Below are 56,708 nucleotides of genomic sequence, written 5' to 3'. Positions count from 1 at the left end.
GCCACGAACCTGAGGCGGCGGATGGACTGGCCAGCCTGGTGATCGCCAGCGTGGAAGGCGCCGTGGCGATGTGCCGCGCACTGCGGGACATCTCCCCGTTCGACCAGGTCGCAGCGCAGTTGCTGAAGGCCGTAGCGCGGCCCTGATCCGGCCGTATCCGGTAGATCCACGCCACGCATGGATGGGGTCTGGAGGCTGCCGGTTGAACGATGTTGCACGCTCTCTGGACGTGCCGCCCCATCACGCTAGAATCCGCCCATCACCACCTACGCGTGCCCGGCAAGGACGTCCGCATGCAGCATCTGGTTCCCGAGGTCCATGGCCGCGATGCCTCCCGCCTACTGGCGGCGACATGAGGCACTCGCGCGGCTTTCCCGCCAGTGCATTGACGTTGCCGAAGCATCATGGCGGCGAGGTCATGCGTGCGGCTGGCCACGTACGCAGGTGGCCATGATCGTCGCGTTGACCGGCGCCTGCGCTGCCCAATGGCGGTAATGCTGACCTGGTGGTACTGCAGTTCCGGGCGATTTCCCCTGTACTTCACTTTTCCAGGATCTTCATGCGACAGCGCACTGCACGGAAACGCGTCCTGGCCACAACGGTCGTTCTATCGATGGTTGCAGTCGCAGCGCTGATGGCCAGCGTGCGCCCGCAGTGGCGGCAGGATGTCGGCCCGCCGCCGATCAACCTGGGAACTGCACAGATGCAGGCCGAAGTGATGGCAGAGCTCATCGACCTGCGACCGACACCACCAGGACATCCGCCCGTACCACCGACTCCAATCAAGGCAGTCTCCTCCCCGATGCTGACCGGTAATAGTGGGCTCGCGACCGCGGCGGTGCCGCTGGAAGACGTCGAGCCAGCACACTTCGAGCCGCGCGGCTGGGAGCCCGACATGCCATTTGCCGTGATGGAATGGACTGCGCCTACCTGCGGTGAAGGAGATCCTGCTTCGGTCTGCCAGGTTCGTCACAGCGTCGTCGAGTGGCGCGATGAAGACAGTGCGGCGTCCTTTCAACTGCAGCAGCAGTTGGAGTCGATGCTGCAGGTTGTGAACCGCCGGGCTGTACGGGTACCCGACCTCGCGTTTGAGCTTGCACACGTGCGGGCGCAGCGGATGACGTGGGACGAGCTTCAGCAACGGCGGGCGCGCGGTATCGAGGGATGCACGGGTGGCCCGGGCAATCCCGATCTGGGCGTTGTCTATCTGCAGCGTCCTGTGTTCAGCCTGAACGGGAACTGGGCAATGGCATCGGTCGCCTCGGATCTGTGCAATGGAGGAATGTCGATGCGCCTGATCTATCTTCTGCACCGCAGGAATGGCGGATGGGAGCGCATTCGAGTGGAGCCTGTCCGCCCTATGGGCTTTGGACACGGCCTGTGGCCTGCGTTGGCGGAGTCGTGATGACAGATACCTCGTTCAAGCCAGACCGTGACTGCCAACAACGGATCGCCTGGCGACGCATTGCATCGTTGGCGGCGGCCCTTTCGGCTTTGGCTCTCATGGCCGGGATATGCAGCCTGCGCCCGAGGTGGCAGCAGGCGATCGGTCCGCCACCGGTCAACCTGGGAACGGCGCAGATGCAGGCGGAGGCGATGGCGCCGGTGATCCGGCAGAGCCCCCCATTCCACTCCCCCCCGCCAGTGCCCGCGGCCGCATTGGCCGGTGCGCAGCGGATGGACGGCGCGGGGCTTCGTGCGCGGCGGAGCAGGGGTGCGGGGCAACGGTGCATGGGCAGACTCGGACGTACGACCTCGTCGCCTATCTGACCCGGCCCGTTTTCAGCGCCGATGGGCAATGGGCTATGATCGCGGTCGCCTGGGATACGTGTTTCGATTATTTCGTCTACCGGGAGCTTGTCTTACTGCATCGCGAACAAGGACGCTGGATGGCCGACCCGCCGGAACGGGGTCTGGGCGGCGTATGGGACGGCCGCATGCTGCGGCCCTGGACGTACAACCACTGACGAGGAAGAGCGCATGGATGTCGCTGCACGCAGGAACAGGACGTTGTTTCGTTGGATCATGGTGACGCTGCTGGCGGTACTGATGCCGTTTGCAGCAGTGGCGCAGCCCGCAGCCGGACAGGCCGATACCGCCGAAGCCGCCACCGCTGCGGAGGAGGCGCAATGCCGCGCCTGCAGCTATGAGCGTATCGGGCACAAGGTCGATATCGGTCTGGTTGCGCTGGTGTCGCTGCTGGTGGTGGGCCTGCTGCTCGCGGCGTCGCGGGAATGGGGCACCACGTCGCAGCGCTGGACCTGCCGCACGCTGTCCCTGCTGCTGGTGGGTGTCGGTGCGGCGTTGCTGTGGTGGGCTGGCAGTGTCGTCTACCTGGGCTACAACCCGTGGCAGGAAATGGCCGCCCCCGTCGATGGCTCGCTCACCTCGACACTGCTCACTACCTCGCCGAAGTGGCTGGCGGCGCTGGTGTTGATGGGTTTCGCGCCCTCCATCTGGAAGCGTAGCGAACGTCTGCCGGCCTGGCGTATCGGCTGACCCTGGAACGACGGCGCCGGCTCACATCCGGCGCCGCCTGCGGTAATCAGTCAAAGCGCCAGCGCACGCCTGCATAGACGCCACGGCCTTCGCCCGGCGTCGAGCGCGCGACATCCTTGCCGGCATCGTCGTAGCCCGGCGTGACCGTGGCGGCGTAGCGGCGGTTGCCGATGTTGCGCATCTCCGCCCAGGCCTGCCAGCGGCCACCGGGTGCGTCGTAGCCGATGCGGCTGCCGAAGATCACATGGCTGTCGGCCCAGTAGCTGTTGGCGTAGTCCACTGCGATACGCGAGGCGTATTCGGTATTGAGCGCAGCGTACAGGCCGGAGGCGTGATCGAAGCGCAGCTCGGCCTGATAGCTGTGGCGCGGCAGGCCGGGCAGGCGGTTGCTGCCGAAGCGCGCGTCGTGGCGGTAACGGAAATCGCTGAAGGTGTACGCCTGGCGCAACGACAGGCGCCCCGGCGTGGCCTGCCACAGCGTGCTGTCCAGTCCCGCTTCGATGCCGCGGTGCACGGTGGGGCTGGCGTTGTTCTCGGCGATGAACAGGTTCGGCACCGGTTGCAGTTCGACGCTCAGCAGTTCGTGGTTGACGTGCGCGTAGTAGCCGGTCAGTTCCCAGCGACCCAGCACCGCGTCACCGCGCGCGCCCAGTTCCAGTGTGGTGGCGGTCTGGTTCTGCATCGGCACCGGCGCGCGCTGGCGTCCAGTGGACGGGCCATTGCCCGGCCCGAAGTACTGGTTGGAACCCCAGATCATCGACCACGGATGCGGTGCTTCCACCGAGCGGCTCAGGTTGCCGAACCACTGCGTCTGCGCACTGTGCTGCCAGGTGAAGCCCAGGCGCGGCGCGTAATCCCAGTCGTGGTCACGCAGGCGGCCACCGCTGCTTGGCCAGGTCACCTGTACGTCGCGGCGGGTGTTGATCAGTGCCAACCCGGTCTGCATGCGCAGTCGGTCATTGAAGGTGAGGGTGTTGCTGACGTGCAGCGTGCTGTCGGTGCCGTGGTGGCGGAAGTCACGCGTGCGCGTACCGGCGGCATAGCCGTTGCTGGCAAAGCGCAGCGACTCATGCACATCGGCGTCCAGATCGTGGGTGACGCGGAGGCCGACCGTGGTCTCGCTGTCCAGCCCGAACAGGTGGTGACGGTGGTGATAGTCCAGCGTGGCGTTGAGGTTGGCGTAGTCCAGCTGCTGGCGGTACAGGCTTTCGTTCAAGTCCATCGGGTACGTGTGATAGACCAGCCCGGCCTGCAGCGACGAATCCTCGTCAATCTGCAGCGTGGTGACGTTGCCCAGCCAGGTGCTGCCGGGTTGCGGGCGGCGCGCATCGATGGCCAGGTTGGCTGGATTGGCCGCATGCGGATCGTTGCGGATCTGGTCGCGGGTCAGGCGCCCGGGCGTTTCGTGGTTGGTTTCGCGATAGCGCACGAAGAAGCGCGTCTGCAGGTCGGGCGTGATCTGCCAGCCGATGTTGGCCATCGCGCCCTTGCCGTCGCCGCGCGCATGGCGCTGGTAGCCGTCGAATTCGGTATCGGTGTAGGCCAGGAAATAATCGACATCGCCATCGACGCCGCCCCAGCTCATACCGCGCTTCTGGTAGCCGCGGCTGCCGGCTTCGTAATGCACTTGTATGCCCGCCGAATCACGGCCGCTGCGGCTGACGTAGTCGATGGCGCCGCCAAGTGCCAGCGCGCCACGTTCGAAGCCGTTGGCGCCGCGCAGGACTTCCACGCGCGACAGCCACAACGGTTCCAGCAGTTCATAGGGCGTGCCACCGGGACCGGTCAGTGGCAGCCCGTCGATCGAAACTGCAATACCAGACGCATGCGCACCCGGGCCGCGGTTGATGCCCGAACCGCGGATCGACACCTTGGTGCCCTCGTTGCCCGGCGACTGCGCGCTGATGCCCGGCTGCAAGGCCAGCACATCGGCGCTGCTGGACAGGCGGCTGTCGGCCTTGGCGACGTCGATGACGTTGCTGGCACCGGGAACGCGCTTCAGCGCCTCGCGCGCCTGGGCACTGGCATCGGCGGCAGCGGTGACCCGTACGGCATCAAGGGTGGTGGCCTGCGGTGCGGCGACGGCGGTGGAAGCCAGGCTGAAGGAAACAGCCAGGAACAGCAGGGACGGGGTAGGGCGGTGAGACAGGAGCGACATGTGGAATGCTGTAAACCACGGAAGTGGCGCGCAAGTTAACAGCTCATGCGCCCCACGTCACCCACCGGCAGCGTATGGCCACCTGTGGTGGCCCTGTAGAGCCGAGCCCATGCTCGGCTATCGCGCGCAGCGCGGGTTCTCTGCGATCGCCACGAAGAGCAGCCGAGCATGGGCTCGGCTCTACAGCAGGGTTTACGGCGAAGGCTTCGCCAGCGCCTTGGCCTTCGCGTACAGCGCTTTGGCAATCTCTGCATCGCCCAGCGCGGCATGGCACTCGGCCAGGCTGTCCCAGACGTTGGCCGATTGCGGATACAGCTCGGTGTTGAGCGTGAACACCTTCAATGCCCTGCGTGCACCCAGGCTCTCGCGGATGGCATAGCCATCGGCATTGATCGCACGCTCCAGTTCATCGGTCGCAATGCCGCTGCTGTCACGCAACCACGTGCGCAGGGCCGGTGCAGCGCCTGCATCATCATCCAGCGCATAGGCAATCAAGCGTTCGGACAACACCGCATGCGGAAACTCCTCCGATGCGGCCACCGCCATCGTGCTTTCCACCAACGTGCTCGACCACACATTGCGCGCACTGCCGCTGGTCAGATACACGAACACCCAGTAGCCGCTGGCCAGCGTGCCCTTGTAGGCCAGCCGCGCACGCACGCGGGTACCGCCATCATGGCCGACCTGGGTGTAGCCGTCGCTGCGCGTGGTGTCCCAGCCGGTGGAGAAGAAATTTCTGCCGCCGCCGCTCAGCGTCTGTGGCTGCCAGAGCTTTTCCAGCGTGGCTGTACGCAGCAGCTTGCCGGTCGCCAGTGCCTGCAGGAAGCGGTTCATGTCGCCCACGGTGGTCTGCAGGTCGGCATGGCCCCAACCGTATCTCGGCCACGGGTCTTCATTGGCGGGCTGCAGTTGGCCGTCCTTGCCGATGTAAGGAACTGCCGCACGCTGCGTCGGCACGCTGGCCACGCCCCAGGAGGTGCTGGTCATCTTCAGCGGCTGCAGGATGCGTTCGCGCGCGATGGCCGGGTAGGGCTTGCGATAGTGCGCTTCCAGCAGAGCCGTCAGCACCAGGTAGTTGGCCTGGGTGTACTGCACGCGGTTGCCGGTGGCGAACCGCATCGGCGCGGCCGCGGCGACCTTCAGCGCTGCCGCAAGATCCGGCGCGACGCCACTGTAGCCCTTGCTGATCCAACGGTTGTCGACCCGGTCGTAGTACTCGCCGATGCCCGAACTGTGGTTGAGGAAGTCGCGCACCGGGATCGTCCGCCAGGCGGCCGGCAGGTCCGGTACATAACGGCTGGCCGGTGCATCCAGATCCACCTTGCCTTGATCCACCAACTGCATCACCAGCGTGCTGGTCAGCAGCTTGGCCATCGACTGCGCAGTGAAAATGGAATCGACGGTGGCCGGCGCGTGGGTGGCTGGGTCACGCTCGCCGCTGGCGCCCTGGTACAGCACTTGTCGGTTGTGCCCGACCAGCACCGCTTGCCCGGCAATGCCGTAGCGCTCGCGGTTGGCCTGCAGTTGGGTGTCGAGCTGTGGAGAGAGGTTATCGGGAGCACTGCGCGCCGAAACGGGCTGGGTGGCCATCAGGAAGCAGTAAAGTGCAACGGCAAGAGCGCGATGCATCGCAGTGATCGGTCAGCGGTGATGGCGCATATTGGCATGTAGAGCCGAGCCCATGCTCGGCTGACTTCCGGTCAGGCGTCGTGACCCTGGAAGCAGTGAGCCGAGCATGGCTCGGCTCTACAGGTGCCTTACGGTAGTGCCGGCCGTTGGCCGGCACTCCTGGATCAGCCGAGAATCCCCGGCAGATCCAGCCCCTTTTCCTTCGCGCATTCAATGGCGATCTCATAGCCCGCATCGGCATGGCGCATCACGCCGGTGGCCGGGTCGTTCCACAGCACGCGCGCAATCCGCTTCGCCGCTGCTTCAGTGCCGTCGCAGACGATCACCATGCCGGCGTGCTGCGAGAAGCCCATGCCGACGCCGCCACCGTGGTGCAATGAGACCCAGGTCGCGCCGCTGGCGGTGTTGAGCAGGGCGTTCAGCAACGGCCAGTCGGAGACTGCATCGGAGCCGTCGGCCATCGCTTCAGTCTCGCGGTTCGGCGAGGCCACACTGCCGCTGTCCAGGTGATCACGGCCGATCACCACCGGCGCCTTCAGTTCACCGTTGGCGACCATCTCGTTGAACGCCAGGCCCAGACGATCGCGGTCGCCCAGACCCACCCAGCAGATGCGCGCGGGCAGGCCCTGGAACTTGATCTTCTCGGCGGCCATGTCCAGCCAGCGATGCAGGTGCGGGTTGTCCGGAATCAGCTCCTTCACCTTGGCATCGGTCTTGGCGATGTCTTCCGGGTCGCCACTCAGCGCCGCCCAGCGGAACGGGCCGATGCCACGGCAGAACAGCGGGCGGATGTAGGCCGGCACGAAACCGGGGAAGTCGAAGGCATTGGCCACGCCTTCTTCCAGCGCCATCTGCCGCAGGTTGTTGCCGTAATCCACGGTCGGCACGCCCAGCGCGTGGAAGCCGAGCATGGCGCGGATGTGGTTGGCCATCGAGGCACGCGCGGCCTTTTCCACGTCCTTCGGTGCGGAAACGCGCTTCTCGTCCCACTGCTCGACCGTCCAGCCCTGCGGCAGGTAGCCGTTCACCGGATCGTGCGCCGAGGTCTGGTCGGTCAGCAGGTCCGGCTTGATGCCGCGTTCCAGCAGCTCGGCCAGCACGTCAGCCACGTTGCCCAGCAGGCCCACCGACTTCGGGGTGCCGGACTTGCACGACTCGTCGATCAGGCGCAGCGCTTCATCCAGGTTGTCAGTCCAGGTGTCCAGGTAGCCGGTGCGCAGGCGCATGTCGATGCTGCTCTTGCGGCACTCGACGGCCAGGCAGGAAGCGCCGGCCATCACCGCGGCCAGCGGCTGTGCGCCGCCCATGCCACCGAGGCCACCGGTGAACAGCCACTTGCCGGTCAGGTCGCCACCGAAATGCTGGCGCCCCATCTCCACGAAGGTCTCGTAGGTGCCCTGCACGATGCCCTGCGCGCCGATGTAGATCCAGCTGCCGGCGGTCATCTGGCCGTACATGGCCAGGCCCTTCTTGTCCAGCTCGTTGAAGTGGCCCCAGTTGGCCCAGCGCGGTACCAGGTTGGAATTGGCGATCAGCACGCGCGGTGCATCGGCATGGGTGCGAAACACGCCCACCGGCTTGCCCGACTGCACCAGCAGGGTCTGGTCGTCGTCCAGGCGCTTGAGCGTTTCGACGATCGCATCGAAGCTCTCCCAGTCACGCGCGGCGCGGCCGATGCCGCCGTACACCACCAGTTCCTGCGGCCGCTCGGCCACATCCGGGTGCAGGTTGTTCATCAGCATGCGCAGCGGCGCTTCGGTCAGCCAGCTCTTGGCGTTCAGCGTGGTGCCGGTCGGCGCGGCGATGGTGCGGGACGGGTCGTTGCGGGTCATGCGGCGCTCCGGTTCGTAGCGAATTCAAGGCAGGCATTGAGCACCTGCGCCAGGGTGTGGCGCAGCGGTGCGGCGTGGTCGGGGTCGAGCGGGGTGGGCCAGCTGTGCTCGTCCACTTGGTCGGGCAGTGGCTCGTGCATGTAGCCGCGGCAGGCCAGCTCCATCTGCAGGCTGTGCACACCACCGGCGACGTTGCTGTAGTGGCGGGTGATCCAGCCACCCTTGAAGCGGCCGTTGCGCACGTGGCTCATGCCACTGATTTTCAGCAGGTTTTCCACCACGTCGCTCAGGGCGTTGTCGCAGGACGTGTCCGGTGCGCCGGACGGACCAGCAGTGCCCAGGTTGAACTGCGGCAGCTCGCCGTCGAACAGGTGCGGGATATGCGAGCGGATCGAGTGCGCGTCGTACACCACCACGGTGCCGTGGCGTGCACGCAGACGGGTGATCTGCGCGGCAAGCGCATCGTGGTAGGGCAGGAAATACGTGTCGCGGCGGCGGGCGATCTCGGCGTCATCCGGTTCGCGCCCGGCGTGGTACAGCGGCTGGTTGTCGAAGGTGGTCAGCGGGCACAGGCCGGTGGTGTTCTGGCCCGGATACAGCGAGACCCCGCTGGGGTCACGGTTGAGGTCGATCACCGAACGCGAGATCGCCGAACGCACCGTGGTCGCGCCCATGCCGCGCACGAAGTCGTACAGCTCGTGCACCCACCAGTCGGCGTCGCGGCGCGCCAGCCACGGCGAGTGGTAGTCGCCGATCAGGTCGTGCGGCAGCTCGCTGCCGGTATGCGGGAAGCTGACGATCAACGGGGCATCGCCTTCGTGCACCGTCAGCCATTCGGGATGGGTCTTCATGCCTGTGGTTCCACAGTCGGCAACAGATCGGCAAGGCCCTGCGCCAGCGCACCGCTGCGCACCAGGTTCGTGGCGGTCACCATGTCCGGGTGGAAGTAGCGGTCCTCTTCCAGCGTCGGTACCTGTGCACGCAGGGTGGCACGCACGTTCTCCAGCGCGGCGCTGGAGCGCAGCGGGGCGTGGAAGTCGCAACCCTGCGCGGCGGCCAGCAGCTCGATGCCGATCACATTGGCGGCGTTCTCGGCCATCTGCATCAGGCGGCGTGCGCCGTGCGCGGCCATCGACACGTGGTCTTCCTGGTTGGCCGAGGTTGGGATCGAATCGACGCTGGCCGGGTAGGCGCGCTGCTTGTTTTCCGAAACCAGCGCCGCAGCGGTCACCTGCGGAATCATGAAGCCGGAATTCAGGCCCGGGCGCGGGGTCAGGAACGCCGGCAGGCCGGACAGCGCCGGGTCCACCAGCATCGCCAGGCGGCGCTCGCTGATCGAGCCGATCTCGCACACCGCCATCGCCAGCATGTCGGCGGCGAAGGCTACCGGCTCGGCGTGGAAGTTGCCGCCGGACAGCGCTTCGCCGGTATCGGTGAACACCAGCGGATTGTCGGACACGCCGTTGGCTTCGATTTCCAGCGTGGTCGCGGCCTGGCGCAGGATATCCAGCGCCGCGCCCATCACCTGCGGCTGGCAGCGCAGGCAGTACGGGTCCTGCACGCGCACGTCGTTGTCGCGGTGCGATTCGCGGATGCCTGAGCCCTGCATCAGCGTGCGGAGCGTGGCGGCGGTGGCGATCTGCCCGCGCTGGCCACGGATGGCATGGATGCGTGGATCGAACGGCGTGTCCGAACCCTTGGCCGCTTCCACCGACAACGCGCCGGTGACCAGTGCCGCCTGGAACACGGTTTCGATGTCGAACAGGCCGGCCAGCGCATAGGCGGTGGAGAACTGGGTGCCGTTGAGCAGCGCCAGGCCTTCCTTCGCGCCCAGTTCGATCGGCTGCAGCCCGGCACGCGCCAGTGCGTCGGTTGCGGGCAGGCGTTCGTCACCAATGCAGGCTTCGCCCACGCCCAGCATCACGCTGGCCAGGTGCGAAAGCGGTGCCAGATCGCCGGAAGCACCCACCGAGCCCTGCGCCGGCACCACCGGCAGCACGCCCTTGACCAGCATCGCTTCCAGCAGCAGCAGCGTTTCCTCGCGGATGCCCGACGCACCCTGCGCCAGGCTGACCAGCTTCAGTGCCATCATCAGCCGCACCACACTGGCCGGCATCGGCTCGCCCACGCCGGCGGCGTGCGAGAGCACGATATTGCGCTGCAGGGTGGCCAGGTCCTCGCGCTCGATGCGCACGCTGGCCAGCTTGCCGAAGCCGGTGTTGATGCCATACACCGGCGCGCCCTTGGCGACGATGGCGGCCACCGCCGCAGCGCTGGCGCGCACCACCGGCAGCGCGGCCGGGTCCAGCGCAAGCGGCACGCCGCGATAGACCTGCCGCCACTGGGCGAGAGTGACATGGCCGGGGCGAAGAACCAGGGTGTTGCTCATGTGTTGCTCCAGGAGGCAGGCAGGTCGGGCTGCCCGCGCACCACGCGCGCGTGCAGCGGGTTGAATCCCATGCGATAGACCAGATCGGCGGGGGCGTCGATGTCCCAGATCGCCAGGTCGCAGTCCATGCCGACGGCGAGGCGGCCGATGCGCTCGCCATGGCCCAGCGCGCGCGCCGCTTCACGGGTGAAGCCGGCGATGCACTCGTCCACGGTCAGGCGGAACAGGGTGGCGCCCATGTTCATCGCCAGCAGCGGGCTGGTCAGCGGCGAAGTGCCCGGGTTGCTGTCGGTAGCCAGTGCCAGCGGCACCCCGGCCGCGCGCAATGCGGCCACCGGCGGCAGGGTGGTATCGCGGGTGAAATAGAAGGCGCCCGGCAGCAGCACGGCGACGGTGCCGGCAGCGGCCATCGCGGCAATGCCGGCGTCGTCCAGATGTTCGATATGGTCGGCCGACAGCGCGCCGAAACCGGCGGCCAGTTCGGCGCCGTGCTGGTTGCTCAGCTGCTCGGCATGGATCTTCACCGCCAGCCCGTGCGCACGCGCCGCTTCGAAGACCTGCCGTGCCTGCGCGGGCGAAAAGGCGATGTTCTCGCAGAACACGTCCACCGCTTCGGCCAGGCCTTCGGCAGCGATGGCCGGAATCATCACGCTGCACACCTCGTCGGTGTACTCCTGTGCCTCGCGGCCCGGCGGGATTGCGTGCGCGCCGAGAAAGGTGGTCACCACGTTGACCCGGCATTCCTGGCCCAGTGCACGTGCGACCTGCAGCTGCTTGCGCTCGTCGTCCAGGGTCAGGCCGTAGCCGGACTTGATTTCGATCGTGGTCACGCCTTCGGCGCGCATCGCCAGCAGGCGTGGCCGGCTCTCGCTGGCCAGCTGCCCGGACGTGGCAGCGCGGGTGGCGCGCACGGTGGAGACGATGCCGCCGCCGGCACGGGCGATGTCGGCATAGCTGACGCCCTGCAGGCGTTGCTCGAATTCGTTGGCGCGGTTACCGGCGTACACCAGGTGGGTGTGGCAGTCGATCAGGCCCGGCGACATCCAGCGGCCTTCGCCGTCGATGCGGGTGGTTGGCTGCAGATGGGCATCGCTGCCGGCGGCCCCGACGTGGACGATGCGGCCGTCGGCGCAGGCCAGTACGCCGTCGCGGATGACACCCAACCCCTCGCCATCAAGGGTGATCAGGTGGACGTTGGACCAGAGGGTATCGACGTGCATGGCATCCACAACGCGGCTGTGCTTATATGTCTATACAATATAGGCGTCCATTTCGGGTTGTCCAGCCATGTCCGATTCGCGTTCCCAGCTCAGTTTCCATGCCACCCACGCCTTGCTGGCCCAGGGCTGGGCCAGCGATGTTCGGCTGCAGGTCCAGGACGGCCGCATCACAGCGATCAGCATGGGGCAGGGCGCGCAGGACGGTGACACCCGCGTCGGCATCCTGGTGCCGGGCCTGCCCAACCTGCACAGCCACGCGTTCCAGCGCGGCATGGCCGGCCTGACCGAGATCGGCGGTGGCGACGGTGACAGCTTCTGGAGCTGGCGCGAACTGATGTACCGCTTCCTGGCCCATCTACGCCCGGACGCGGTGCAGGCCATCGCCGCCCAGGCCTACATGGAAATGCTGGAAAGCGGCTTCACCCGCGTCGGCGAGTTCCACTACCTGCACCACGATGCCGACGGCCGCGCCTATGCCAATCGCGCCGAGATGAGCGCACGGATTGCCGCCGCCGCCGACCAGGCCGGTATCGGCCTGACCCTGCTGCCGGTGTTCTATGCGCACGCTGATTTTGGTGGCGCACCGCCGAATCCGGCGCAGCGGCGCCTGATCCACGATGTGGAGGGCTTCGCCCAGCTGCTGGACGCGGCGAAGCCGTCGTTGGCCGTGTTGCCCGACGCGGTACTCGGCATTGCCCCGCACAGCCTGCGCGCGGTCACCGGCGCAGAACTGAGCGCGCTGCTGCCGCTGACCGACGGCCCGGTGCATATCCATATCGCCGAGCAGGTGCGCGAGGTGGAGGCCTGCCTGGCGTGGAGTGGCCAGCGCCCGGTGCAGTGGCTGTACGACCACGCGCCGGTGGATGACCGCTGGTGCCTGGTGCATGCCACCCACATCACTGACGACGAACGTGCGGCCATCGTGGCCAGCCGCGCCGTGGCCGGCCTGTGCCCGATCACCGAAGCCAATCTGGGTGACGGCCTGTTCCCGATGCAGGCCTTCGCGCGCGAGGGCGGGCGCTTCGGCGTCGGTTCCGATTCCAACGTGTTGATCGATGCCGCCGAAGAACTGCGCCTGCTCGAATACGGCCAGCGGCTGACCGTGCGCGGGCGCAACGTGCTGGCCCCGGATGCCACCCGTAGTACCGGTCGTTTCCTGTTTGAAGGCGCACTGCACGGAGGTGCGCAGGCCCTGGGCGTAGCCGCTGGCCTGCAGGTCGGTGCCAGTGCCGACCTGGTCGAGCTGGACGCCACGCATCCGGCGCTGCAGGCGCGACAGGATGACGCATGGCTTGACAGCTGGGTGTTCGCCGCACGTAATGGCGCGCTGCGATCGGTCTGGCGCCATGGCCGCCAGTGCGTGGCCGACGGCCGCCACCTGCAGCGCGAGGCGATCACCACCGCCTTCGCCACCGCCCTGAAGGGCGTGCTGGGCTGATCGCCTCCCGCCACAGAGACCCCATTACGTGAAGGCCAGCAAGTCCGCCACGCTCAACCAGCGTATCCGCAGCGACCTGGAAAGCCGCATCCTCAGCGGAGAATGGGCGCCGGGCTTTCGTATTCCGTACGAGCACGAGCTGATGGAACAGTACGGCTGCTCGCGGATGACGGTGAACAAGGTGCTGACCGCACTGGCCGAGAGCGGCATGATCGAGCGCCGCCGCCGCGCGGGTTCGTTCGTGGCGCGGCAGCCGCCACACCTGGAGCAGGTGGCGCTGGAAATTCCGGACATTGCGATGGAAGTCGGCTCGCGCGGCCATCAGTACGGCTACCGCCTGCTGCAGCGCGAGCTGCGTCTGGCTGAAGTGGGCAATGCCGGCGAGGTGGAGCTGGCCGGCGAGCAGGAGCTGCTGGCGATGCGCTGCCTGCACCTGGCCGATGGCCGCCCGCTGGCACTGGAGCATCGTCTGATCAGCCCCGTCGGCGTGCCCGAGGTGCTGGACATTGATTTCAGCACCACCGCGCCGGGCAGCTGGCTGCTGCAGAACGTGTCGTGGACCCGCGCCCAGCACCGCATCAGCGCCTGGGGCGCAGACACCGCCTCGGCCAAGCTGCTGGAGGTGAAGCCGGGCACCGCCTGCCTGGTGATCGAGCGCCTGACCTGGCGCGGTGAACAGCCGATCACCCGCGTGCGGCAGGTGTTCCTGGGGGACGCCTGGGACCTGGTGGCGCGCTTTGCGCCGGGCGCGCGATAGGGATTCCATCCACGCATGGCGTGGATCAACCACGGGGTTCGCGCATCGGGATTCAGTAGATCCACGTCGTGCGCGGATGCTGCCCCGATCAGTATGTGGCGCACTGCCGCCAGCGCACCGGCTCGTTCACGCCGGGGCGGGCATTGAGCTGGATGCGCACGTTGCGCAGGGACGGGTAGCGCAGTACTTCCTCGCAGACCTGGGGCCACACCGCTTCCAGTTCGCCGGTGCGATTGATCGCCAGGGTCTGGCGGGTCAGCCAGACACCACTGGCAATGCCGGGTTTGCCAGCCAGCGCGCGGGCCAGGTCCGACTGGAAGCGCTCCAGCGTGGTTGCATCCGGATCGGGGTTGTTGCGCGCGTCGGTCGCTGGGGCGACGGCAGCCACGGGTGCAGGGACGGCCGGGAGCACTGCCGCGACGTGAGCGGGTTTGGCCGCGGGCGCGGGCGAAGGCGTCGCCATCTCCGGTGCTGCGGCAACGGGCGCGGCATCTTCCACATGCAGGCCCTGCAGGCCGAGGCCCACCAGCAGGCCCAGCGTCACTGAGCCCAGGGCGGCGATGGCGATGCGGCGCTGCGCCTCGTGCCGGGCGCTGCTGCGCACGCGGGCCTCGATATCGCCCGGCAGATAGGGCTGCAGCAGCGGCCACAGACGCGGTCCATCGAGAACTTCAACCGCCTGCTTCTCGGCAGCGCTGAGGCCGTCACGCTCCATCCGGCCTTCGGTCAGCAGCACGCCGCCCTTGGCGCCGGCCAGACGCGCCGCGGCCCCCAGCTCGTTCACTGCCGCAGTGCCGATGCGATAGGCCAGGCCGTGCTTGCACGACACCAGCCACTGGTTGGGGCCATCGCTGAGCAGGAAGTCGCTGCTCGGTTCGCGTGACTCTTCGGACGGGTCGTTCAGTTCACGCAGGCCGCGCTGTTCGCGCAGCATGCGTTTGATCAGCACGGAGAACTCGCGCCAGTGCATGCCGGCCAGTGCCTGCAGGCCCAGTTGCATCTCCTTCTGTCGCCGCTTGATCCACCAGAGATAGACAACGGCCAGGGAACAGGTAAGCAGGGCCGACAGCAGGGCCAGGATCCAGGGGAGCATGCAGGAGGTGCGCGGAAGGGGCGAATGCGGAAGACGACAGTGTAAAGGCCGCACTGTCCCGCTGGGTCAGGGCGTTCCTGACAGGAAGCGTGATGGAACGCCCAGATCGGCATACCGCGGGCACGAAAAACCCGCCAATCCTGAAGCCGTGAGGGGAGGGAACAAACGGCAGCCGAAGCGATTGGCGGGTTGCTCGCGATTCTCAATCAAAATTTATTGCATTGCAACAATCTGCGTTCAGGGCACGCTGCCGGGCGACTGATGGCTGCCCGGCGCGGGGGCATCGGTGCCCGAGGCGGCACGGTTTTCCAGCTTGGCCAGACGGGCATGCAGCGCATCGATGCGGGCTTCCAGCGCGGTCACTTCATCGGCAGTGGGCACGTGCAGGCGCTTGAGCACGCCCTGCACCTGGTCATCGAAGGCTTTTTCGACCTTGTTCCAGGTACCGGAGGCCTTTTCGCGGGCCTCATCCAGCGAGGTTTCCACGTTGTCGCGCCACCCCGGGCCCTGTTCGCTGTTGCGTTCACGGCGGCGGGCCTCCCAGGCTTCGCCTTCTTTCACCAGGCCATCAAAGAATCGGCTGCCTTCGGCCTGGGCCCGGCCCAAGGCCCCCAGGCCGGCCAGCCAGACCTGCTGGGCCGAGTCACTGAGCTTGCGCGAGAAGCGCTCGGCCTGGTCACCGAACGAGGCGTCGTCGTTGCGGCGGTCATCGTTTTCGTACTGGTTCATCGCACTTCCCGTGGGAGTTGGGTCCGGCCCGAGAGTAGCGCGCGTTGGCGTTGCACGGCCGTGACGGCCGCCGCCGGGGTTCAGCCCAGCTTTTCCTTCAGCACGCGCTGGATCTCGCCTTCGACCATGCCTTTCATCGCCGACAGCAGGAAGCCCAGCTTGGCGGTCACGCGCACGGCGCCTGGCTGCAGTTCGATCGCGCCATCCACGCCGCTGCCGGAGAAGTTCAGTACGTCGGCGGTCCAGGACGACTTCAGGCCGAAGCGCTCGGACAGCTTGGCGGCAACCTGTTCGATCGCGGCGCGTGCCTGTGCGTCGGGCAGGGCGTGGGCGTGGCGGACATCGATGGTGGACATGCGGGCTCCTGGCGCAGGGCGGGGATGATCTATGAGGGCGAGCATTGTGCGCATCGAGGGCCGTCGCGCCAAGCACTCATCGCAGGTTCTTCTTCGTTGGCGGCCAACCTGCTAGGCTGCGCCGCGTGCAGAACCTGCTTGTTCACTTCAGTCAACAACAACAGCCCGACCAGCCGCTGCGGCCCGGGGTGCAACGCATCGTGCGCCAGGCCAACGGCAGTGTGCGGCTCGGCGACGCAGGCCACGGCGCCCTGCTGCTGGCGCAGTTCTGCATGGACGATCGCGGTCTGTGGCTGCAGGTCGGCAACGGTATCCGTGGCATCCACGTGAATGGTCGCCCGGTGCGCCGCATGGCCCTGCTGCGTGCGGGCGATGCGGTGTATGTGGACGGCGTGGAAATGGTCCTGCAGGGTGAGGTGGAAAGCCTGCTGCAGGCGCCCGCACCGAAGAACGACGACGGCAACGATGAGCAGCAGCGTCTGCTGCGTGGTGTCGGCGGCCTGCATCATGGCCGCAGTTTCACCCTGTCGCGCGCCCGCTTGGTCGGTCGCGGCAATGAGGCCGACATCGCCATTGACGATCCGGCCTTCGCCGAACAGCACGCCCGCGTGGAAGTGCACGGTGATCGTGTGCTGCTGCGCGACCTCGGCAGTGCCGACGGCACCCGGGTCAACGGCGTGGCCGTGCGCCACTGCTGGCTGCAGGCCGGCGACCAGGTGGTGTTCGATGGCCAGCACCGGTTTGTGCTGGAAGTGCCGCACGACCCGCGCCGGCGGCCGCTGCCGGCCGAGGATGAGTCCAGCCAGGACGCGGAACAGGCGCCGGCGCTGCCGGTGACACCGCGCAGGGTCCGGCGCTGGCCGTGGCTGCTGGTCAGTGCGCTGCTGCTGGCCGCGCTGCTCAGTCTGCTGCTCTGGTTCGGCGCGCGCTGACCCCGCATCCGCCGGGTCCACTCTGGTGGGTGCCGACCTTGGTCGGCACGCTCCTCCGCTTGGCATGACGCCTGACGGCGACCAAGGTCGGCGGCTACCAGTGCGATGCTGCGGGCCAATGGATTCCAATGAAACCAAATTTCCCTTGCGCCACAAGGCCGCAAGGCTGGTGCACTGCGGCATACTAGGGCTCTTGCCCCACAGGTGTGACATGACGCGCGCGTTCAACTTCAGTGCCGGCCCTGCAACCTTGCCGGAATCGGTCCTGCGCCAGGCGCAGGCGGAAATGCTGGACTGGCACGGTTCCGGTGCCTCCATTGTGGAAATGAGCCATCGCGGCGCGGAATTCATGTCTGTGGCTGCCGAGGCGGAAGCCGATCTGCGGCGCCTGCTCGACATCCCCGACGACTATGCGGTGCTGTTCCTGTCCGGTGGTGCGACCACCCAGCAGGCGTTGATCCCGCTCAACTTCGCTGCCCCCGGCCAACGTGCCGACTACGTGGTCAGTGGCCACTGGGGCAAGACCGCGGTCAAGCAGGCCGGGGTCTACGTGGACGTCAACATCGCCGCCAGCAGCGAGGCCGATGGCTACCGCACGCTGCCGCCGCGCTTGGACTGGCAGCTTTCGGCCGATGCGGCTTACGTGCACATCACCGCCAACGAGACCATCCACGGCGTCGAGTTCCGTGATGTGCCCGACACCGGCAACGTCCCGCTGATTGCCGATTTCAGCTCGTCCATCGCCAGCGAGCCGCTGGACGTGCGCCGCTACGGCGTGATCTATGCCGGCGCGCAGAAGAACCTCGGCCCGGTCGGCATCGCGGTGATGATCATCCGCCGCGACCTGCTCGAGCGCAGTGCCCAGCCGCGCGCGGACATCTTCGATTACCGCTCGCACGTCGCCCGCGATTCAATGCTCAACACCCCGCCGACCTGGAACTGGTACCTGGCCGGCCTGGTGTTCAAGTGGATGCTGGCCGAAGGCGGCGTGACCGAGTTCGCCAAGCGCAACGCCGCCAAGGCCGCACTGGTGTACGGCGCCATCGACGGCTCCGGCGGCTTCTACCGCAATGAGGTCGCACATGCGGCCCGTTCGCGGATGAACATCCCGTTCTTCCTGCCCGATGCCGAACTTGACGCGCGCTTCGTTGCCGAAGCCAAGGCCGCAGGCCTGCTCGCGCTGAAGGGCCACAAGGTGGTCGGGGGCATCCGGGCCTCGCTGTACAACGCCATGCCGCTGGCCGGGGCCGAGGCGCTGGTCGCCTTCATGGCCGATTTCCAGCAGCGTCACGGTTGAGCAATGAACGGCGCGCACCGTCGGGTGCGTGCCCCGCAACAGGGAATTCCGATGGCAAGCAGCAAATCCAGCAAGAAGGCGCCGAAGAAGGCCGAACCGGCCAGGGACAGCGCGCCCACCAAGGCGAAGGGCAAGGCCAAGGCCGCGTCGAACCCGGCGCCCACCCTGGCGCCGCTGGCGCTGGCCGATGTGCGCTCGAAGATCGACCAGATCGACCGTGACATCCAGAACCTGATCGCCGAGCGCGCGCGTTTCGCACACCAGGTCGGCAAGGCCAAGGGCAAGCTGGCCGCTGCTGTCGACTACTACCGCCCCGAGCGCGAAGCACAGGTGCTGCGCATGGTGGTCGATCGCAATGAGGGCCCGCTCAGCGACGAGCTGCTGGTGCACGTCTACCGCGAGATCATGTCGGCCTGCCTGGCCCAGCAGGAGCCGCTGAAGATCGGTTACCTCGGCCCGGAAGGCACCTTCAGCCAGCAGGCCGTGCTCAAGCACTTCGGCCGCTCGGCACTGGGCCTGCCGATGGCCAGCATCGAGGAAGTGTTCCAGGAAGTGGAAGCGGGCAATGCCGATTTCGGCGTGGTGCCGGTGGAGAATTCCGGGCAGGGGACCATCCAGATCACCCTGGACATGTTCCTGACCTCCAACCTGAAGATCTGCGGTGAAGTGGAACTGCGCGTGCAGCAATACCTGATGTCGCGCAGCGGCCGCATCGAGGATATCGAGCGCATCTATGCGCACCCGCAGTCGTTCATGCAGACCTCGGCATGGCTGCGTGCCAACCTGCCGAAGGCCGAGAAGATTCCGGTGTCGAGCAACGCCGAAGGCGCGCGCCGTGCCCGCAATGCCGACGACGCGGCGGCCATCGGTGGCGAGAGCGCCGGCCATGTGTACGGCCTGAAGAAGGTCGTTACCAAGCCGATCCAGAATGATGCCGACAACACCACCCGTTTCCTGGTGGTGGGCCGCAACATCTTCCCGACCTCGGGCCATGACCGCACCTCGGTGCTGGTGTTCATCCATGACAAGCCCGGTGCGCTGTTCGACGTGCTCAGCCCGTTCGCCCGCCACGGCATCAGCATGAACCGCATCGAGTCGCGCCCGTCGCACCACGGCAAGTGGGAATACGGCTTCTTCATCGACCTGGCTGGCCACATCGACGACGCGCCGATGCAGGCTGCCCTGGCCGAACTGGAAGCGCACTCTGCGCAGATCAAGGTGCTCGGCTCCTACCCGGTGGCCGTGCCCTGACTGCTGCTTCGGCGGCAACAGCCGCCGCTCCCTGATGCATCGCCGGCGTTGCCGGTGTTTACGGAATGATCGAACGATGAGCAACGCGCAACACTGGATTGCCCGCAAGGGCCAGCCGCTGCAGGGCAGCCTGACCATTCCCGGCGACAAGTCGGTCTCGCACCGCTCGGTGATGTTCGCCGCGCTGGCCGATGGCACCTCGCATATCGAAGGCTTCCTGGAAGGCGAAGACACCCGCGCCACCGCGCGCATCTTCAGCCAGCTCGGCGTCCGCATCGAAACGCCCAGCCCGTCGCAGCGCATCGTGCATGGCGTCGGCATCGACGGCCTGCGGGCACCCAGCGCACCGCTGGATTGCGGCAACGCCGGTACCGGCATGCGCCTGCTCGCCGGCCTGCTTGCAGGCCAGGCATTCGACTGCACGCTGATCGGCGACGAGTCGTTGTCGGGCCGCCCGATGCGCCGCGTCACCGGCCCGCTGGCGCAGATGGGGGCGAAGATCGACACCCAGGACGACGGCACGCCGCCGCTGCACGTGCATGGCGGCCAGTCGCTGCACGGCATCGATTTCGCCTCGCCGGTGGCCAGCGCACAGATCAAGTCCGCAGTGCTGCTGGCGGGCCTGTACGCACAGGGCGAAACCAGCGTGCTGGAACCGCACCCGACCCGCGACTACACCGAGCGCATGTTGTCTGCGTTCGGCGTGGACATCGAATTCTCGCCGGGCAAGGCCCGCCTGCGTGGCGGCCAGCGCCTGCGCGCCACGGATATCGTGGTGCCGGCCGACTTCTCGTCTGCCGCGTTCTATCTGGTGGCGGCCAGCATCATTCCCGGTTCCGAGCTGCGCCTGAAGCAGGTCGGCCTGAACCCGCGCCGCACTGGCCTGCTGCACGCGCTGCGCCTGATGGGCGCGGACATCACCGAGGAGAACCCGGCCGAGCAGGGCGGTGAGCCGGTGGCGGATCTGGTGGTGCGCTACGCCCCTCTGAAGGGCGTGCGCATTCCGGAAGCCCTGGTGCCGGACATGATCGATGAGTTCCCGGCGCTGTTCGTGGCCGCCGCCGCCGCAGAAGGCCAGACCGTGGTCAGCGGCGCCGCCGAACTGCGGGTGAAGGAATCCGACCGCCTTGCTGCGATGGCCACCGGCCTGCGCGCGCTGGGCATGCAGGTGGATGAAACTGAAGACGGCGCCACCCTGCACGGCGGCGTGCGCCTGGGCAGCGGCACCATCGAAAGCCACGGTGACCACCGCATCGCAATGGCGTTCGCCATCGCCGGCCAGATCAGTGACGGCGAAGTGCGCATCAACGATATCGCCAACGTCGCCACATCGTTCCCGGACTTCGACGGCCTGGCGCGTAGCGCCGGGTTCAACCTGACCTGACCGGCACCGCAACCGCCGGGCCACGCCCGGCGGATCGCATTGCACGGCAGGTGCCAACCCTGGTTGGCGCGCTTTTCCGCATAAAAGGACGGAGGCCGAAGCCTCCGTCTAAACATCACGAACCCCTCGTCCGCGATCAACGCTGCTCGGTACGGAAATCCACCGGGACCCGCACCACGCTGGCGACGGCACGGCCCTCGTGCATCGCCGGCTGGAACTTCCAGTTCTGCACGGTGTTCAGCACCGCGCGATCCAGATCACGACTGCGCTCGCCGCTGCGCGAAACGATCGCAGCATTGGCGACATTGCCCTGGGTATCTACATTCAGGCTGGCGATCACGCTGCCCTGCACGCCACTCCGCAGGGCGGCGGCGGGATAGGTGGGCATGCGATTGCTGGCCAGCGGGCGGGCCTCGCGATTGCGCACAACCGGTGCGGCCTTCCGCGAAACAGTCGCCGGGGCTGTCTGGCGCGCTCCAGGGGCTGCTGCATCTTTCACCACGGCCTGCTCGGGGGCTGGCAACATGCGTTCGCCGACAGGGGCCGGTGCCACGTCTTCCTGGTTTGAATGACGCAGCCAGAGCAGGGCGGCAGCAAACATCGCCACGATCAGCGCGATCCACATCCAGGGTGACGTGGGTTTGTGCTGCAGGCTGGAACCCTGCTGCAGCTGCGGCGAATGAAGGTCTTCGTGGGTGGTGGCAGCCATCGCTAACTCCTTCCGTCAATGGACGACGTGGGAAGTGTTGCGCGAGCCACGGACGAGAAGTGTCAGCGTTGTGTCAACGCCACCGGCCGGGTTCAGTTTGCCTGCCGGGAAGCGTTCAGTTACTGGGTCTTGAAGTCGAACGGCACTTCAATGCTGCCGGGGACGGCCTGGCCATTGTTCTGAGCCGGGGTGAAGCGCCAACGGCGCACGGCATCGGTGGCGGCACGGTCGAGCTCGCGTGAACCGCTGCGCTGGATCACCTTGGCGTTGTTGGGATAGCCGGTAGCGTCCACGTCCACGCGTACCACCACGGTGCCGGTTTCGCCGGCGCGTAGGGCGGCGGCGGGGTACGACGGCGGTGGCGACTGGCCGGCGATCGGCATCGGCTGGCTGTTGCCGGTCGTGGCCGGCGCAGCGCCCGGGGGGGCCGGGGCCGGCTCGGCGATGGGGGCGGGCGGCGGCGGGGCGGTTTCGACCAGCTTCGGCGCTTCGTCCTCGACCGGCGCTGGCTTTGCATCGGGCATGTCGCTGGAACCGGCCGCAGCGGCCAATGGTTCCGGAAGGGGCTCGATCTGGGCGGTTTCCTGCGGCGTCTGCGCGGCAGGATCGGCGCGGAAGAATTCCTTGTCGCGACCGGTCAGCCAGACCAGCACGAACAGCAGCACGCCCACCCCGAAGGCGATACCGGCGATCTTCAGGGCGTTGCGCGGGATATGCACAGTGAACGACTTGGCGGACGACGAGCGGGGTGCAGACATGGACCGGACCAGTACGGAATGGTTCGATTCTGCCACGGCGGGAATGAACCGGGCGGCAGAAATCCGTATAACAAGCGATAATCCCATCCCTGATACCCACCACGACGCCTGCCATGCTTGATCCAGCCCTGCTCCGCCACCAGCCCGCCGACCTCGCCGAACGCCTGCGCACCAGCCGCGGCTTCGAGCTCGACGTGTCTGCCCTGGAGTCCCTGGAGGCTGATCGCAAGCGCATCCAGGTGCGGACCCAGGAGCTGCAGAGCCTGCGCAACAGCCGTTCCAAGGCCATCGGCCAGGCCAAGGCCAAGGGCGAGGACGTTTCGGCCATCATGGCCGAGGTCGCTGCCTTCGCCGACGAGCTGAAGGCTTCGGAAGTGGCGCTGGACGAACTGCGCGAGAAGATCGAAGCGATCTCGATGGGCATTCCGAACCTGCCGGCCGATGACGTGCCCGCCGGTGCCGACGAGAACGACAACGTCGAGCAGGCGCGCTGGGGTACTCCGCGCCAGTTCGATTTCAAGGTGCTCGACCACGTCGAACTGGGCGCCCGCAACGGCTGGCTGGACGGCGAGACCGCGGCCAAGCTGTCCGGCTCGCGCTTCACCGTGCTGCGCGGCCCGATCGCGCGCCTGCACCGTGCGCTGGCCCAGTTCATGGTGGACCTGCACACCGGCGAGCACGGCTACGAGGAAACCAACGTGCCGCTGCTGGTCAACGCCGATTCGCTGCGCGGCACCAGCCAGCTGCCGAAGTTCGAGGACGACCTGTTCAAGACCGCCGTGGGCGACTCCACGCGTTACCTGATCCCGACCTCGGAAGTGCCGCTGACCAACATCGTGCGCGACGAGATCGTCGACGCCGAGCGCCTGCCGCTGCGCATGACTGCCCACTCGATGTGCTTCCGCGCCGAGGCCGGCAGCGGCGGCCGCGACGTGCGCGGCATGATCCGCCAGCACCAGTTCGAGAAGGTCGAGCTGGTGTCGATCAGCCGCCCGGAAGACAGCGATGCCGAGCACCAGCGCATGACCCGCTGTGCCGAAGTGGTGCTGGAAAAGCTGGGCCTGCCGTACCGCAAGGTGATGCTGTGCACCGGCGACATGGGCTTCTCGGCCATCAAGACCTACGATCTGGAAGTCTGGCTGCCGTCGCAGGAGACCTATCGTGAGATCTCCTCGTGCTCGAACTGTGGTGATTTCCAGGCCCGCCGCATGCAGGCGCGCTGGCGCAACCCGGCCACCGGCAAGCCGGAGCTGGTGCACACCCTGAACGGCTCGGGCGTGGCGGTCGGTCGCGCGATGATCGCGGTGATGGAGAACTACCAGAACGCGGACGGCAGCATCACCGTGCCGGAAGCGCTGCGCCCGTACATGGGTGGGCTGGAAACCATCGCCTGACAGCCGGCGCGTTGCGCCGCCGCCCGAGCATAGGCTCGGGCGCTACTGGGTTTCTGCTGCTCGCAGCTTCTCCAGGGGTACCCATCCCGGTTCGCCGGTCTCCGGCACGCACCACGCCCAACCATTGAGCGTGCGCAGCCCACGCAGCCTCTGCCCCGGGTCCACATCCAGTTCCCGCGCGCAGTAATCCTCCGTGGCAAACGCGTCACCCTGCGCATCGCGACCGATCACCGGTGCCGGCACGAATCCGGGCTGCTGCCCCTCGGCCTCGCACAGGAACCAGTCCTCCCAGCCCTCCGGGCCTTCATAGCGTTCGCCCACCACCAGCGCCTGGCCACGACGCAGGGTGATCGGGTGCGGAAATTCGCTGCGGTGCGCAGTCGTCACGATGTAGTTCATGACCCACTGTACCGTTTCCGCCGGGCATGACCCGGCGCTGCCCTCCCGATCCGGTAGCACCGGGCCATGGCCGGCGGGCGGGAATCGGTCCACAAAAAAACAGCCCCGCAGAGCGGGGCCGCCAGGATGGGCCGGGATGGGGGAGGGGATCCCGGCCCGCGTTCAGCGCCTTGACGAGGAGAGAGCGGCGCCGAACGCTGGAACGCTTATGCCGCGACGGCGTCTGCCGCTTCGTGCGACGGCAGTGCCGCCAGCGCGCCGGCAATGGCGTCTTCACGATGCTGCGGCGAGTAGGCGATGCCTTCGGCACGCACGAACTCGATGTCGTTGATGCCCCAGAACGCGAACGTCTGGCGCAGGAAGGGCTCCTGGAAGTCAGCCGGCGAATCGGTGTAGATGCCACCGCGGCTGCTGACCACGATCACCCGCTTGCCGCCGGCCAGGCCGACCGGGCCGTTCTCGGTGTACTTGAAGGTGCGACCGGCCACGGCGACGCGGTCGATCCAGGCCTTCAGCGTGGACGGAACGCTGAAGTTGTACATCGGCGCGCCGATCACCACGATGTCCGCGGCAAGGAACTGCTCGAGCACCTGTTCAGCATCGGCGGTCTCCGCCGCATCCGCCTTGGCCAGCGAGCTGCTGCGCAGATGCGGTACCGGATTGGCGTCAAGATCGCGATAATCGACCTGCAGGCCTTCGATCTGCTGCTTGAACCGGGCCACCACGGCGGCTGTCAGGTGGCGGGAGACGGAGTTCTCGCCAAGCACGCTGGCGTCGAGATGCAGAAGCTTCATGGCAGTCACCTATGTTCTGGGAGGGAGGGGCGGGTAGCCCCCGCCGACGGAGAGAACGATAGGTTGTTGCAAAGGCGGGATAAAGGTGTTTGAATGCCACGTATTGTTCTAGATATGGAACTCGGGCATGCATGACCTGAATGATCTGTACTACTTCGCGATGGTGGTCGACCACGGCGGATTTGCCGCTGCCGAGCGTGCGCTGGGCATTCCCAAGTCGCGCCTGAGCCGCCGTATCAGCCAGCTGGAGACCGACCTGGGCGTGCGCCTGCTGCAGCGCTCCACGCGCCGTTTCGCGGTCACCGACGTCGGCACCAGCGTGCACCGCCACGCGCAGACGATGCTGGCCGAGGCACAGGCTGCACGCGAAGTGGTGGACCGCCTCAGTGCGGAACCGCGCGGCGTGGTGCGTGCCAGTGTGCCGGTCTCGCTGGCGCAGATGCAGCTGCCCAAGCTGCTGCCCAAGTTCCTCGAGCAGTACCCTAAGGTGCGGCTGCAGCTGAACATCAGCAACCGCCGCGTAGACATCATCAATGAAGGCTACGACGTTGCCCTGCGCGTGCGTTCGCGCCTGGACGACGACGGCAGCCTGGTGATGCGCAGCTTCGGCCAGGTGCAGGAACTGCTGGTGGCGAGCCCGAAGTACCTGGACCGGGCCGGCCGTCCCAAGGATCCGGAAGAGCTGACCCAGCACGTCACCCTCAGCATCAGCGAAGACGAAGCGCGCCAGCGCTGGGAGCTGCACGGGCCGGAAGGCGAAGTGCGCCGCGTCGACCTGCAGCCGCGTGTGGCCGGCTTCGACTTCCCGCTGCTGCAGAGCATGGTCAAGGACGGTTTCGGCATCACCATGCTGCCGGAAACCGTGTGCGCCGATGCCGTACGCAATGGCGAGCTGGAAGTGGTGCTGCCGGACTGGTCGCTGCCGCAGGGCGTGTGCCATGCCGTGTTCGCCTCGCGCCGTGGCCTGTTGCCGGCGGTGCGCGTGTTCATCGATTTCCTGGCCGAGCACCTGCCGCCGCAGCTGGAGGCCTCGCGCCTGCATTGCGATGGAGCCTGCGAGAAGGCCAAAGAGCGCATCAAGGCCAGTGCGCTGGGCGCGTTGGCGGTGGACGCCGGCTGAGGGACATCAACGGTAGCGCCGGGCCATGCCCGGCGTTGCTGTATCCGGCGGCGATCACTTCCGCCCGAACAATCTGTCCCAGAAGCTGCGTCGCGGGGCTGCCTGCGGCGCTGGCTGGGTAGCAATGACCGGTGCCTCCAGCACCGCCATCAGCGCCGCGCTGCGCGGCTTCTTCAGAAAGCGCGCATAGTCCAGATAGCTGGTTACGTTGCTCATGTGCAGGCGCTCGGGCATCGCCGGCAGTGCGCCGCCCTGCAGCAGCACCCGCAACGCCCCGGGGCGGTCCAGCCGGATCGCCTCGAACACGGCGGTGCCCCCGCATCCAGGTTCGATCTGGTTGGCGCGCTGCGGCGCACCCTTCAGCAGGTCGCGCAGCGCATCGGTGTCGTCCCGGTCCACGGCGGCCACCAGCCGTGCCAGCGCTTCGGCTTCTTCCGGTGGACGGTTGTCGCGATAGGCCTGATCGGCGATCTCGCGCTCGTCGCGCCCGTCACCGCCCTGGATGCACAGGAAATCGGTGACCAGTGCTACCGGAATGCCGGAGGTATCCAGCGCCCAGTAGCTCGGATACACACCGTCGCCCCAGCCGCTGGTGAATACGACCAGGGCGTGCGGCGAGTCCTCGCCCCAAGGGTCGTACTCGGCGCCTTCGTCGAGGCCGTCGTGGTCGATCAGGGCATCCGGCCACGCATTGTCTTCGTCACCATCGGCCTGTTCGATCAGGGCCAGCAGTGCCTGCTGGGTATCGGTGTCCATGAAACAGCCGATGCCGGCGTCGACCGGATAGCCGATGAAGCTGTCCTCATCCAGGCCGGTCAGGTCCTGCGTGGTCCAGCGCGCCATCTGCCAGTGCAGTGCGGACGCGGTGAGTGCCTGGCGCGGCTTGAACCAGACCACGGCCAGCGCCGGGCGTCCGCTGTGCACGATGATCTCCACTGGATGGCTGCCTAGCGGGGCGGTGTAGTCGGCCAGCGCCGGTGCCTCGGCCTGGACCAGCGGATCGCAGACCACCAGATGCCCGCTGCTGACCGGCAGGTGGCCGGCGAAGGTGCGGTGCAGGGCCACTGCGGCCAGCTGGGTGTCGTCCAGCAGGGTGGTGCGCAGGTTGGCCAGGTCGAGGTGGGCCATGGGGGCTCCGGATGCAGTCGAGCCCCCACCGTGCCGGATGCGAGGGACGGGGGCAAGGGTGGTCTTGGGCAAATGGCCTTCACGTGCGAGAATACGCCCCTGCCCGGGCGACCGGGACCCGATTGGAGAGATGGCCGAGCGGTTTAAGGCACCGGTCTTGAAAACCGGCGAAGGGTTAAACCTTCCGTGGGTTCGAATCCCACTCTCTCCGCCAGATAGATGAAGAAGCCGCCCACTGGGCGGCTTTTTTATGTGGCTCGCGGAGAACATCGAGCGAAAGAAGCCCCGCAGGGTTCGATGCCGGTAAGCGCTTCTGGTAAACAAACCTTGAGGTAGGTGCCGGTCAATTTGAATGTGCCGGATGCCCGCGCTAGGCTTCGGACGCCCAAGGAGGGCGACCAACGGAGTCATGGCATGAAGATTGGATTCAAGCTTGCTGTTGCGGTTGCGGCCTGTGCGTTGACCTTTGGAATCAGCAGCGCGACCGCGAAATCACCCGGGCCGTGCTCCTACTGCGAGGTTCAGTACGTGGCATGTGAGACGTCAGGTACAGATGCGAGCATCTGTTTCCGGAACTACATGCAATGCCTGCGCACCAACGGCTGCATCATCCCGTAACAGGACACCGGGGCGCTTGCAGGGTCCTTGTGATGCCTGCTGGTATCCAGACCAAAGCCTCGGCCCAGCCGGGGCTTCTTCTTTTCCGGGAACGCCATGGCGTAGAGGCGACATCCTGTTGTGGGCAGGCGTGCGTGGATGGAGCGGGATACATTCATCCCCGCCGCCCACCCTTCGGCTTGTTATGGCACAACGGATAGCTGGAGCACGATCTGAACGCCCCATGCGGACCGGTCCTGTCCACGAACACGCCCACCTTGCACACCGGGCAGCGTTCTTCGTGGATGACCGCCCCTGAGATCGCGGTCACCTCCACGGCCCCTTCCGCCACCAGTTCATCGAGGAACGGCGAACGTTTCCCCTGCAGGGTGAACATTGCAACCGACCGTCGCGCGCGCGTGAGCGCGACATAGAACAGGCGCCGCTCTTCGCTCAATGGGTAGGCATCCCCATCCGGCATCGCCAAGGAAAGCACAGGATCATCCGCACGCAGGCTCGGGAAGCCGCGGTGGACCATTCCCGGCAGGATCACGTAATCCGCCTCGCGTCCCTTCGACCGGTGCGCCGTGAGGAACTCCACGTTCATCGTGCGGCCGAATGCGGTCTTCCAATCCGAGGGCACCGCGCTGTGATCGGCGCGGTAGCGGCCCAGGACGAACACCGTCACGCGTCCGTTGTGGCCTTGCGGCACCGCGCCGGACAACAACTGCTGATGCAGCTTGGCAAGATACTGGCGGATGCCATCCTGCACTTCCTCACGGCGGGCCAGCTGGAACGCCTGCAGCACCGGGCCCACCGCCGGCGTCGCAGAATGAACCGCCTTGACGATCTGCGCCGGATTGCGGCTGATGAAGCGGCCGGACACGTCGCAGAGTGCCTGCGGGCAGCGGAATGTCTGCTCCAGTTTCAGTACCTGACCATGCCCCATCCATTGCCGGAAACCGGTCATCACTGAAACGTCTGCACCGGCGAAGCGGTTGATCGACTGCCAGTCATCGCCCACCGCGAACAGGTAGCGACCGGGACGGCTGACCAGCGCGCGGCAGAGGCGTGCGCGGGCGCGCGATGCGTCCTGGAACTCGTCTGCCATCACCAGTTCATAGGGTGATTCATAGCGGCCCTGTTCCAGCAGTCCGGCCGCCATGTTGAGCATGTCTTCGAAATCGATGCCGTGCTCGTCAGCCAGTGCGTTGTCCCAGGCCTGGAAAACAGGGCTGGCGATTTCCAGGAAGCGCCGGTGCCGTTCCTTGAACTGGTCTTCGGGCATCTGTCGCAGGCGCTCGGCCATATCGTCCAGCGTCAGGCAGTTGCTCTTGGCATGGGCAATGAAGGTTCGCATCAAGCCAATCAGATCCGTGTCGGGCATCGGCTTGGCGCTCTGGTCAGGCAGCTCGCGATCCGGGTTCGGGTCGAGTTCGACACCAGACGCACCCAGCCGCTCGGCCAGATCCTGCAGGGCCTGTCCACTGCGCAGGCCGAACGACGTCGTTTCGACCACTGCGGTGCCGCGTGCCGCATGCTGCGGCCGCTTCCAGTGCATCCCTTCGTTGTAGTTGGGAAAGTGCTTCGGCGGCTGGCCATCGGCATCCAGCGCAAAGTGCTCGTGACAGAGCCGGGCGTCCGGATAGTAGAAGTCCGGGCGATACTGGCGATGGGTATCCGTCGCGGTATCGAACTCGTAGCGCCGCTCGTAGTCATACGCCACGCCGTTGTAGAACAGCCAGTTGGCGATCACGCACTCTTCCAGGCTCTTTACCCGCTCGCCCTGCAGTGTGCGGATGTAGGGCCTGCCATCGCGGTCGTAGCCGTCAGCCTCCATTTCCGTGCCGAAGGATGGGAGGTCGCGACCGAACACGAGGCGGAACATGTCCCATTGGGTGCGGAAGTGGGTCGAGCGGTCCTTCAGATCGTCGACCAGTTCGACCAGCTTGTTGAACCCCTGCGTGGCGTCAGTGGCCCATTCCGGGATAGCGGGCTTGCGCCCCGTGGCCTTGGCGATGATGGCCAGGCCCAGCGCGTGGAAGGTCTGCGCTTCCACAGCGGCACCGGCAATTCCAAGTCGCTCGAATGACTGCTGCGCACGCGCCTCCAGTTCCTTGGCGGCATCCTTGTTGAAGGCGAGCATCACGATGCGCTCGGGTTCGACAAAGCCCCGATCAATGGCATAAGCGGCCTTGGCGACCAGGGTGGAGGTCTTGCCCGAACCGGCTGCGGCCACCACCTGAACCCGGTTGTCGAAGCAGATGACCGCGCGGGCCTGTTCCTCGGTCAGTGGTTTGCTCTCGACCCGATCCAGGAAACTCCTGGCCAACGCCAGTTCCCGCAGGGTCATCGCTTCATTGGCGGCGGCCCAGGCAGCGGGCCAGTCCAGATTCCAGTCGCGCAGCGCGTCCAGCGCCGCACGATGGCTGTGCCCGTGCAGATCTTCACGCACGTCCTCATCGAGGAACAGCCGCTCCAGCTCCGATGGCGGCAGGGGCAGGGCGGCGCGCTCGGCCAGCAGCGCCTGCTGCTGCTCGTGGGTGATCCAGCGGCGGCCCGTAGTGCCCCGGTCGATGAGGTCATCTGCTGCGCACAACCAGGACTGGATCTGCTGCAGTACTTCGTCAAACAAGGCCTTGCGCCCACGCCCGGTGTGGGCAAGGCGTACCTGTTGCAGGGCTGCGGCAAGCCGCGATGCTTGTCCGTTGGGCAGCCCGTCCACGCACAGCCCGTCGGTATTGCCGAGCTGCAGCGCGATCCGTGACCAGAAGACCCCTGGAATGATCTGTACCTGTGGATCATCCGCCATGCGCCGCCGATGCTGCTGGCCGGAAACCACCAGCTCGACGTGTTCGCCATCAAGCCGCAGTCGCCAATCAGGCGAGCGGGTCACACGTCGGCCCCAGCGCGAGGGGCGCCATTCCATAGACATCCAGATACTGCCCTGCAAGCGTCAATGGGGCGTACAGCGCCCCCAGCCCCACATGATAAGAGCCCCTGACGATGCGTGCGGCCTTGCCTGCGGGCACGGCATGTTCACCATTCGCCACAGCATGGGAGCTGCATCAACGGCCGTTGATCCGGATGATCCGCTTACGCGTTCACATCCACGACGATGCGGCCGCGCACCTTGCCGGGGATGATCTGCTCATAGACATCCAGCACCTCAGCGAGGCCGATCTGCTGCACGGTGCTTTCCAGCTTTTGCGGATCCAGGTCGGACGCAAGCCGATCCCAAGCGCGCTGGCGAACCTCTTGTGGAGCATTCACCGAATCCACGCCGGCCAGGGTCACGTTGCGCAGGATGAAGGGCAATACCGAGCCGTACAGAGCGTCGCTCTGCGCCAGGCCGCACGCGGCCACGGCACCGCGATACTTTGTCTCGGCGATGGCGTTGACCAGGGTAGGGCCGCCGGCCACATCCACCACGCCGGCCCAGCGTTCGGGGCTCACGGGCCGGCTGCGCGGTTCCGAAAGCTGCGCGCGGTCGATGATTTCGCTCGCACCCAGGTTGTGCAGATACTCAGCATGCTCCGGGCGCCCGGTAGCGGCCACCACGCGGTAACCCAGCTTCGAGAGGATTGCCACCGCGATCGAGCCGACGCCACCGTTGGCGCCGGTCACCAACACATCGCCTTTGTCGGGCGTCACGCCGGCATGTTCCAGGGCCAGCACGCATAGCATGGCGGTGTAGCCCGCGGTGCCGATGGCCATGGCGTCGCGGGTGCTCAGGCTGCCGGGAATCCGGTTGAGCCATTCGCCGCGTACACGGGCGCGTTGGGCGAGGCCGCCGTGGTGGCTCATGCTCAGGTCCCAGCCATTGAGCACGACGCGGTCGCCTGGCTTGAAAGCGGCCCTGCTGGATTCCAGCACCACGCCTGCCAGATCGATTCCGGGGATGAGCGGGAATGTCCGGATGATCGGACTCTTGCCGGTGAGCGCAAGCGCATCCTTGTAGTTGAGCGTGGAGTACTCGACCTGCACGAGCACGTCGCCCTCCATCAGGTCGGCCTCTTCGAAATCGACCAGCTCCGTGGAAACGCGGTTCTCGCTCTTGCGGGTCAGCAGCGCCTTGAAACTCATGTTGGGGCCTCACGTTCAGTGGATGGCCCCATGCTAGGCTCGCACCACTATCGCAACAAGAACGATGATTTTCCGTAGGTACTATGGTTTTCCGGAGTATGCATGCGTAGCAGGCGTTGGGACGGCAAGAGCGGTTGCGCGGTGGAGGTCACGCTGTCAGTGATCGGCGGTGTGTGGAAGCCGATCATTCTTTTTCACCTGATGAGCCGCAAGCGACGTTTCATGGAACTGACGCGGCGGGTGCCCAACGCCACCCAGTCCATGCTCACCAGCCAGCTGCGGGAACTGGAGGCGGACGGGGTGGTGATCCGCCATGTCTATCCGGAGGTGCCGCCCAAGGTGGAGTACGAGCTTTCCGAATTCGGCCGCACGCTGGTGCCGGTGCTGCTGGCCATGCGCGAGTGGGGTGAAACCTATCGCGGCCATGGAAGCACGGACAGCGGTTGCTGAGCGACGGGACCGCCGATCACCCGGCCGGCCACAACGTGCCCGTGGTGGCGGGCGCGATGAATGATCCCGCTCACGTGCGCGGTTCGATGCCCACCGACGTGGCGGTGCAGACCCCGGTCGCTCAGTCGCTGCAGCAGATCGTGGCCGACAGTAGCGGATAGAGCGATGCCCCTCGCAGGAGGGGCATCACGGGTTCTACGGAGCTGCTTTCGGTTGACGCGGATCGGCGATGATCCGCGAGGGTGATCCATACAGCACCAGGACCCGCATGCCGGTGCTGAACACCGGATCGGGGCCCTGCACGACGGTCATCAGGTTGCCGTTCTCCGTCTGCACCACGTACTCGAGGCCCTTGGCCTGGGAAAGTGCGCGTTCGGAAGCTGCACCGGCGATCGCGCCCACCACCAGGCCGCCGATGGCACCGATGGCGGCAGCCTGGTCGCTGCCACCGATGGTCGAGCCGGCCACGCCGCCAGCGGCGGCGCCGGCAACGGCACCGCCTCCCTGCGAGCCGTCGATACTGACCGCGCGAACGCTGATGACCGTGCCGCTGACCGTACGGTTGACCTGTCCCACTGAACCGATGGAGTAACTGTCCGTGCGCACGTTGGGTGCGCAGGCCATCAGCATTGCCGCCACCGAAGCGGTCAGCAGCACGCCCTTCACGGCGCTTCCTGCTTGTTCGGGAACATCGGCCGGGTGATGTCCACGGTCTCCAGCGCCTGCAGGAACTGGGCGATGTTGTTCTGCGCCGAGCGGCTGATCGATTCGCGGGCGCGGATGACACCGGCAAAGGCATAGTTGAACGGCACCTCGCCCGAAGCGCTCACGTCCTGGGTGTAGACGATGCTACCGGTGGCGCGATCGATCAGTTCATAGCGGGCGATCGTCTTGGTCGTCATCGATGCCCCGAAGCTGGGAATGTCGATGGCCAGGATCTTCACCGACAGGCTCAGCTTCACCGGCGCATCGTCGCGGAACACCGCCATCTTGTTCAGTGCTTCGGTCAGCGCGTTCTGCCACATCTGCGGCACTTCATGCTGGGCCTGCGCCGGAATCTTGCCCTTGGCCTCGTCCGGGCGTGCCAGCGTGACCGTCAGCGACTTCAGTTCACCGTCGATCTTCTTGCTGCTGACCCCGACGTTCGGCACCGAGAAATTGAGCGGCGGATTGGTGGTGCAGCCCACCAGCGACGCAGCGAGGATCGCTGCGAACAGGAACTTCTTCATCCATTTTCCCCTGTGATTACGTTGAAACATCCATGGTGCGTCTTGTGCTTGTCCGCAACGTCCGTGCTGCACCGCATGCGTTGCCACCGGTGGCCTGCTGGCGTGGCTGAACGCGCGAAAGCATACCTGAATCGGGGGCGCATGCAGCGCCGCCCGATTCAATGCCTCGACCAACCCGTAGCAGCGGGCAGGGGCGACGACTCAGAAGGCATAGGCGGCCTGCAGATAGACCCGTCGTGGCTCGCCCGGGAAATGCCCGTTCCGGGCGATGAAGCCACTGGCCGCATACACCTTGTCGAACAGGTTCTTGACGTTGGCCTGGAACTGCCATTGCTTCCACGTGGTCTTCCAGCTCATGTCGAACACGGTATAGGCCTTCACCGCCTGCCCATCCAGGCTGACGCGTTCGCCGACGTGGTCCGCGCCGAAGCCAATGGCCGAATGGATCGCCGGCAGGTCGTAACGTGTCCACAGGCCCAGCGTGTTGCGTGGTGCATTGGCAAAACGGTCGCCGGAGGCATTGGTGATGCCGCCCGGGCCCGCGTCCTTCACCCGCGCATCGTTGTAGGCGTAGGTCAGGTTCACCACCCAACGTTCGGTGACGTCGGCCAGCAGGTCCAATTCCATGCCGGTGCTGCGTACCAGCCCCAGCGCGGCCAACTGGTTCACGCCACCGATCACCGCGCCGGTGGCCTGCACGATGTTGCTGCGATCGATGCGATACGCCGCCATGTTCACGCTGACGCGCTCGGCCAGCAGTGATTTCAGCCCGACCTCCCACTGCTTGCTGCGCTCGGCATCGAACGGGCCACCGGCGGCCGGGTTCTGGTTTGCCGCACTCTGCGGCACGAAGCCGCTGGCCACGTTGGCGTAGACGTTCAGTCCATCGCGCACGGTAAACGTGCTGCCCAGCCGCCAGCTGAGATCGTTGCCATCGACACCGCTGCCGGCGATGCGATCCTCATCCTTGAAACCATCCCAGCGCAGCCCGGCCAGCACATGCCAGCGCGGGCCCAGCGCCAGCTCATCCTGCAGGTAACCGCCATAGCGTTTGCTGCGGGTGGACGTGCTGCGCCAGGGCAGGGCGCCCAGGTTGTAGTCGTGCCAGGTGCTGGCGCCGTACACCGGGTTGAACAGGTCGATGCCGCGCACCGGGCCCGCCCCGCGTGCCAGGTCGGCACTGTTTGCCGTCTGCGCGGTGAAGTCGGCGTCGAGCTGGTACACGTCGGCACCGAACAGCACCTTGTGTCCGATGCGGCCGGTGTCGATCCGCCACACCGCATTGGCATTGGCGGTGAACGCCTCATTGTCGCGGATCTGGTTGCGCAGCTGCCGGGTCATCCATTCGGCCACGCCATCGCGGTCGCGGTCGATCAGGCCCATCGGCTCGTGGTACATCTGGTGCTCGTTGTTGCTGAACCAGCGTGCGGCGACGTCCACGTCCAGATCGTCCCGCGGGGCGAAGCGGTACTGCGCCAGCGCCACCCTGGCGCGCATGTCGAGGAAATCGCTGGCCTCGTTGTGGTTCCAGCGGCGGTTGGTCATGAAGCTGCCGGCATCGTCCACCGGCACGCCGCGCAGGCGGTTGCCGCCCAGGTTCTGGGTGATGTCGGTGAACTGCAGCACCAGCTCGCCGGTCTGGCCCACGTCGAAGGCCAGCGAGGCATCGCCGATCACGCTTTCGCTGTCTGCGTTCCAGCGCAGGCCCCGCTCGGTATCCCCGTACAGCCCGGCGCGATAGCGGATGCTGCCGGTGGCGTTCAGTGGGCCGGTGCCCTCGACCGAGCCGGCACGGAAGCCCTCGTTGCCCATCTGCACTTCGATGCGGCGCTCGGCGGTGGCCTTCGGCTTGCGTGTCACGTAGTTGATGACGCCGCCGGCGTCTCCGCCGCCATACAGTGCTCCCGCCGGGCCCTTCAGCACCTCCACCCGTTCGATGTTGAACAGCTGTGGTACCGAGAAGCCGGCGTACGGGTCGCCACGCAGGCCGTCATACAGCACGTTTTCCTGACGGAAGCCGCGCAGGGTGACCCCGGCGTAGCTGAAGAAGCTGATGCCACTGATGCTGCGGTACAGGTCGGTGACCTGGCGTGCCGCCTGATCGTCGATCAGCTCGCGCGGAACCACCTGGATCGATTGCGGTACCAGCGCCAGTGGAGTGTCGGTGCGCGTGCCCACGGCGGCATCGTCCACCCGGTAGAGGGTCTGTGCCCGGCCGCGGACCTCGACCTTGTCCAGCGCCGTCGCGGTTGCAGGGGGTGATTCCGCGGCGTGGGCGAGGGTTGCCAAGGGTAAGGTCAGTGCGAGGTGCAGGGCGCGCTGGCGGAACAGAACGGTAGGCATGGGAGAGGTGTCGGTGATTGCAAATGAGAAAGAGTAGCATTTGCAATGCTTCGTGACCTATCCCCCGAATGCGCTATGGATGTGCACCCGGGTCTGTGTAGGGCGTGCCAGCCAGGGCGACCAGCACTCCGGTGGCGCCGCGCACGATCATCTGCACCATCGCCTCGCGGGGATCTTTGCCCAGTGCCTGGCTGGCCAGGCCCTTTTCGTAGGCGGCCACCATCGAGGCCACCAGCATGGCAGCGCCCAGACGCGCTTCCGCGTCGCCGGCGGGTCGCCCAATCGCCTCCGCCATCCACTGGGCCAGGTCGTCGGTCAGTTGCGCCTGCAGGCGCCGGGCATGCGCGACCAGTACCGGGCTGTCGGCCACTGTGGACCAGAACGCGGCGGCGCCAGGATTGATCCGCAACAACGGATGGCCGGAATCGAGCAGCTCGCGCACCAGCGACTGGAACGCCGCGAGCGGGGTCATTCCGCGCCGCGCCGCCATGCCCTCGCGCAGCAGTGCGCGCGCTTCTTCGTCACGGTCGAAGACGAGGTCTTCCTTGCTGGCGAAGTAGTTGAACACCGTCTTGCGCGAGACCCCGGCGGCCTCGGCGATCTCGGCCATGGACACGGCCTCGAAGCCGCGCGCGACGATCAGCCCGGTGGCAACGTCGGAAATCGTTTGGCGGGTCTCGGCTTTTCGCTGCTCGCGGCGGCCAGGCGGCTGGATCATGAGGGGTTCACTTGCGGAAACGTACACCGAGTGTAACCTTCTACTGGCCAGAGCGCCGGCCCGGCGCTCGTGAGGAATCCCCCCCATGCAGTACGACGTTGTCATTGCCGGGGCGGGCCCGGTGGGTCTGTTCCTATCCTGCGAACTGGCCCAGGCCGGATGTTCGGTGCTTGTGCTGGAACAGGCCGGGTCCCCTGATTCGCCCTTGAAGCGCTTGCCGTTCGGCCTGCGTGGCTTGAACGCGCCTACCCTGGAGGCGCTGGACCGACGCGGCCTGCTGGACGCGGTGGTCGCAACGCAGGTGCTGAGGCCCGACAAAGGGCCGCCGCCGCCCGGCACCGCGCACTGGCTGGCACAGTCACGGCCGTTGGGCGGCCACTTCGCCGGCATTCCGTTCGCCTTGGAGGACGTGGACAGTGGGCGCTGGCCTCGCCGCCTGCCGACGCCAGTACCTGACCAGATGGCGGTGGCGTTGCAGTCACTGGAGGCGGTCCTGGCCGAACGTGCGATCGCCCTGGGTGTCCGCATCGTGCGTGGCTGTGCAGTGCTGGCTGTATCCCCGGATGAAGCAGGGATGGCCATTGAGACATCGGGTGCACCGGTTCATGGACGCTGGTTGGTCGGTTGCGATGGCGCCCGAAGCACGGTGCGCAAGCAGTCGGGCTTCGTGTTCGCAGGCAGCCCGCCGGAGTTCACGGGACACACGCTGCAAGTGGAGCTGGCGGACCCGACGGTGCTCACTCCGGGGCGTCAGTTCACCGAACATGGCATGTGCAATTTCAATCCGCCGGGCACGCTGGCGCTGGCCGATTTCGATGGCGGTGCAGGTCATCGCACGCCACTGGACCTGCGCACCGCCCAGGCCCTGCTGCGGCGGGTGTCAGGTCGCGAGGCAACGATCACCGCATTGCATCTGGCCACGACATGGACGGATGCCGCGCGCCAGGCAACGGCCTATCGCAGCGGCCGCGTGCTGTTGGCCGGAGACGCCGCGCACATGCATTCGCCGCTGGGAGGGCAGGGCCTGAACCTCGGCATCGGCGATGCCATGAACCTGGGTTGGAAATTGGCCGCAGTGGTGCGAGGCCAGGCCGCTGATTCACTGCTGGACAGCTATCAGGCTGAGCGCCATCCGATCGGCGCCAGGGTGCTGGACTGGTCGCGCGCCCAGGTGGCGCTGATGCGTCCGGGCCCCGGCTCGCGCGCGCTGGCGGCGGTGGTCGCCGATCTGGCCGCGACCCGCGACGGCGCCACCTATCTCGCCGAACGATTGTGGGGCGTAGCACAACCAGCGCTGTTCGATGGCGATCATCCGTGGGTTGGCCGAAGCGTGCCTGACGTCCGTCTGGCCGATGGACGTCGCATGGGAGAGCTGCTGCGTGCGGGGAAGGGCCTCCTGCTGGGACTCGATAGCGGTGTTTCGCTCGGCCCGATCATTGATCACGTGTCCCGGTCGTTTCCCTGCGTGATGTCCGCGGCGCGCGGCGCCCTGGGACTGGGCGCCGTGCTGGTGCGCCCTGACGGTATCGTTGCCTGGGCCTGCGATGCGGGCGGCGACGCATCGGGGCTGGAGTCCTCGCTGGAGCGATGGTTCGGTGTGCGGCGGTGACCGGCCCGCTAGCGGGCTGCTACCTCGGCCTGCGGGCGGCGCCCGGCTTCGCTCATCACCGAGGCCAGCTGCTTCAGTGAGTAAGGCTTGCGCAGCAGCGTGAAACCATGGCCAGGATCCCGGGCCAGCAACTCGCTGTAGCCGCTGGTGAGGATCACGGGAAGCTCAGGCAGGCGACTGCGGATGGTGCGGGCCAGATCCAGGCCGTTCATGCCTGGCATCACGACGTCGCTGAACACGACATGGAAACGGCCGGCATCATGTTCCAGCTCCTTCAGGGCCTCGTCGGCATTGCGCGCAAGTACCACGCTGTAATCCAACTCGCGCAGGGCTCCGACGGCAAACTCGGCCACGTCGACGTTGTCTTCCACAACCAGCACGCAGACGCCGTGACCATGCTGCAGACCCGGTTGCATCGCTGGCCGCTCAATTGTTCCTTTTTCCTGCGCCAGCGGCAGGTACAGCGTAAAGCGGGTACCCGTCCCGGCCCGGCTCTGTACGTCCACCTCGCCTTCTGACTGTTTGACGAAGCCGAACACCTGGCTGAGACCGAGTCCAGTCCCGGCGCCGACGCTTTTGGTGGTGAAAAAGGGCTCGAAAATGCGGTCGACCACGGCAGGGTCGATTCCCGCGCCGGTATCGGTCACGCTGATCGCGGCAAAATCGCCCTTCATCGGCGCGGCGAAGCGCACTGAAGGCACTGCGGTTACCCGCTCCACCTCGATGGTGACCTTGCCCTGTCCCTCGATCGCATCGCGGGCATTGACTGCGATGTTGATCAGTGCAGTGTCCAGCTGCGTCCGATCCAGCAGCACCGGCAACGGCGTGCCGGGCAAGGTCAACGAGACCTGGATGCGCGCACCCAGTACCGTGGTGATGATGTCCGAAAGCGCATGCACGCTCTCGCAGAGATCGAAGACCTCCGGCGACAGGCTCTGGCGACGGGAGAACGCTAGCAGCTGCGCGGTCAGCTTGGTGGCGCGGTCCGACGCTGTTGAAATGGCCTGGATGTACCGGCGCCGGTTGTCGTCCGTCGGCCAGGTGTGCAGGAGCATGTCGACCGAACCGGTGATGACCTGCAGCAGATTGTTGAAGTCGTGGGCCACCCCGCCGGTGAGCTGGCCGATCGCCTCCAGCTTCTGCGACTGGCGCAGCTGCTCGCGGGCGCGCACCAGTTCCAGGTGAGCCTCCCGTGCCTGCTCGGTGATCGCCGCCACCTGGCGGCTGTGTCGGTCCCGCTCGATCACCCGTTCGGTCTGCTCGCTGACCACGCACAGGATACCGGCGACGCTGCCGCAGCCGACGCGCAGCGGCGAATAGGAGAAGGTCCAGAATGTTTCGCGCAGCACTCCGTCGCGATCCATCATCAAGGGCAGATTCTTGAAACTCCGGCTGATGCCGGCAAACGCGTCGTTGACGGCATGCACCACGTCCGGCCACACGTCGGCCCAGACATCTTCCAGACGGTTGCCCATCGCGCCGTGCAGCTTTCCCCCCAGCATCGGCAGGTAGGCATCATTGAAGAAGAAGGCCTTGTCTTCGGTGCCCCAGGCAAGCCACAGGGGTTCGGGCGAATCCAGGATCATGGCCAGCAAGGTGCGAAGCTCGGAGGGCGCGCTGGTGGCCGTGGCCGAGCGGGCCCAGTCACTGTCCTGCAGCAGTCGGTAGGCGAGCTGGTCGGGTGCAGAGACAGGCAGGGGAAAAGGTTGCATGGCCGCCATGGGTACAGGAGGGGGCGCAGCATAGCCGAGCGGGTGTCATGGAGCCCTGCACACCCGCGGCACGAGGGGCAGCGGCCTCATATGCCCAGCAACGATGCCGGTTGCCAGTCCGACAGCCGGGCATGGCTGACCGGTTGGTGGCAGCCGCACCCATCGCAGCGGAACAGTGCTCCACCCGGCAGTTGTACCAGATTGTGTTCGCTGGCCGAGCTGGTCGACGAGCAATGCATGCAGGTAACAGTAAGCGCGGTGATGCGCTGCACGCTGCCTGACAGATCGAACACGGCCTCGAAGGCGCGGATGACAGGGTGGCAGGGTTCCGGCATTTGAGTCTCTAGAGGATAAGGAAAGCGCATCGTTGCGGGTCGGCCGTGACGGAGCAGTCAGCTGGATGCATGGGCGTGATCAAGACAGACGCAGCAATCAGGAGCGTGGGTTTCAGTGATGCCTTTTCCCGCCGCTCAGACAGGCAATCCGCCCCAGCACACTTGTTATCTCGTAACAATTGCGCGATAGCCCGGCCCATGTGGCGATCAGGCGACGCAGATCGCCAGGATCATGCAAAGCGCCAGCATCAACACGAATACGCGCCGACTCAGTGCAAGGCAGGCCAGGTAGGCGGCCAGTGCCCAGGCACCCAGCAGCGCGCAGGCCAGCAGCCACAGCCCGATGGCCATCAGTGATCCACTTGCCAGTGCCGACAGCGCGATCGCCTTGAACAGCGCCACGCCCAGCACGCTGCCGAGCACGCCCGCCTGCAGGGCAATGGCATCGTGGCGCGCAGGGGCGGGGGAGTACATGTCGGCCGGGCTCGTTGAGTGGAAGGGCGGCGCAGGTACTGTGCCCGACCGCATATCCACGTCATGTGTTTTTCGCGTGCGCGTGGCGCAGCCGGTGCAGGCCTCAGTCGAACTCGCCCTCGGCCGATTCCAGCCGCTGCCGGTAGGCCGCCCGATGCTGGTACAACCAATGGCATTCGGCGGATCGGTGGATGCGGCTGGCCGGTTCGTTGGCCACCGAGTCGCACATCCGCGCGATGTGGTTGTTGGCCGCCAGCTCAGTGACGAAGAACACGGCAGTGACGCCGGTGCCCAGCAGGACGAGATACAGCAGACGGCTGAGCCAGCGTGACAGCTTCCGCTGGAAATGCTGCTGGATGGTCAGGTCGAAGCGGATGATGCTGAGCACGATCCAGATGATCGCGACGAGGAAGCAGAGCGTCGGCAACAGGCCGCGCCAGATGCCTGCTTCGTACACCGACTCGCTGTAATGGACCGCGGCACCGGCACCGGCGATGGCGATGGCCAGCGCCCAGTTGCGGCCCAGCGAGAGCAGGTCATCGAGCAGCTTCTCGCGGTTTCTGTTCGGTCCTGCTGCCACGTCGAGTCCTTCTGCATGCTGCGACCGGCGACGGACTGCCGCCGGCCATGCAGATGGTGGAGCATCGCTCCAGTGATGAGAAGCCCGCCCGCTCAGTATCCGCCCGGGACGCCGCCGCCGTACCGACAGCGGCTGAAGCCCCGTCGCGGTGATCAGCGGCTGCCGGCGACGGCGCCGTTGCGCTTCCTGTCCAGCATCACCGCCACGCCCCACAACAGCAGGCCGCCAATGGCGGTGGCGGCCCCGACGTAGCCGGTGCTGGCGGGGCTGAAGCCAGCGCTGATCGCCATGCCGCCCAGCCACGGACCGAGCGCATTGGCGGTATTGAAGGCGGCATGGTTGGAGGCGGCGGCCAGCGTCTGCGCCTCGCCGGCCACGTCCATCAGGCGGGTCTGCAGCACCGCGGCCAGCGCACCCATGGTGCCGACGGTGATGATCACCGGGCCGATCGTCCACGCTGACTGCGCGGCCAGCGGATACAGCAGCAGCATCACGATGGACCAGAGCAGCACCACGGCGGCGGCCTTGAAGTGGAACCTGTCGACCAGCCAGCCACCGGCGATGTTGCCGATGATCGCGCCGATACCGAACACGCCCACTGCCAGTGGCATCCACGATTCAGCCACGCCCGTGACCTGCACCAGGGTCGGCGCCAGGTAGGTGAACACGCAGAACATGCCGGCGAAGCCAACCGCGCCGATCGCCAGCGCCAGCCACACCTGAGTGGTATTGAAGGCACGCAGTTCGCGCATCGGCGAGGTACGCACTTCGTCCGGGTCTGGCAGCAGGAAGCGCGCGATCATCCCCACGGTGGCGATGGCCAGCACGCTGACCAGGGCAAAGGCGGTGCGCCAGCTCAGCTGCTGGCCCAGCCAGGTGGTCAGTGGGTTGCCGATCAGGATCGCGATCGACAGGCCCAGCAGCACGCGCGACATCGCCTGGCCACGCTGGCCGGCCGGGCTGATCGCCGCCGCCACCAGCATTGCCACCCCGAAGTAAGCGCCGTGCGGCAGGCCGGCCACAAAGCGCGCCACCAGCATCGTGCCGTAGTTCGGTGCCAGTGCACTGGCGAGGTTGCCGATGGCGTAGAAGCCCATCAGCGCCAGCAGCAGCTTGCGGCGCGGGAAGCTGGCGCCGACGAAGGCGAGGATGGGCGCACCGACAACCACGCCGATGGCATAGGCGCTGATCAGGTGGCCGACCTGGGTCTCGGAGATCGACAGGCCACGGCTGATCTCCAGCATCAGGCCCATGCTGGCGAACTCGCTGGTGCCGATGGCAAAGCCGCCCAGTGACAGGGCGAGGATGATCAGGGTGCGCTGACGGGGCGTCAGCCGCGCAGCCAGGGAAGAGTTGGGGCTCATGCGGGGGCGCGATGGGGGCGGGGAGCCGGCCATTGTACTGCTGCATCGCAGCAAGGGCAGCCGCAGTCAGGGTAAATCAGCGTTTGATCGGTGGCATGTTCGCCCACCCCGCCACCGTGCTGCGCGATCAGATGCCCAGCGCGGCCCGGGCGTGCGCATACTTGCCGCGCAGGCGCCCGGCCGTCGCCGCGTCGAGCATTGCCAGGCGCTGCGGATCGGCGTTGTCATTCAGATCGGCCTGCTTCACTTTCAGTGCCAGCGGGTGGGCGGCAATGCGCGCGTAGTAGCTGTCCGCGTCGGGCGCCGCGTCGCGGTTGAGCAGTTGCACCGCCTCGCGCAGCGGTGCGGGAAATGCCTCGATCCGGGCGGCAAACGCCGGGCAGTCTTCGGCTACGTCATGCAGCCAGGCCACCACTTCGGCGTCATCGTCGCCGCGCACTGCGGCCGCCACCCGCGCCACATGGCAGATGTAAGGCTGGCCGGCCTTGTCCATCTGGCCCGTGTGGGCCTCGGTGGCCAGTGTGCGTGCAAGTGCTACCCAGTCCATTGCAGTCTCCTTGGATGTCCGCAGACAGTTTCGCGCAGAAACCGCAGCGGTTGTGCATACGCCGATGACACTGCGACGGGCATGATGGCGGGGCAGGGGGCGCAGTGTTGACCCGACAAGGAGGAATGCGATGCAGGAATTCAGGCATGTGCTGGAAACCCGCGGCCGCTATCAGCTGGTAGCAGTGTCCTACGAGCCGGTGTACGCTCCGGGCGATGTGGTCGGCCATGCGGTCGTCGCCGACGATGGGGATCGTCTGACCGACCTGGTATCACTGGCCGAAGCGCGCCAACTGCTGTTGCAGCGGGTGCGTGAAGAGGGCGAAGAGCCCGGGCTGGAGAACGAAAACAACCTGCGGAAGAAGGCGTCGCGCTGGCGCCGCCGCTAGGCCGTCGCGCCCTCGTGCGCATCATGGAGGATCCGGGTGTTGCCCAGTAAGAAGTATTCGATCATCGCCATCATCACGCTGGCGACCCTGCTGCTTGGTTTCGTGTTTTCCGGCTACCTGACCCTGCTGTTCCTGGGGCTGGACACCAAGCTGTTCACCTGGAACACGTACTACCAGTACTACCACGCCATCGGCCAGCCGCAGGTCGCGCCGTTCGTGGGCAAGATCAAATGGGCTGGCTACGTGGGCTTCGGCCTGCCGCTGCTGGTGCTGCTGGTCACTGGCCTGGTGCTGCTGCTGAAGAAGGACAAGCGTTCGCTGCACGGCGATGCACGCTTTGCCACCGGCGCCGACCTGGCCAAGCATGGCATGTTCAAGAAGACCGGGCAGAGCATCGTGGTTGGCAGCCACAGCGGAAAGCTGGTGCGGCTGGACGGCCAGCAGTTCGTGATCCTGGCCGCGCCGACCCGCTCGGGCAAGGGCGTGGGCGTCGTCATCCCGAACCTGCTGGAGTATGGCGAATCGCTGGTGGTGCTGGACATCAAGCAGGAGAACTTCGACCTGACCAGCGGCTGGCGCGCCAGCCAGGGCCAGGAGATCTACCTGTTCAATCCCTTCGCAGAAGATCGCCGTACGCACCGCTGGAACCCGCTCAGTTACGTGTCCGATGACCCGGCGTTCCGGGTTTCGGACCTGATGAGCATTGCCGCGATGCTGTATCCCGACGGCGCCGAGGACCAGAAGTTCTGGGTCAGCCAGGCGCGCAACGCGTTCATGGCCTTCACCCTGTATCTGTTCGAGAACTGGGACGACGAGCGCAGCAGTGGTTTCCCGGGCGGCTCGGGCACGCCCACGCTGGGCGCTGTCTACCGGTTGTCATCGGGTGACGGCACCGAGTTGAAGAAGTACCTCAAGGCCTTGTCGGAGCGGCCGTTCCTCAGCGCCAACGCGCGCTCGGCGTTCGCCAACATGCTGTCCCAGGCCGATGAGACCTTCGCCTCGATCCTGGGCACCTTCAAGGAACCGCTCAATCCCTGGATCAATCCGGTGCTGGACAAGGCCACCAGCAGCAACGACTTCCTGCTGACCGACGTCCGCAGGAAGAAGATGACCATCTACATCGGCATCCAGCCGAACAAGCTGGCCGAGAGCCGGCTGATCATCAACCTGTTCTTCAGCCAGCTGATCAACCTCAATACCAAGGAACTGCCCAAGTCCAATCCGGACCTGAAGTACCAGTGCCTGCTGCTGATGGACGAGTTCACTTCGATCGGCAAGGTGGAGATCATCGCCTCGGCAGTGTCCTACATGGCCGGCTACAACATTCGCCTGCTGCCGATCATCCAGAGCATGTCCCAGCTCGATGCCACCTATGGCCGGGAAGTCTCGCGAACGATCATCACCAACCACGCGCTGCAGATCCTGTACGCGCCGCGCGAGCAGCAGGACGCCAACGACTATTCGGACATGCTGGGCTACACCACCATCCGAAAGAAGAACGTTACCCACGCCCGTGAGAAGACCCACAACTTCACCGAGGAGCGCCGTGCGCTGATGCTCCCGCAGGAGCTGAAGGCGATGGGGCCGGACAAGGAAGTGTTCCTCTACGAGGGCATACCGCATCCGGTGAAATGCGACAAGATCCGCTATTACAAGGACCGCTACTTCACTTCGCGGCTGCTGCCGAAAGTCGATGTTCCCATGCTTAACGTCTAATTCACGTCGCTAAATATGTGACATGGATTCATATTCATCGACATGAAAACGTGAGCTGAGTCAAAAATTGGGCATCTGTTCATAGATTTTCAGACTTGTCTGACATGGAATTGACGCGTGGGTGTGTAACTCTGTGTGCGTCATCCAGAAGTGCGTGTTGGATGGCAAAAGTTGTAACGCAGGGTGGCCAGGAGTTTGTGCCATGGAAACAAGGATGGTTTCGACGTTGGTGAGGGTATGCGGGTGTGTCGTCGACAGTGTCTGGCGGCCCCGCGACTTGGTTGGCAGCTTTCGGGCTGCAGGGGAGCCGGGGCAGGTGTGCTGCATGCCAGCGCGCCTCCCCGATTCCGGCGTGCGCCATGCAGCGCCGGACGACCAGGGAGCCAACGCTCGGGACTGCTTTTTCGTACGTCAAAGTGAAGCCCGTATGAATCAGGCGTTTATCGCGAAAATGTCCATCGCCGCAGTCGCGGCGCTGATGGTGGCAGGCTGTGCCACCAAGTCCGCCCCCGATTTTGGAGGCCGTTGGAAGCCGGTCAACCGCTTCGCCGCGGCCACGACCGAAATTCCGCTGTATTCCAGCTACGTCTACCAGGCCTCGCCGATGGATGGCACGCTCAAAGCCATGCTCGAGCGTTGGGCGAAGGATTCCGGACGCACGCTGGACTATCGCCTCAGCTCGGACTTCACCCTGTATGGCGCGGTTTCGAACATCGACACCACCAACGCGCAGCAGGCCGTGATCGACCTCACCGCAGCGTATGCGGCGCAAGGCATCTCCGTCTCCATCGTCGGCAACCAGATCGTTGTGCAGAGCGCTGGCTCGACGCCCACCGCGTCGGCGCAGGGCGCTGATTCCAACAGCGGCACCTGAGTCCACATAGAAATCATCGAACGTGCCGCTCCCCGCGCCTGTCGCAGGGGCTCCACGCCCATTGATGTTTCAGCAGTACGGAAGAATCCATGTTCCGCAAGAAGGATCCCGGCAATAGTCCCAAGGTCGAGCAGTCGGTCGCCAAGGCGGTCAGCTACGAGATCACCGTGGCCGATATGGCGCGTCGCAGTGAGCGCCGTGCCTGGTGGGTGGCCACCGGCTCATTGCTGATGTCGCTCGCACTGGCTGGCGGCTACTACTACATGCTGCCGCTGAAGGAGAAAGTGCCGTTCCTGGTGATGGCCGATGCCTATACGGGTACCGCTACCGTGGCGCGACTGCGTGGCACGTTCCAGGGCGAGACCATCACCGCCAACGAAGCCATCAACCGCAGCAACGTCGCCCAGTACGTGCTGGCGCGCGAATCGTACGACTCGGCGGTGATGGGCCTGCGTGACTGGGAACTGGTGTTCGTGATGTCCAACGGCCCGGTGTCGCAGTCGATGCGGCAGCGATATGCCGGCAACAACCCGCAGAACCCGTTCGTGATGTACGGCCGGGAGAAGGCCATCCGGGTCAAGATCCTCAGCATCACGCCGCTGGGCGCAGAGCCCAATGGCAGCTTCCGCGGCGCCTCGGTACGCATCCAGCGCAGCCTGCTGGACAAGCGCACCGGTGCGTCCACGTACCTTGACAACCAGCTGGTGACGATGCGCTTCGAGTACAACCAGAACCTGGCGCTGTCCGAGCAGGATCGCATCCTCAATCCGCTGGCCTTCCAGGTCACCGAGTATCGCGTCGACAACGACTACTCGCGTGGCGTTCCGGTGCCGGACGACGGCGCCATGCAGGCGCAGGCCCAGCAGGCGGCACAGCAGGCAGCGCAGCAGGCGCAAGGCGTGTACGACCCGAACAATCCGGCCGCCGCCACCATGATCGACCCGGTCACCGGCCAGCCGGTCGCCGCACCGGTGCCGGCCAACGGCCAGGTCCCGGGCCAGCCGATGCCAGGCCAGCCTGTGCCGGGACAGCCCGTGCAGGGGCAAGCAATGCCGGGGCAGGCCATGCCCGGACAGCCGGCCATGAGGCCGGTGCAGAACAATTCCACCGGAACTGCTGATGGAGCAAGCAACCGATGAGTAGTCGAAAGATCAGGGGACGCGCGCTGGCGCTGCTGTCGATGTTGTCGCTGTTGTTTTCTGCAGCAGCGATGGCGCAGGCGGTGGACCACTACGAATACGAGAAGGACCGCATCTATCCGGTTCGCACCGGCCTGGGACTGACAACCCAGATCGAGCTGAGCCCGAACGAGAAGATCCTCGACTACAGTACCGGCTTCAGCAGCGGCTGGGAGCTGACGCGCCGCGAGAACGTGTTCTACCTCAAGCCGAAGAACGTCGACGTGGACACCAACATGATGGTGCGCACCGAAACCCACTCCTACATCTTCGAACTGAAGGTGGTGGCGACCGACTGGCGTCAGCTGGAGCAGGCGCGTCGTGCCGGCGTGCAGTACAAGATCGCCTTCGTCTATCCGAATGACACCGTGTTCGGCGTCGCCCAGGAAGCGGTCGAGGAAGAAGCCAAGCCGTTGCTGAGCGCTGAACTGGCCAAGGATCGCCAGTACAACTTCAACTACTCCTACTCGACCAGCAAGGCGAAGAAGATGGGCTGGCTGATCCCGGTCAACGCCTATGACGATAGCCGTTTCACCTATCTGAAGCTGCCGAACTCGCCCGAATACAAGACCGGCATCTTCCCGGCCGTTTTCGGTCGTGAAACGGAATACGGTGAAGACTTCGTGGTCAACACCACGGTTGAAGGCAACACGCTGATCGTGCACGGGACCTACCCGTACCTGGTCATCCGCCACGGCGACTTCGTCGTCGGCCTGCGAAGGAACGTGAAGAAATGAGTCAGCAGAACACCCCGGGCAACGACGCGAACCCGTCTCCCTATTCTCAAGGCGCCGCAGGCCAGGAGCCGCCGTCCAATCCTTACTTCGGCAACGCAACCGAACAGCAGGCCGCGCCTGATCTTGATGCAGGAGCCCCGCAGCTGCGCTCGGCGGAGGAACAGCGCCTGAACCGCAAGGCGTTGCTGTTCCTGGGCGGTATCGTGCTGCTGCTGATGGCAATGGGTTTCCTGCTGTTCCGAAAGGGGCAGGACGATGCAGCCGAGCAGAAGAAACCGCAGGAAGAAGCACGCGCCACCACGCCGCAGCTTCCGAGCGTTGTCGGGGCGACCGAGCCGGCGCCCCCGATCGCGGTTGCCGATCCGATCCCGATGCTGCCGCCTCCGCCGCAGCAGGAAGTGCCAATGCCGGGCTTCCCGATGGGCAACGAGGCCAAGGCGGATCATGATCGCGGACCGACGCTGATGGACCGTCGCATGGGCAGCGGCTCCGGCGTGGGCGGAAGCGAGGCGGGCGGCGCCGCCAACGGCCAGAGCGGCTCCGACTACAACCAGGCGATGATCGCGGCCATGCAGGCGGCGGCCAATCCGCAAGCGCAGCCGCAGAAGGTGCGCCGTGGACCGGATGTGGAGGATGTCTCCAGTGCCACCTACATCCGCAGTCCGGATGCACTGCTGGTGCGGGGCACGTACCTGCGCTGCGTGCTGGAGACCCGCATCATCACCGACATCGCTGGCTACACCTCGTGCCTGCTGACGGAGCCGGTGTACTCGATCAATGGCCGCAACCTGCTGCTGCCGAAGGGCTCCAAGATCTATGGCGCCTACGGTGGTGGTCCCACCGGAAAGCGCGTGGAAGTCATCTGGGATCGCATCACCACCCCCAATGGCATCGACGTGGCCATGTCCAGCCCCGGTACCGATGGCCTGGGCGGCGCCGGCCATCCAGGCCAGTACAGCGCGCATTGGGGCAGCCGTATCGCCTCGGCGTTGATGATCAGCCTGCTGGCCGACGCGTTCAAGTACGCCGCTGCCGAGCACGGTCCGGAGACCACGACCGTGGCCAACAACGGCATGACCATCCAGTCGCCCTATGAAAGCGCCACCGCACGCACCATGGAGCGCCTGGCCAACGAAGCTCTCGGCAGCAGTCGCCGTCCGCCCACCGTCACCATCAACCAGGGCACCGTGGTGAATGTCTACGTCGCCAAGGACGTCGATTTCACCAACGTGCTGCATCCCCGCCGGTAACCCAACGAACGACCATGGACGCTGAAGTGTCACCCCTCGCCCTCGTCTCCAGCGACTTCCTGCGCTATCAGTACGAAGTGCTGGGCATCGCCGAGTACATGACTTCGCCGGAAGTGACGGAAATCTGCATCAACCGTCCCGGCGAGCTGTACCTGGAAACCCGGGCCGGGTGGCAGCGGGTGGAGGTGCCGAGCCTGACCTTCGAGCGGGCCCGGCAGTTCTGCACGGCGGTGGTGAACGAGAGCAACACCGGGCAGCGCATCACCGATGCCGATCCGGTGGTCTCGCTCACGTTCCCGACCGGTCAGCGTGCGCAGTTCGTGATTCCACCGGCCTGTGATGCGGGCAAAGTGTCGATCACCATCCGCCTGCCGTCCAAGCACACCAAGTCGCTCACGCAGTACCACGAGGATGGATTCTTCAACCAGATCCTGGAAAGCGACGGCAGCATCAGCGAGCATGACCGCGAGCTGCTCGAGCTGCGCCATTCACGCGAATACGCCGAGTTCTTCCGGCGTGCGGTGATGTACCGCAAGAACATCGTGGTATCGGGTGCAACCGGTAGCGGCAAGACCACCTTCATGAAGGCGCTGGTCAATCACATTCCCGACAGCGAGCGCCTGGTCACGATCGAGGACGCCCGCGAACTGTTTCTGACCCAGCCCAACGTGGTCCACCTGCTGTATTCGAAGGGTGGACAGAGCGCCAGCAATGTCACTGCCAAGAGCTGCATGGAGGCCTGCCTGCGCATGAAGCCCGAACGCATCATCCTCGCCGAGCTGCGAGGCGATGAAGCGTTCTACTTCATCCGCAACTGCGCATCCGGCCATCCCGGCTCGATCACCAGCTGCCACGCCGGCAGCCCGGAGCAGACCTGGGACCAGCTGGCACTGATGGTGAAGGCTTCCAGCGAAGGCTCGGGCCTGGAATTCAACGTGATCAAGCGCCTGCTGATGATGACCATCGACATCGTCGTCCACATCAAGGCGCATGCCGGTTCGCGCTACATCACCGGTATCGACTTCAATCCTGGGCGTGCCCAGGGGCAGGAGGGCTGAGGGATGCTGCCAGGACTTGAAATGATGGCGTGCCCGGAGATGGCCGTGTCGATGGACGTGATGCAGCACGTCATCAATGTCGAATCGTCGCGCAATCCCTACGCGATAGGCGTGGTGGGTGGAGCGCTGGTGCGCCAGCCCAAGGCGCTGGACGAGGCATTGGCCACCGTGCGCATGCTGGAAGAGAAGGGCTACAACTTCTCCATCGGCCTGGCCCAGGTCAACCGCTACAACCTGGGCAAGTACGGGCTGGATTCGTACGAGAAAGCGTTCCAGCAGTGCCCGAACCTGCAGGCCGGATCCCGCATCCTCGCCGAGTGTTACAAGCGCTCGGGTGGCGATTGGGGCAAGTCGTTCAGCTGCTACTACTCGGGCAATTTCGAAACGGGCTTCCGTCACGGCTATGTGCAGAAGGTCTACGACTCGATCCGCCGTGGGCAGCAGGTCGCCAGCAATGGCGTTGCGCCGATTGACGTGGTGAGCCGTGGCGAGCGCCGCAGCGTGAAGATCGAGCATCACCCGCAGCTGGCGTCGCCGGCACAGGCGCGCATCGTGGCCCAATCGAACGGACCGGTGTACGTACCTTCGGATGATCCGGCACGTGCGTACGTGGTGTACCCGTCCACCGGTGCGATGGCGCGCGGCAGTCTGCTGAATATTGCCGATCAGGCGCTGTCCAAGGTCGTCCTGGGGTCGGTGGACCGGATGATGCAGCCCCAGCAGGCAGGTCAGCAGGGCGGGGCTGCACAGCCGCAGCAGGCGCAGTTCCCGCAGGGCATGGCCCAACGCCTGCCGTCCCAGAACAGCTTGGCAATGCCGCAACAGCTTCCTGGTGCCGTGGGCGGCACCGACAATGGCCCGGTGATGCTGCGTCCGTGGAGCGAACGCAACCTGCCGGTGGCGGAAAGCGCAGATTCGTACAACGCGCCGGCGCAGGGCGCGCCGGTGCAGCAGATTCCCGCAGGGGATGCGGCCTTCGTGTTCTGACGAAGTCGTGGTGCGGCCAGTCCCCCGGCTGGTCGATTCAGTTGTGTTAGTCCATCAACAAGGAAATCAATCCATGAAGCGATCCAATCTCGACCTCGTCCAGGCCCAGCGCACGCTGAAGACCCTGCTGATGGCAACGATCTTCGTCGGCGCATTGTTCGCCCCGCAGGTGTTCGCCACCAACGGCGCCACCAACTACGGCGGTACCGACGGCAAGGTCTGCGGCTTCTTCTCCAACATCAATGGCCTGCTGAACATGGCCTCGATTGCCGTCGTCACCATCGCGGTCATCTTCGCCGGCTATCAGATTGCCTTCGCGCACAAGCGAATCAGCGAGGTCTCGCCGATCCTGATCGGTGGCGTCCTGATCGGTGCCGCCGGCCAGATCGCCCGCATGCTGCTGGGTGACGAGTACGGCACCTGCGAAGGCAAGACCGGCATGCTGATCCAGCAGGCAGTGCTCTACTACAGTGCATAAGAACGTCGTCTTCCGCGGTTGCACTCGCCCGGCAATGTTCCTGGGCGTTCCCTACCTGCCATTCTTCATGGTGGCAGGTGGGTTGCTGCTGCTGAGCGTCTACACCAATTTCTGGTTCCTGCTCACCATTCCGGTAGCAATCTTCATCATGCGGCAGATGGCCAAACGTGACGAGATGATCTTTCGTCTGATGGGCCTGCGCCTGATGTTCAAGCTGCGGGTGCGCAACGTGCAGCAGCACGACGGCATGTGGGTATTCAACCCGAATCATTACCGCAACAAGCCGGCCCGAATGGATTGAGGTCCGGAATGGCCTGGCGGGCGCGTGCTGCCCGCCAGGCCACCTCGAAGTTCCCTGGCAGCAACTCTTTGGAAGCAGTCGTATGTTCAGCCCAGATACCTCCATCAGTGAGTTCATTCCCCTGTCGACGCATGTCGCCCCGAACGTGGTCAAGACCACGGGCGGTGACTACCTGTTGACCTGGTACCTGGAGGGGCTGCCGTTCGTCGGACGTGAGGAATGGGAACTCGAGCATCGGCACAACACCTTCAATCGCCTGCTGCAGACGCTGCGCGCGCCGGACTTCGTCAACGTGGCTTTCTGGGTGCACGACATCCGGCGCCGTCGCACGTTGAAAGGCAAGAGCACCTACCGGCAGCGCTTCAACCAGGACGTGTCCGATCAGTACATGGGCATGCTGTCCTCGCAGCGCATCATGCAGAACGAGCTGTACCTGACCATGATCTATCGCCCGGTGGTATCGGGTAAGCGCTTCGTGGAGAAGTCGGCGAACGTCGATCGCCTGCGTGCCGAGCAGGAACAGGCCATCGAGAAGCTGATGGAGCTGGCCGGCAACGTCGAGGCAGTGATCCGTGATTACGCGCCGTATCGCCTGGGCATGTATGAGGCAAAGAATGGCGTGGTGTTCTCCGAGACGCTGGAGTTGTTCGGCTACCTGATCAACCGCATCGACGAGCCGGTTCCGGTGCTGCCGGCGCCGATCAAGGATTACCTGCCGGTCAGCCGGCACATGTTCTCGGCCAAGACCGGCGACTTTGTCATCAACACCCCGAATGGTGCCAACCACTTCGGTGCCATCCTCAACATCAAGGAGTATGCCGAGGGCACCTACCCGGGCATTCTCAACGGCCTGAAGTACCTGGACTACGAGTATGTCATCACCCATTCGTTCAGCCCGATGGGGCGCCAGGACGCGCTGAAGGTGCTCGACCGCACCAAGGGCATGATGATCTCCTCCGGCGACAAGGCGGTCAGCCAGATCGTCGAGCTGGACCAGGCCATGGATCAGTTGTCGTCCGGCAACTTCGTGCTGGGCGAGTACCACTTCATCATGGCGGTCTACGGCGATACCCAGGCCAAGCTCTCGCAGAACGTGGCCTCGACCCGCGCCGAGCTGTCCAATGCCGGGTTCGTGTCGACCAAGGAAGACCTCGCGGTTACCTCGTCGTTCTATTCGCAGCTGCCGGGCAACTGGCGCTACCGTACGCGCCTGGCCAATGTCAGCTCGCTGAATTTCCTGGGCCTGTCGCCGCTGCACAACTTTGCCACCGGCAAGCAGCACAACAACCCCTGGGGTGACTGCGTCACCACGCTGCAGACCACCAACGGCCAGCCGTATTACTTCAACTTCCACGCGACCCATCCGTCGGAGAACTCGCTGGGCGAGAAGGCCATCGCCAACACCATGGTGATCGGCAAATCCGGTACCGGCAAGACCGCGCTGATCAACTTCCTGCTCAGCCAGGTCCAGAAGTACGAGCCGTCACCGACCATCTTCTTCTTCGACAAGGACCGCGGCGCGGAGATCTTCGTGCGCGCCTGCGGTGGCAACTACCTCGCGCTGGAGAACGGTGCGCCGACCGGCTTCAACCCGTTCCAGTGCGAGAACAACGAGTCGAACGTGCAGTTCCTGGCCGACCTGATCAAGGTGCTGGCCGGCAAGCGCGAGTACAGCGCCCGTGAGGAAGAGGACATCTACCGCGCGGTGGAGAGCATGCTCGATACGCCGATGCACCTGCGCAGCATGACCAACTTCCAGAAGAGCCTGCCCAACATGGGCGATGACGGTCTCTACGCGCGGATGCGCCGCTGGACCTCGGGCAACTCGCTGGGCTGGGTGTTCGACAACCCGGTCGATACCGTTGATCTCAGCAAGGCCAACATCATCGGGTTCGACTACACCGACATCATCGACAACCCTGAAGTGCGCGTGCCGGTCATCAATTACCTGCTGCACCGCCTGGAGTCACTGATCGACGGCCGTCCGCTGATCTATGTGATGGACGAATTCTGGAAGATCCTGGACGGCGAGGGTGGCCTGAAGGAGTTCGCGAAGAACAAGCAGAAGACCATCCGTAAGCAGAACGGTCTGGGCATCTTCGCTACGCAGAGCCCGGAGGATGCGCTGAAGAGCGACATCTCCGCGGCGCTGATCGAACAGACCGCCACGCTGATCCTGCTGCCGAACCCGAACGCCAGCAAGAGCGACTACATGGATGGCCTGAAGCTGACCGAGGCCGAGTTCAAGGTGGTTACCGCGCTGGACGAGCGTTCGCGCTGCTTCCTGGTCAAGCAGGGTCATGCCTCGAGCGTCTGCCAGCTCAACCTGCGCGGCATGGACGACATCCTGTCGGTGATCTCGGCCTCGACCGACAACATCGACATCATGCATCGCGTGCTGCAGACGGCAGCGGTCCGCAACCGTGTGACGGTGGACGAGCTGACCCCGGATCAGTGGCTGGACGCGTTCTACAAGAATCGAAAGGGCTCGGGCAAGCGGGCCGAACAGGATCAGGAGGAGACGGCATGAACCTGCCCACTCAAACGAACAAGGAAACTGCCATGACGACCGAAACCCAACGCAAGCCCATTCGCCGGCGTCGCATGGCGCCCCTGATGGCCGCCGTACTGACGCTGGGCCTGACCGTGAGCACCGGCACCAGCCCGGCGCAGGCGATGACCGTCTATGACCCGTTCAACTGGGTCATGAACTTCCTGCAGGAGATGAAGGCCGGCAAGGAGTACTTCGAGACGGCCGCGCGCTGGAGCCAGACGGCAGAGCAGTACGGCAAGACCATCGACAACTGGCTGTCCAAGCTGCAGAACTGGACCCAGATCATTGCTTCGCCGCTGATGCCGCCGACGCCCACACTGACCAAGATTCCCGAAAACTGGAACGTGGCCGAAAAGTGCGGTGGCGATTCCATGATCAGCATGAGCGGCCTGATGGCGGTGCTGAACATGAGCCCGGGTGGCGATATCGGCGCGCAGCAGCGTGCGATCTGCTCGTACATCCAGGTGCTTGAGAACAAGAAGTACAACGAGACCGTCGAGGTCGTGCAGATGTCCATGCCGGCAATGGAGCAGATGCTGCAGCAGCTGCGCCGGATCCGCAATGCGTTCAAGAACGAAGGCGCGCTGCAGGAGGATATCTCCAACAACACGGCAACCGCGGTCGAACTCGATAAGGCATTCAAGAAGTGGGAAACCACCGTCAAGGTCTACGATCAGCAGATTCTTGCCCTTCAGGGGCGGCAGAAGAACCTGGCCGAGCGCGCGTTGCGTGGCGAGCGCAATCCGATTGGCAGCGTCATCAAGGCCGGCGCGCTGAAGGCCGCGCTTTCGAAGTGAATCACGTGCGCAACGCACTCCAGCAGGGCCCCGATGCGGGGCGGGTGATGTGATGAGTCAGGGAATGATGCACGGTATGGTGTTCAATGATCTGTTGCACGGCACGTTGTTCGCGTCGGTGGGCGACTTCGTCTTCTTCCGGCTGATCCTGGATTATCTGCGCGACGAGATCACCAACTTCGGTAACGGTATCCTGAGCCGGATGATGACCTGGGTCGGCACGATGGCGTTGGTGCTGATGACGCTGTGGGTGCTCATCCAAGGCTTCCGCATCGTGACCGGACGGAGCCGTGACTCGATGGCTGCGCTGATGACGAACATGGCGCGCGCCGCCCTGATCGTTACCGTCGCGACGTCGATGGCGATGTTCGGAACCAAGCTGCAGAACTTCCTGACCGGCGATGTGCAGGACCAGATCACCTACATTGTGACCGGCAAGAAGTCGACCGCGGAGGAGCTGATCGACAAGAACCTGGGCTACATGCAGCTGGCACTCACGTCGGTAAGCGTGCTGGATGTGGCCGGCGACGTGGCGCTGGATAGTGCCAAGACCCGCGCGATGTGGTTCATCGGCCTGGGAACGGGCGGTCCCGCCGTGACTGCGGGTGCGATGCTGCTGCTGTACCAGATCGCGCTGGCGCTGTTCATCGGATTCGGACCACTGTTCATCCTGTGCCTGCTGTTCGAGCAGACAAAGTCGCTGTTCCAACGATGGTTGTTCTATGGCATCGGCACCATGTTCTCGATGGCGGTGCTGGCGGCGATGACCGGCATTGCCATGGAAATGGTGGCACGCGTGGCGGCTTCGTTCTGGGGCGCATCCGCGCTGGGTGCACTGCTGGGGTCGAACCTGACCGAGGGCATGAGCAGCATGGCGCTGCAGCAGGGCGGCATGGGCCTGATCCTGACGACACTGATCCTGACTGCGCCCCCAATGGCCGCGATGTTCTTCCAGGGCACCCTGGGTACCTTCATGGCATATTCGCAGATAGGCGGTAGCGCGGTGCCGACGTCGCCGGGTCCGAATGGGCAGCCGCCGGGTTCTAGTGGGTCGGGCGGAGGAATGTACATGCCTCCTGT

The 56,708-nt window shown here is 65.6% G+C and carries 51 protein-coding genes, 1 tRNA gene and 2 pseudogenes (2 of these 54 only partly in view); 28 read left to right on the top strand and 26 right to left on the bottom strand.

Features of this window, described 5'->3' with window-relative positions:
* From QP512_RS12795 to QP512_RS12785, 3 genes are all read left to right on the top strand, one after another.
* Positions 1 to 146, top strand: the 3' end of a protein-coding gene (locus QP512_RS12795; RefSeq protein ID WP_286068952.1) for a TetR/AcrR family transcriptional regulator. The gene continues 430 nt to the left of window position 1, outside the view; only the last 146 of its 576 coding nucleotides appear in the window; the start codon falls outside the window, past its left edge; it ends in the stop codon at positions 144 to 146.
* A gap of 413 nt (positions 147 to 559) precedes the next feature.
* Entirely contained in the window at positions 560 to 1,405 is an 846-nt protein-coding gene (locus QP512_RS12790; protein WP_286068950.1) for an energy transducer TonB, read from the top strand.
* Between the two features lie 575 nt (positions 1,406 to 1,980).
* A complete protein-coding gene (locus tag QP512_RS12785) occupies positions 1,981 to 2,499 on the top strand; it encodes a hypothetical protein (protein WP_343229534.1) in 519 nt (172 codons plus the stop codon).
* A 46-nt stretch (positions 2,500 to 2,545) separates the two neighbouring features.
* On the opposite strand, the gene QP512_RS12780 is transcribed toward QP512_RS12785, so the two are convergent.
* The 6 genes from QP512_RS12780 to hutI all read right to left on the bottom strand — a co-directional run bounded on the left by QP512_RS12780 (position 2,546) and on the right by hutI (position 11,727).
* Complete coding sequence (locus QP512_RS12780; protein ID WP_286068948.1) at positions 2,546 to 4,657, bottom strand: TonB-dependent receptor; 2,112 nt, start codon at positions 4,655 to 4,657, stop codon at positions 2,546 to 2,548.
* Positions 4,658 to 4,849: 192 nt separating this feature from the next.
* Positions 4,850 to 6,286, bottom strand: a complete 1,437-nt coding sequence (locus QP512_RS12775) for a serine hydrolase domain-containing protein (RefSeq protein ID WP_286068947.1) — start codon at positions 6,284 to 6,286, stop codon at positions 4,850 to 4,852.
* 164 nt (positions 6,287 to 6,450) lie between these two features.
* On the bottom strand, positions 6,451 to 8,118 hold the full coding sequence (hutU, locus tag QP512_RS12770) for a urocanate hydratase (RefSeq protein WP_286068945.1): 1,668 nt from the start codon (positions 8,116 to 8,118) through the stop codon (positions 6,451 to 6,453).
* Entirely contained in the window at positions 8,115 to 8,969 is an 855-nt protein-coding gene (gene hutG, locus QP512_RS12765; RefSeq protein WP_286068944.1) for an N-formylglutamate deformylase, read from the bottom strand. The genes hutU and hutG overlap by 4 nt, the downstream gene beginning before the upstream one ends.
* Complete coding sequence (hutH, locus tag QP512_RS12760; protein WP_286068942.1) at positions 8,966 to 10,507, bottom strand: histidine ammonia-lyase; 1,542 nt, start codon at positions 10,505 to 10,507, stop codon at positions 8,966 to 8,968. The genes hutG and hutH overlap by 4 nt, the downstream gene beginning before the upstream one ends.
* Positions 10,504 to 11,727 carry an imidazolonepropionase gene (gene hutI / locus QP512_RS12755; protein ID WP_286068940.1) on the bottom strand — a complete coding sequence of 408 codons (1,224 nt, stop codon included), beginning with the start codon at positions 11,725 to 11,727 and terminating at the stop codon, positions 10,504 to 10,506. The genes hutH and hutI overlap by 4 nt, the downstream gene beginning before the upstream one ends.
* 67 nt (positions 11,728 to 11,794) lie before the next feature.
* Between hutI and QP512_RS12750 the strand changes: the two genes are divergently transcribed.
* Together QP512_RS12750 and hutC are read left to right on the top strand one after the other, a co-directional pair.
* A complete protein-coding gene (locus QP512_RS12750) occupies positions 11,795 to 13,165 on the top strand; it encodes a formimidoylglutamate deiminase (protein WP_286068938.1) in 1,371 nt (456 codons plus the stop codon).
* 28 nt (positions 13,166 to 13,193) lie between these two features.
* Entirely contained in the window at positions 13,194 to 13,922 is a 729-nt protein-coding gene (hutC, locus tag QP512_RS12745; RefSeq protein ID WP_286068936.1) for a histidine utilization repressor, read from the top strand.
* An 88-nt stretch (positions 13,923 to 14,010) separates the two neighbouring features.
* Here hutC and QP512_RS12740 read toward each other — a convergent pair whose 3' ends face one another.
* From QP512_RS12740 to QP512_RS12730, 3 genes are all read right to left on the bottom strand, one after another.
* A complete protein-coding gene (locus QP512_RS12740; RefSeq protein WP_286068935.1) occupies positions 14,011 to 15,015 on the bottom strand; it encodes a restriction endonuclease in 1,005 nt (334 codons plus the stop codon).
* Between the two features lie 237 nt (positions 15,016 to 15,252).
* Positions 15,253 to 15,744, bottom strand: a complete 492-nt coding sequence (locus QP512_RS12735) for a phasin family protein (protein ID WP_286068933.1) — start codon at positions 15,742 to 15,744, stop codon at positions 15,253 to 15,255.
* 80 nt (positions 15,745 to 15,824) lie between these two features.
* Positions 15,825 to 16,100: a polyhydroxyalkanoic acid system family protein gene (locus QP512_RS12730; RefSeq protein WP_005417302.1), complete on the bottom strand. Its 276-nt coding sequence runs from the start codon at positions 16,098 to 16,100 to the stop codon at positions 15,825 to 15,827.
* A gap of 125 nt (positions 16,101 to 16,225) precedes the next feature.
* Between QP512_RS12730 and QP512_RS12725 the strand changes: the two genes are divergently transcribed.
* The 4 genes from QP512_RS12725 to aroA all read left to right on the top strand — a co-directional run bounded on the left by QP512_RS12725 (position 16,226) and on the right by aroA (position 20,964).
* Positions 16,226 to 17,032: an FHA domain-containing protein gene (locus QP512_RS12725; protein WP_286068932.1), complete on the top strand. Its 807-nt coding sequence runs from the start codon at positions 16,226 to 16,228 to the stop codon at positions 17,030 to 17,032.
* A gap of 211 nt (positions 17,033 to 17,243) precedes the next feature.
* Positions 17,244 to 18,329 carry a 3-phosphoserine/phosphohydroxythreonine transaminase gene (gene serC, locus QP512_RS12720; protein WP_286068931.1) on the top strand — a complete coding sequence of 362 codons (1,086 nt, stop codon included), beginning with the start codon at positions 17,244 to 17,246 and terminating at the stop codon, positions 18,327 to 18,329.
* Positions 18,330 to 18,374: 45 nt separating this feature from the next.
* A complete protein-coding gene (pheA, locus tag QP512_RS12715) occupies positions 18,375 to 19,580 on the top strand; it encodes a prephenate dehydratase (protein ID WP_286072044.1) in 1,206 nt (401 codons plus the stop codon).
* Positions 19,581 to 19,656: 76 nt separating this feature from the next.
* Complete coding sequence (gene aroA / locus QP512_RS12710; RefSeq protein WP_286068930.1) at positions 19,657 to 20,964, top strand: 3-phosphoshikimate 1-carboxyvinyltransferase; 1,308 nt, start codon at positions 19,657 to 19,659, stop codon at positions 20,962 to 20,964.
* Between the two features lie 136 nt (positions 20,965 to 21,100).
* On the opposite strand, the gene QP512_RS12705 is transcribed toward aroA, so the two are convergent.
* Both QP512_RS12705 and QP512_RS12700 read right to left on the bottom strand, forming a co-directional pair.
* Complete coding sequence (locus tag QP512_RS12705; protein ID WP_286068929.1) at positions 21,101 to 21,673, bottom strand: energy transducer TonB; 573 nt, start codon at positions 21,671 to 21,673, stop codon at positions 21,101 to 21,103.
* A 119-nt stretch (positions 21,674 to 21,792) separates the two neighbouring features.
* Complete coding sequence (locus tag QP512_RS12700; RefSeq protein WP_286068928.1) at positions 21,793 to 22,431, bottom strand: energy transducer TonB; 639 nt, start codon at positions 22,429 to 22,431, stop codon at positions 21,793 to 21,795.
* 113 nt (positions 22,432 to 22,544) lie between these two features.
* Between QP512_RS12700 and serS the strand changes: the two genes are divergently transcribed.
* Positions 22,545 to 23,825, top strand: a complete 1,281-nt coding sequence (gene serS / locus QP512_RS12695) for a serine--tRNA ligase (protein WP_286068927.1) — start codon at positions 22,545 to 22,547, stop codon at positions 23,823 to 23,825.
* A gap of 42 nt (positions 23,826 to 23,867) precedes the next feature.
* Here serS and QP512_RS12690 read toward each other — a convergent pair whose 3' ends face one another.
* Together QP512_RS12690 and QP512_RS12685 are read right to left on the bottom strand one after the other, a co-directional pair.
* Positions 23,868 to 24,224 (bottom strand): ligand-binding protein SH3, encoded by a 357-nt coding sequence (locus tag QP512_RS12690; protein ID WP_286068926.1) that lies wholly within the window; start codon positions 24,222 to 24,224, stop codon positions 23,868 to 23,870.
* A gap of 206 nt (positions 24,225 to 24,430) precedes the next feature.
* Positions 24,431 to 25,018 carry an NAD(P)H-dependent oxidoreductase gene (locus QP512_RS12685; RefSeq protein ID WP_286068924.1) on the bottom strand — a complete coding sequence of 196 codons (588 nt, stop codon included), beginning with the start codon at positions 25,016 to 25,018 and terminating at the stop codon, positions 24,431 to 24,433.
* Positions 25,019 to 25,145: 127 nt separating this feature from the next.
* On the opposite strand from QP512_RS12685, the gene QP512_RS12680 reads away from it, so the two are divergent.
* Positions 25,146 to 26,138 carry a LysR family transcriptional regulator gene (locus tag QP512_RS12680; protein ID WP_049429058.1) on the top strand — a complete coding sequence of 331 codons (993 nt, stop codon included), beginning with the start codon at positions 25,146 to 25,148 and terminating at the stop codon, positions 26,136 to 26,138.
* Between the two features lie 54 nt (positions 26,139 to 26,192).
* Here the strand turns inward: QP512_RS12680 and QP512_RS12675 are convergent, their stop codons facing one another.
* The gene (locus tag QP512_RS12675; protein ID WP_286068922.1) at positions 26,193 to 27,266 is read right to left on the bottom strand and encodes a DUF4241 domain-containing protein; all 1,074 of its coding nucleotides are present in this window, start codon (positions 27,264 to 27,266) and stop codon (positions 26,193 to 26,195) included.
* A gap of 124 nt (positions 27,267 to 27,390) precedes the next feature.
* Here QP512_RS12675 and QP512_RS12670 point away from each other — a divergent pair.
* Positions 27,391 to 27,480: transfer RNA gene (locus tag QP512_RS12670), tRNA-Ser, on the top strand.
* Positions 27,481 to 28,038: 558 nt separating this feature from the next.
* Here the strand turns inward: QP512_RS12670 and QP512_RS12665 are convergent.
* Together QP512_RS12665 and QP512_RS12660 are read right to left on the bottom strand one after the other, a co-directional pair.
* Positions 28,039 to 30,792: a UvrD-helicase domain-containing protein gene (locus QP512_RS12665; RefSeq protein ID WP_286072043.1), complete on the bottom strand. Its 2,754-nt coding sequence runs from the start codon at positions 30,790 to 30,792 to the stop codon at positions 28,039 to 28,041.
* A 167-nt stretch (positions 30,793 to 30,959) separates the two neighbouring features.
* A complete protein-coding gene (locus tag QP512_RS12660; protein WP_286068921.1) occupies positions 30,960 to 31,949 on the bottom strand; it encodes an MDR family oxidoreductase in 990 nt (329 codons plus the stop codon).
* 102 nt (positions 31,950 to 32,051) lie between these two features.
* Between QP512_RS12660 and QP512_RS12655 the strand changes: the two genes are divergently transcribed.
* Both QP512_RS12655 and QP512_RS12650 read left to right on the top strand, forming a co-directional pair.
* A complete protein-coding gene (locus tag QP512_RS12655) occupies positions 32,052 to 32,399 on the top strand; it encodes a helix-turn-helix domain-containing protein (RefSeq protein ID WP_286068920.1) in 348 nt (115 codons plus the stop codon).
* Positions 32,393 to 32,545, top strand: a pseudogene (locus tag QP512_RS12650) (XVIPCD domain-containing protein); the annotation flags it as partial. The gene QP512_RS12655 and the pseudogene QP512_RS12650, both read left to right, overlap by 7 nt.
* Positions 32,546 to 32,594: 49 nt before the next feature.
* On the opposite strand, the gene QP512_RS12645 reads toward QP512_RS12650, so the two are convergent.
* The 4 genes from QP512_RS12645 to QP512_RS12630 form a co-directional block, all read right to left on the bottom strand.
* Complete coding sequence (locus QP512_RS12645; protein WP_286068919.1) at positions 32,595 to 33,065, bottom strand: hypothetical protein; 471 nt, start codon at positions 33,063 to 33,065, stop codon at positions 32,595 to 32,597.
* The gene (locus tag QP512_RS12640) at positions 33,062 to 33,628 is read right to left on the bottom strand and encodes a UDP-N-acetylglucosamine acyltransferase (protein ID WP_286068917.1); all 567 of its coding nucleotides are present in this window, start codon (positions 33,626 to 33,628) and stop codon (positions 33,062 to 33,064) included. Before QP512_RS12640 ends, QP512_RS12645 begins: the two co-directional genes overlap by 4 nt.
* Positions 33,629 to 33,829: 201 nt before the next feature.
* The gene (locus QP512_RS12635; RefSeq protein ID WP_286068916.1) at positions 33,830 to 35,971 is read right to left on the bottom strand and encodes a TonB-dependent receptor; all 2,142 of its coding nucleotides are present in this window, start codon (positions 35,969 to 35,971) and stop codon (positions 33,830 to 33,832) included.
* 73 nt (positions 35,972 to 36,044) lie between these two features.
* Positions 36,045 to 36,689 carry a TetR/AcrR family transcriptional regulator gene (locus tag QP512_RS12630; protein WP_286072042.1) on the bottom strand — a complete coding sequence of 215 codons (645 nt, stop codon included), beginning with the start codon at positions 36,687 to 36,689 and terminating at the stop codon, positions 36,045 to 36,047.
* A gap of 85 nt (positions 36,690 to 36,774) precedes the next feature.
* Here QP512_RS12630 and QP512_RS12625 point away from each other — a divergent pair, with 85 nt between their 5' ends.
* Complete coding sequence (locus QP512_RS12625; RefSeq protein ID WP_286068913.1) at positions 36,775 to 38,298, top strand: FAD-dependent monooxygenase; 1,524 nt, start codon at positions 36,775 to 36,777, stop codon at positions 38,296 to 38,298.
* An 8-nt stretch (positions 38,299 to 38,306) separates the two neighbouring features.
* Here QP512_RS12625 and QP512_RS12620 read toward each other — a convergent pair whose 3' ends face one another.
* From QP512_RS12620 to QP512_RS12595, 6 genes are all read right to left on the bottom strand, one after another.
* Positions 38,307 to 40,010 carry an ATP-binding protein gene (locus QP512_RS12620; RefSeq protein WP_345783120.1) on the bottom strand — a complete coding sequence of 568 codons (1,704 nt, stop codon included), beginning with the start codon at positions 40,008 to 40,010 and terminating at the stop codon, positions 38,307 to 38,309.
* 86 nt (positions 40,011 to 40,096) lie between these two features.
* Positions 40,097 to 40,345, bottom strand: coding sequence for a hypothetical protein (locus QP512_RS12615; RefSeq protein WP_286068911.1), 249 nt, complete (start codon positions 40,343 to 40,345; stop codon positions 40,097 to 40,099).
* Positions 40,346 to 40,552: 207 nt separating this feature from the next.
* Positions 40,553 to 40,819, bottom strand: a complete 267-nt coding sequence (locus QP512_RS12610) for a hypothetical protein (protein ID WP_286068909.1) — start codon at positions 40,817 to 40,819, stop codon at positions 40,553 to 40,555.
* 103 nt (positions 40,820 to 40,922) lie between these two features.
* Positions 40,923 to 41,399 (bottom strand): hypothetical protein, encoded by a 477-nt coding sequence (locus QP512_RS12605; protein ID WP_286068907.1) that lies wholly within the window; start codon positions 41,397 to 41,399, stop codon positions 40,923 to 40,925.
* Positions 41,400 to 41,551: 152 nt separating this feature from the next.
* On the bottom strand, positions 41,552 to 42,763 hold the full coding sequence (locus tag QP512_RS12600) for an MFS transporter (protein WP_286068905.1): 1,212 nt from the start codon (positions 42,761 to 42,763) through the stop codon (positions 41,552 to 41,554).
* 127 nt (positions 42,764 to 42,890) lie between these two features.
* On the bottom strand, positions 42,891 to 43,310 hold the full coding sequence (locus QP512_RS12595) for a phosphohydrolase (RefSeq protein WP_286068903.1): 420 nt from the start codon (positions 43,308 to 43,310) through the stop codon (positions 42,891 to 42,893).
* Between the two features lie 130 nt (positions 43,311 to 43,440).
* Here QP512_RS12595 and QP512_RS12590 point away from each other — a divergent pair, with 130 nt between their 5' ends.
* The 13 genes and pseudogenes from QP512_RS12590 to QP512_RS12530 form a co-directional block, all read left to right on the top strand.
* Positions 43,441 to 43,698 (top strand): hypothetical protein, encoded by a 258-nt coding sequence (locus tag QP512_RS12590; RefSeq protein ID WP_005410128.1) that lies wholly within the window; start codon positions 43,441 to 43,443, stop codon positions 43,696 to 43,698.
* A gap of 36 nt (positions 43,699 to 43,734) precedes the next feature.
* Positions 43,735 to 45,414, top strand: a complete 1,680-nt coding sequence (locus QP512_RS12585) for a type IV secretory system conjugative DNA transfer family protein (protein WP_286068898.1) — start codon at positions 43,735 to 43,737, stop codon at positions 45,412 to 45,414.
* A gap of 427 nt (positions 45,415 to 45,841) precedes the next feature.
* The gene (locus QP512_RS12580) at positions 45,842 to 46,288 is read left to right on the top strand and encodes a hypothetical protein (protein ID WP_012480646.1); all 447 of its coding nucleotides are present in this window, start codon (positions 45,842 to 45,844) and stop codon (positions 46,286 to 46,288) included.
* Positions 46,289 to 46,377: 89 nt separating this feature from the next.
* Positions 46,378 to 47,427 (top strand): VirB8/TrbF family protein, encoded by a 1,050-nt coding sequence (locus tag QP512_RS12575; protein ID WP_286068896.1) that lies wholly within the window; start codon positions 46,378 to 46,380, stop codon positions 47,425 to 47,427.
* Positions 47,424 to 48,203 (top strand): TrbG/VirB9 family P-type conjugative transfer protein, encoded by a 780-nt coding sequence (locus tag QP512_RS12570; protein WP_049455402.1) that lies wholly within the window; start codon positions 47,424 to 47,426, stop codon positions 48,201 to 48,203. The genes QP512_RS12575 and QP512_RS12570 overlap by 4 nt, the downstream gene beginning before the upstream one ends.
* Positions 48,200 to 49,453, top strand: a complete 1,254-nt coding sequence (locus tag QP512_RS12565) for a TrbI/VirB10 family protein (RefSeq protein ID WP_286068894.1) — start codon at positions 48,200 to 48,202, stop codon at positions 49,451 to 49,453. The genes QP512_RS12570 and QP512_RS12565 overlap by 4 nt, the downstream gene beginning before the upstream one ends.
* Positions 49,454 to 49,467: 14 nt before the next feature.
* Entirely contained in the window at positions 49,468 to 50,511 is a 1,044-nt protein-coding gene (gene virB11 / locus QP512_RS12560; RefSeq protein WP_049455400.1) for a P-type DNA transfer ATPase VirB11, read from the top strand.
* Between the two features lie 3 nt (positions 50,512 to 50,514).
* Positions 50,515 to 50,991 (top strand): annotated as a pseudogene (locus tag QP512_RS20350) (lytic transglycosylase domain-containing protein); the annotation flags it as partial.
* Positions 50,992 to 51,628: 637 nt separating this feature from the next.
* Positions 51,629 to 51,976, top strand: a complete 348-nt coding sequence (locus QP512_RS12550; protein WP_229302304.1) for a TrbC/VirB2 family protein — start codon at positions 51,629 to 51,631, stop codon at positions 51,974 to 51,976.
* Positions 51,969 to 52,277 carry a VirB3 family type IV secretion system protein gene (locus QP512_RS12545; protein ID WP_080392955.1) on the top strand — a complete coding sequence of 103 codons (309 nt, stop codon included), beginning with the start codon at positions 51,969 to 51,971 and terminating at the stop codon, positions 52,275 to 52,277. The genes QP512_RS12550 and QP512_RS12545 overlap by 8 nt, the downstream gene beginning before the upstream one ends.
* 82 nt (positions 52,278 to 52,359) lie before the next feature.
* Entirely contained in the window at positions 52,360 to 54,807 is a 2,448-nt protein-coding gene (locus QP512_RS12540) for a VirB4 family type IV secretion/conjugal transfer ATPase (RefSeq protein ID WP_164191462.1), read from the top strand.
* 32 nt (positions 54,808 to 54,839) lie between these two features.
* Positions 54,840 to 55,628, top strand: a complete 789-nt coding sequence (locus QP512_RS12535) for a hypothetical protein (protein ID WP_231298632.1) — start codon at positions 54,840 to 54,842, stop codon at positions 55,626 to 55,628.
* 64 nt (positions 55,629 to 55,692) lie between these two features.
* On the top strand, positions 55,693 to 56,708 hold the 5' portion of the coding sequence (locus tag QP512_RS12530; protein WP_286072040.1) for a type IV secretion system protein. It continues 127 nt past the right edge of the window; 1,016 of the gene's 1,143 nt are visible here — the first part of the coding sequence; it begins with the start codon at positions 55,693 to 55,695; its stop codon lies beyond the right edge, outside the window.

It is taken from the genome of Stenotrophomonas sp. 57, from assembly GCF_030291075.1.
In the GTDB taxonomy this organism is placed as follows: domain Bacteria; phylum Pseudomonadota; class Gammaproteobacteria; order Xanthomonadales; family Xanthomonadaceae; genus Stenotrophomonas.
Note: the sequence above shows the minus strand (reverse complement) of the source record. Positions and strands in the feature narration are given on the sequence as shown.

Excerpts from the sequence above, each read along its gene's own strand:
- QP512_RS12790 (WP_286068950.1), top strand. The coding sequence starts at position 560 with ATGCGACAGCGCACTGCACGGAAACGCGTCCTGGCCACAACGGTCGTT.
- QP512_RS12785 (WP_343229534.1), top strand. The coding sequence starts at position 1,981 with ATGGATGTCGCTGCACGCAGGAACAGGACGTTGTTTCGTTGGATCATG.
- QP512_RS12780 (WP_286068948.1), bottom strand. The coding sequence starts at position 4,657 with ATGTCGCTCCTGTCTCACCGCCCTACCCCGTCCCTGCTGTTCCTGGCT.
- QP512_RS12775 (WP_286068947.1), bottom strand. The coding sequence starts at position 6,286 with ATGCATCGCGCTCTTGCCGTTGCACTTTACTGCTTCCTGATGGCCACC.
- hutU (WP_286068945.1), bottom strand. The coding sequence starts at position 8,118 with ATGACCCGCAACGACCCGTCCCGCACCATCGCCGCGCCGACCGGCACC.
- hutG (WP_286068944.1), bottom strand. The coding sequence starts at position 8,969 with ATGAAGACCCATCCCGAATGGCTGACGGTGCACGAAGGCGATGCCCCG.
- hutH (WP_286068942.1), bottom strand. The coding sequence starts at position 10,507 with ATGAGCAACACCCTGGTTCTTCGCCCCGGCCATGTCACTCTCGCCCAG.
- hutI (WP_286068940.1), bottom strand. The coding sequence starts at position 11,727 with ATGCACGTCGATACCCTCTGGTCCAACGTCCACCTGATCACCCTTGAT.
- QP512_RS12750 (WP_286068938.1), top strand. The coding sequence starts at position 11,795 with ATGTCCGATTCGCGTTCCCAGCTCAGTTTCCATGCCACCCACGCCTTG.
- QP512_RS12740 (WP_286068935.1), bottom strand. The coding sequence starts at position 15,015 with ATGCTCCCCTGGATCCTGGCCCTGCTGTCGGCCCTGCTTACCTGTTCC.
- QP512_RS12735 (WP_286068933.1), bottom strand. The coding sequence starts at position 15,744 with ATGAACCAGTACGAAAACGATGACCGCCGCAACGACGACGCCTCGTTC.
- QP512_RS12730 (WP_005417302.1), bottom strand. The coding sequence starts at position 16,100 with ATGTCCACCATCGATGTCCGCCACGCCCACGCCCTGCCCGACGCACAG.
- serC (WP_286068931.1), top strand. The coding sequence starts at position 17,244 with ATGACGCGCGCGTTCAACTTCAGTGCCGGCCCTGCAACCTTGCCGGAA.
- aroA (WP_286068930.1), top strand. The coding sequence starts at position 19,657 with ATGAGCAACGCGCAACACTGGATTGCCCGCAAGGGCCAGCCGCTGCAG.
- QP512_RS12705 (WP_286068929.1), bottom strand. The coding sequence starts at position 21,673 with ATGGCTGCCACCACCCACGAAGACCTTCATTCGCCGCAGCTGCAGCAG.
- QP512_RS12700 (WP_286068928.1), bottom strand. The coding sequence starts at position 22,431 with ATGTCTGCACCCCGCTCGTCGTCCGCCAAGTCGTTCACTGTGCATATC.
- serS (WP_286068927.1), top strand. The coding sequence starts at position 22,545 with ATGCTTGATCCAGCCCTGCTCCGCCACCAGCCCGCCGACCTCGCCGAA.
- QP512_RS12690 (WP_286068926.1), bottom strand. The coding sequence starts at position 24,224 with ATGAACTACATCGTGACGACTGCGCACCGCAGCGAATTTCCGCACCCG.
- QP512_RS12685 (WP_286068924.1), bottom strand. The coding sequence starts at position 25,018 with ATGAAGCTTCTGCATCTCGACGCCAGCGTGCTTGGCGAGAACTCCGTC.
- QP512_RS12680 (WP_049429058.1), top strand. The coding sequence starts at position 25,146 with ATGCATGACCTGAATGATCTGTACTACTTCGCGATGGTGGTCGACCAC.
- QP512_RS12675 (WP_286068922.1), bottom strand. The coding sequence starts at position 27,266 with ATGGCCCACCTCGACCTGGCCAACCTGCGCACCACCCTGCTGGACGAC.
- QP512_RS12665 (WP_286072043.1), bottom strand. The coding sequence starts at position 30,792 with ATGGAATGGCGCCCCTCGCGCTGGGGCCGACGTGTGACCCGCTCGCCT.
- QP512_RS12660 (WP_286068921.1), bottom strand. The coding sequence starts at position 31,949 with ATGAGTTTCAAGGCGCTGCTGACCCGCAAGAGCGAGAACCGCGTTTCC.
- QP512_RS12655 (WP_286068920.1), top strand. The coding sequence starts at position 32,052 with ATGCGTAGCAGGCGTTGGGACGGCAAGAGCGGTTGCGCGGTGGAGGTC.
- QP512_RS12640 (WP_286068917.1), bottom strand. The coding sequence starts at position 33,628 with ATGAAGAAGTTCCTGTTCGCAGCGATCCTCGCTGCGTCGCTGGTGGGC.
- QP512_RS12635 (WP_286068916.1), bottom strand. The coding sequence starts at position 35,971 with ATGCCTACCGTTCTGTTCCGCCAGCGCGCCCTGCACCTCGCACTGACC.
- QP512_RS12630 (WP_286072042.1), bottom strand. The coding sequence starts at position 36,689 with ATGATCCAGCCGCCTGGCCGCCGCGAGCAGCGAAAAGCCGAGACCCGC.
- QP512_RS12625 (WP_286068913.1), top strand. The coding sequence starts at position 36,775 with ATGCAGTACGACGTTGTCATTGCCGGGGCGGGCCCGGTGGGTCTGTTC.
- QP512_RS12620 (WP_345783120.1), bottom strand. The coding sequence starts at position 40,010 with ATGCAACCTTTTCCCCTGCCTGTCTCTGCACCCGACCAGCTCGCCTAC.
- QP512_RS12615 (WP_286068911.1), bottom strand. The coding sequence starts at position 40,345 with ATGCCGGAACCCTGCCACCCTGTCATCCGCGCCTTCGAGGCCGTGTTC.
- QP512_RS12610 (WP_286068909.1), bottom strand. The coding sequence starts at position 40,819 with ATGTACTCCCCCGCCCCTGCGCGCCACGATGCCATTGCCCTGCAGGCG.
- QP512_RS12600 (WP_286068905.1), bottom strand. The coding sequence starts at position 42,763 with ATGAGCCCCAACTCTTCCCTGGCTGCGCGGCTGACGCCCCGTCAGCGC.
- QP512_RS12595 (WP_286068903.1), bottom strand. The coding sequence starts at position 43,310 with ATGGACTGGGTAGCACTTGCACGCACACTGGCCACCGAGGCCCACACG.
- QP512_RS12590 (WP_005410128.1), top strand. The coding sequence starts at position 43,441 with ATGCAGGAATTCAGGCATGTGCTGGAAACCCGCGGCCGCTATCAGCTG.
- QP512_RS12580 (WP_012480646.1), top strand. The coding sequence starts at position 45,842 with ATGAATCAGGCGTTTATCGCGAAAATGTCCATCGCCGCAGTCGCGGCG.
- QP512_RS12575 (WP_286068896.1), top strand. The coding sequence starts at position 46,378 with ATGTTCCGCAAGAAGGATCCCGGCAATAGTCCCAAGGTCGAGCAGTCG.
- QP512_RS12570 (WP_049455402.1), top strand. The coding sequence starts at position 47,424 with ATGAGTAGTCGAAAGATCAGGGGACGCGCGCTGGCGCTGCTGTCGATG.
- QP512_RS12565 (WP_286068894.1), top strand. The coding sequence starts at position 48,200 with ATGAGTCAGCAGAACACCCCGGGCAACGACGCGAACCCGTCTCCCTAT.
- virB11 (WP_049455400.1), top strand. The coding sequence starts at position 49,468 with ATGGACGCTGAAGTGTCACCCCTCGCCCTCGTCTCCAGCGACTTCCTG.
- QP512_RS12550 (WP_229302304.1), top strand. The coding sequence starts at position 51,629 with ATGGCAACGATCTTCGTCGGCGCATTGTTCGCCCCGCAGGTGTTCGCC.
- QP512_RS12540 (WP_164191462.1), top strand. The coding sequence starts at position 52,360 with ATGTTCAGCCCAGATACCTCCATCAGTGAGTTCATTCCCCTGTCGACG.
- QP512_RS12535 (WP_231298632.1), top strand. The coding sequence starts at position 54,840 with ATGACGACCGAAACCCAACGCAAGCCCATTCGCCGGCGTCGCATGGCG.